Source organism: Streptomyces sp. NPDC031379 (genome assembly GCF_055569615.1).
On the sequence record NZ_JBVIIT010000036.1, the window covers coordinates 1 to 55657 of the forward strand.

At 69.0% G+C, this 55657-nt stretch carries 52 protein-coding genes and 5 pseudogenes (1 of these 57 cut by a window edge); 28 read left to right on the top strand and 29 right to left on the bottom strand.

Annotated elements, in window-relative coordinates; genetic code table 11:
- Window positions 1-516: SDR family oxidoreductase (locus ACZ5CW_RS37190; RefSeq protein ID WP_468609511.1), on the bottom strand; the 516-nt coding region annotated here is incomplete at its 3' end.
- Here ACZ5CW_RS37190 and ACZ5CW_RS37195 point away from each other — a divergent pair.
- From ACZ5CW_RS37195 to ACZ5CW_RS37205, 3 genes are all read left to right on the top strand, one after another.
- Complete coding sequence (locus ACZ5CW_RS37195) at window positions 506-1363, top strand: TetR/AcrR family transcriptional regulator (RefSeq protein WP_468609513.1); 858 nt, start codon at window positions 506-508, stop codon at window positions 1361-1363. The two genes, ACZ5CW_RS37190 and ACZ5CW_RS37195, sit on opposite strands and share 11 nt — an antisense overlap.
- A 617-nt stretch (window positions 1364-1980) precedes the next feature.
- Window positions 1981-2394: a hypothetical protein gene (locus ACZ5CW_RS37200; protein ID WP_468609515.1), complete on the top strand. Its 414-nt coding sequence runs from the start codon at window positions 1981-1983 to the stop codon at window positions 2392-2394.
- Between the two features lie 531 nt (window positions 2395-2925).
- The gene (locus ACZ5CW_RS37205) at window positions 2926-3423 is read left to right on the top strand and encodes an STAS domain-containing protein (protein ID WP_468609517.1); all 498 of its coding nucleotides are present in this window, start codon (window positions 2926-2928) and stop codon (window positions 3421-3423) included.
- A 335-nt stretch (window positions 3424-3758) separates the two neighbouring features.
- Here the strand turns inward: ACZ5CW_RS37205 and ACZ5CW_RS37210 are convergent, their stop codons facing one another.
- Window positions 3759-4295: an ATP-binding protein gene (locus tag ACZ5CW_RS37210; protein ID WP_468609519.1), complete on the bottom strand. Its 537-nt coding sequence runs from the start codon at window positions 4293-4295 to the stop codon at window positions 3759-3761.
- A gap of 187 nt (window positions 4296-4482) precedes the next feature.
- On the opposite strand from ACZ5CW_RS37210, the gene ACZ5CW_RS37215 reads away from it, so the two are divergent.
- Window positions 4483-5082, top strand: coding sequence for a TetR/AcrR family transcriptional regulator (locus ACZ5CW_RS37215; RefSeq protein ID WP_468609521.1), 600 nt, complete (start codon window positions 4483-4485; stop codon window positions 5080-5082).
- A 266-nt stretch (window positions 5083-5348) separates the two neighbouring features.
- Here the strand turns inward: ACZ5CW_RS37215 and ACZ5CW_RS37220 are convergent, their stop codons facing one another.
- Both ACZ5CW_RS37220 and ACZ5CW_RS37225 read right to left on the bottom strand, forming a co-directional pair.
- A complete protein-coding gene (locus ACZ5CW_RS37220; RefSeq protein WP_468609523.1) occupies window positions 5349-6353 on the bottom strand; it encodes a MerR family transcriptional regulator in 1005 nt (334 codons plus the stop codon).
- A 3-nt stretch (window positions 6354-6356) separates the two neighbouring features.
- The gene (locus ACZ5CW_RS37225) at window positions 6357-7028 is read right to left on the bottom strand and encodes a HEAT repeat domain-containing protein (RefSeq protein WP_468609642.1); all 672 of its coding nucleotides are present in this window, start codon (window positions 7026-7028) and stop codon (window positions 6357-6359) included.
- A gap of 459 nt (window positions 7029-7487) precedes the next feature.
- Here ACZ5CW_RS37225 and ACZ5CW_RS37230 point away from each other — a divergent pair, with 459 nt between their 5' ends.
- Window positions 7488-8222 (top strand): DUF4232 domain-containing protein, encoded by a 735-nt coding sequence (locus tag ACZ5CW_RS37230; RefSeq protein WP_468609525.1) that lies wholly within the window; start codon window positions 7488-7490, stop codon window positions 8220-8222.
- Between the two features lie 75 nt (window positions 8223-8297).
- Here ACZ5CW_RS37230 and ACZ5CW_RS37235 read toward each other — a convergent pair whose 3' ends face one another.
- Genes ACZ5CW_RS37235 through ACZ5CW_RS37245 form a run of 3 tightly spaced genes read right to left on the bottom strand, consistent with a single transcriptional unit; the run spans window position 8298 to window position 11625 of the window.
- The gene (locus ACZ5CW_RS37235) at window positions 8298-10289 is read right to left on the bottom strand and encodes an ABC transporter ATP-binding protein (protein ID WP_468609527.1); all 1992 of its coding nucleotides are present in this window, start codon (window positions 10287-10289) and stop codon (window positions 8298-8300) included.
- Window positions 10286-10753 carry an NUDIX domain-containing protein gene (locus ACZ5CW_RS37240; RefSeq protein WP_468609529.1) on the bottom strand — a complete coding sequence of 156 codons (468 nt, stop codon included), beginning with the start codon at window positions 10751-10753 and terminating at the stop codon, window positions 10286-10288. The genes ACZ5CW_RS37235 and ACZ5CW_RS37240 overlap by 4 nt, the downstream gene beginning before the upstream one ends.
- Entirely contained in the window at window positions 10750-11625 is an 876-nt protein-coding gene (locus tag ACZ5CW_RS37245; RefSeq protein ID WP_468609531.1) for a phosphotransferase, read from the bottom strand. The genes ACZ5CW_RS37240 and ACZ5CW_RS37245 overlap by 4 nt, the downstream gene beginning before the upstream one ends.
- 992 nt (window positions 11626-12617) lie before the next feature.
- Here ACZ5CW_RS37245 and ACZ5CW_RS37250 point away from each other — a divergent pair.
- Together ACZ5CW_RS37250 and ku are read left to right on the top strand one after the other, a co-directional pair.
- Window positions 12618-13190 (top strand): dihydrofolate reductase family protein, encoded by a 573-nt coding sequence (locus ACZ5CW_RS37250; protein ID WP_468609533.1) that lies wholly within the window; start codon window positions 12618-12620, stop codon window positions 13188-13190.
- A 293-nt stretch (window positions 13191-13483) separates the two neighbouring features.
- Window positions 13484-14407 carry a non-homologous end joining protein Ku gene (gene ku, locus ACZ5CW_RS37255; protein WP_468609535.1) on the top strand — a complete coding sequence of 308 codons (924 nt, stop codon included), beginning with the start codon at window positions 13484-13486 and terminating at the stop codon, window positions 14405-14407.
- Here ku and ACZ5CW_RS37260 read toward each other — a convergent pair.
- Window positions 14404-14586, bottom strand: coding sequence for a DUF6233 domain-containing protein (locus ACZ5CW_RS37260; RefSeq protein WP_468609644.1), 183 nt, complete (start codon window positions 14584-14586; stop codon window positions 14404-14406). The two genes, ku and ACZ5CW_RS37260, sit on opposite strands and share 4 nt — an antisense overlap.
- Here ACZ5CW_RS37260 and ACZ5CW_RS37265 point away from each other — a divergent pair.
- Window positions 14542-14751 carry a hypothetical protein gene (locus ACZ5CW_RS37265; protein ID WP_468609650.1) on the top strand — a complete coding sequence of 70 codons (210 nt, stop codon included), beginning with the start codon at window positions 14542-14544 and terminating at the stop codon, window positions 14749-14751. The genes ACZ5CW_RS37260 and ACZ5CW_RS37265 overlap by 45 nt on opposite strands.
- Window positions 14752-15041: 290 nt before the next feature.
- Here the strand turns inward: ACZ5CW_RS37265 and ACZ5CW_RS37270 are convergent, their stop codons facing one another.
- Window positions 15042-16319, bottom strand: a complete 1278-nt coding sequence (locus ACZ5CW_RS37270; protein ID WP_468609537.1) for a lipase family protein — start codon at window positions 16317-16319, stop codon at window positions 15042-15044.
- A gap of 1448 nt (window positions 16320-17767) precedes the next feature.
- On the opposite strand from ACZ5CW_RS37270, the gene ACZ5CW_RS37275 reads away from it, so the two are divergent.
- Both ACZ5CW_RS37275 and ACZ5CW_RS37280 read left to right on the top strand, forming a co-directional pair.
- Window positions 17768-19021, top strand: a complete 1254-nt coding sequence (locus ACZ5CW_RS37275) for a cytochrome P450 family protein (RefSeq protein WP_468609539.1) — start codon at window positions 17768-17770, stop codon at window positions 19019-19021.
- 865 nt (window positions 19022-19886) lie between these two features.
- Entirely contained in the window at window positions 19887-20861 is a 975-nt protein-coding gene (locus ACZ5CW_RS37280; RefSeq protein ID WP_468609541.1) for an alpha/beta hydrolase, read from the top strand.
- A gap of 139 nt (window positions 20862-21000) precedes the next feature.
- Here ACZ5CW_RS37280 and ACZ5CW_RS37285 read toward each other — a convergent pair.
- Window positions 21001-21195: pseudogene (locus ACZ5CW_RS37285) on the bottom strand (IS110 family transposase); the annotation flags it as partial.
- 96 nt (window positions 21196-21291) lie between these two features.
- Here ACZ5CW_RS37285 and ACZ5CW_RS37290 point away from each other — a divergent pair.
- Window positions 21292-22209, top strand: a complete 918-nt coding sequence (locus tag ACZ5CW_RS37290) for an acetoacetate decarboxylase family protein (RefSeq protein ID WP_468609543.1) — start codon at window positions 21292-21294, stop codon at window positions 22207-22209.
- A 20-nt stretch (window positions 22210-22229) separates the two neighbouring features.
- Window positions 22230-23828, top strand: a pseudogene (locus ACZ5CW_RS37295) (succinic semialdehyde dehydrogenase).
- Window positions 23829-24360: 532 nt separating this feature from the next.
- On the opposite strand, the gene ACZ5CW_RS37300 reads toward ACZ5CW_RS37295, so the two are convergent.
- Window positions 24361-24531 (bottom strand): hypothetical protein, encoded by a 171-nt coding sequence (locus ACZ5CW_RS37300; RefSeq protein WP_468609545.1) that lies wholly within the window; start codon window positions 24529-24531, stop codon window positions 24361-24363.
- 474 nt (window positions 24532-25005) lie between these two features.
- Window positions 25006-26247: an NADH:flavin oxidoreductase/NADH oxidase family protein gene (locus ACZ5CW_RS37305; protein ID WP_468609547.1), complete on the bottom strand. Its 1242-nt coding sequence runs from the start codon at window positions 26245-26247 to the stop codon at window positions 25006-25008.
- Between the two features lie 96 nt (window positions 26248-26343).
- Between ACZ5CW_RS37305 and ACZ5CW_RS37310 the strand changes: the two genes are divergently transcribed.
- Window positions 26344-26952 carry a TetR/AcrR family transcriptional regulator gene (locus ACZ5CW_RS37310; RefSeq protein ID WP_468609549.1) on the top strand — a complete coding sequence of 203 codons (609 nt, stop codon included), beginning with the start codon at window positions 26344-26346 and terminating at the stop codon, window positions 26950-26952.
- A 113-nt stretch (window positions 26953-27065) separates the two neighbouring features.
- Here the strand turns inward: ACZ5CW_RS37310 and ACZ5CW_RS37315 are convergent, their stop codons facing one another.
- From ACZ5CW_RS37315 to ACZ5CW_RS37335, 5 genes are all read right to left on the bottom strand, one after another.
- Window positions 27066-27713 (bottom strand): histidine phosphatase family protein, encoded by a 648-nt coding sequence (locus ACZ5CW_RS37315; RefSeq protein WP_468609551.1) that lies wholly within the window; start codon window positions 27711-27713, stop codon window positions 27066-27068.
- A gap of 17 nt (window positions 27714-27730) precedes the next feature.
- Entirely contained in the window at window positions 27731-28798 is a 1068-nt protein-coding gene (locus ACZ5CW_RS37320; protein WP_468609553.1) for a phosphotransferase family protein, read from the bottom strand.
- Window positions 28798-30042: an SDR family oxidoreductase gene (locus ACZ5CW_RS37325; protein ID WP_468609555.1), complete on the bottom strand. Its 1245-nt coding sequence runs from the start codon at window positions 30040-30042 to the stop codon at window positions 28798-28800. The genes ACZ5CW_RS37320 and ACZ5CW_RS37325 overlap by 1 nt, the downstream gene beginning before the upstream one ends.
- Complete coding sequence (locus ACZ5CW_RS37330) at window positions 30018-30860, bottom strand: GAF domain-containing protein (RefSeq protein ID WP_468609557.1); 843 nt, start codon at window positions 30858-30860, stop codon at window positions 30018-30020. Before ACZ5CW_RS37330 ends, ACZ5CW_RS37325 begins: the two co-directional genes overlap by 25 nt.
- Before the next feature lie 266 nt (window positions 30861-31126).
- Window positions 31127-31810, bottom strand: coding sequence for a hypothetical protein (locus ACZ5CW_RS37335; RefSeq protein WP_468609559.1), 684 nt, complete (start codon window positions 31808-31810; stop codon window positions 31127-31129).
- Between the two features lie 772 nt (window positions 31811-32582).
- Between ACZ5CW_RS37335 and ACZ5CW_RS37340 the strand changes: the two genes are divergently transcribed.
- From ACZ5CW_RS37340 to ACZ5CW_RS37350, 3 genes and pseudogenes are all read left to right on the top strand, one after another.
- Window positions 32583-32849, top strand: coding sequence for a hypothetical protein (locus ACZ5CW_RS37340; RefSeq protein WP_468609561.1), 267 nt, complete (start codon window positions 32583-32585; stop codon window positions 32847-32849).
- Window positions 32850-32862: 13 nt separating this feature from the next.
- A pseudogene (locus ACZ5CW_RS37345) lies at window positions 32863-33075 on the top strand (helix-turn-helix domain-containing protein); the annotation flags it as partial.
- A 411-nt stretch (window positions 33076-33486) separates the two neighbouring features.
- Window positions 33487-35253: pseudogene (locus ACZ5CW_RS37350) on the top strand (AfsR/SARP family transcriptional regulator); the annotation flags it as partial.
- A 207-nt stretch (window positions 35254-35460) separates the two neighbouring features.
- On the opposite strand, the gene ACZ5CW_RS37355 reads toward ACZ5CW_RS37350, so the two are convergent.
- The 5 genes and pseudogenes from ACZ5CW_RS37355 to ACZ5CW_RS37375 form a co-directional block, all read right to left on the bottom strand.
- Window positions 35461-35907, bottom strand: a complete 447-nt coding sequence (locus tag ACZ5CW_RS37355) for a hypothetical protein (protein ID WP_468609563.1) — start codon at window positions 35905-35907, stop codon at window positions 35461-35463.
- A gap of 58 nt (window positions 35908-35965) precedes the next feature.
- The gene (locus ACZ5CW_RS37360; protein WP_468609565.1) at window positions 35966-36880 is read right to left on the bottom strand and encodes a prenyltransferase/squalene oxidase repeat-containing protein; all 915 of its coding nucleotides are present in this window, start codon (window positions 36878-36880) and stop codon (window positions 35966-35968) included.
- A 134-nt stretch (window positions 36881-37014) separates the two neighbouring features.
- A complete protein-coding gene (locus ACZ5CW_RS37365) occupies window positions 37015-38106 on the bottom strand; it encodes a hypothetical protein (protein ID WP_468609567.1) in 1092 nt (363 codons plus the stop codon).
- Between the two features lie 10 nt (window positions 38107-38116).
- Window positions 38117-38725, bottom strand: coding sequence for a hypothetical protein (locus ACZ5CW_RS37370; RefSeq protein WP_468609569.1), 609 nt, complete (start codon window positions 38723-38725; stop codon window positions 38117-38119).
- A gap of 344 nt (window positions 38726-39069) precedes the next feature.
- Window positions 39070-39270 (bottom strand): annotated as a pseudogene (locus tag ACZ5CW_RS37375) (transposase); the annotation flags it as partial.
- A 389-nt stretch (window positions 39271-39659) separates the two neighbouring features.
- Here ACZ5CW_RS37375 and ACZ5CW_RS37380 point away from each other — a divergent pair.
- Together ACZ5CW_RS37380 and ACZ5CW_RS37385 are read left to right on the top strand one after the other, a co-directional pair.
- Entirely contained in the window at window positions 39660-40007 is a 348-nt protein-coding gene (locus tag ACZ5CW_RS37380; protein ID WP_468609571.1) for a hypothetical protein, read from the top strand.
- Complete coding sequence (locus ACZ5CW_RS37385; protein WP_468609573.1) at window positions 40004-40834, top strand: SAM-dependent methyltransferase; 831 nt, start codon at window positions 40004-40006, stop codon at window positions 40832-40834. Before ACZ5CW_RS37380 ends, ACZ5CW_RS37385 begins: the two co-directional genes overlap by 4 nt.
- A 129-nt stretch (window positions 40835-40963) precedes the next feature.
- On the opposite strand, the gene ACZ5CW_RS37390 is transcribed toward ACZ5CW_RS37385, so the two are convergent.
- Together ACZ5CW_RS37390 and ACZ5CW_RS37395 are read right to left on the bottom strand one after the other, a co-directional pair.
- Window positions 40964-42049: a hypothetical protein gene (locus tag ACZ5CW_RS37390; RefSeq protein ID WP_468609575.1), complete on the bottom strand. Its 1086-nt coding sequence runs from the start codon at window positions 42047-42049 to the stop codon at window positions 40964-40966.
- 723 nt (window positions 42050-42772) lie between these two features.
- The gene (locus ACZ5CW_RS37395; RefSeq protein ID WP_468609577.1) at window positions 42773-43519 is read right to left on the bottom strand and encodes a vWA domain-containing protein; all 747 of its coding nucleotides are present in this window, start codon (window positions 43517-43519) and stop codon (window positions 42773-42775) included.
- A gap of 262 nt (window positions 43520-43781) precedes the next feature.
- Here ACZ5CW_RS37395 and ACZ5CW_RS37400 point away from each other — a divergent pair, with 262 nt between their 5' ends.
- Genes ACZ5CW_RS37400 through ACZ5CW_RS37420 form a run of 5 tightly spaced genes read left to right on the top strand, consistent with a single transcriptional unit; the run spans window position 43782 to window position 48099 of the window.
- Window positions 43782-45314 (top strand): ATP-binding protein, encoded by a 1533-nt coding sequence (locus ACZ5CW_RS37400; RefSeq protein WP_468609579.1) that lies wholly within the window; start codon window positions 43782-43784, stop codon window positions 45312-45314.
- Window positions 45311-45745, top strand: coding sequence for a roadblock/LC7 domain-containing protein (locus ACZ5CW_RS37405; protein WP_468609581.1), 435 nt, complete (start codon window positions 45311-45313; stop codon window positions 45743-45745). Before ACZ5CW_RS37400 ends, ACZ5CW_RS37405 begins: the two co-directional genes overlap by 4 nt.
- On the top strand, window positions 45742-46104 hold the full coding sequence (locus tag ACZ5CW_RS37410; protein WP_468609583.1) for a DUF742 domain-containing protein: 363 nt from the start codon (window positions 45742-45744) through the stop codon (window positions 46102-46104). The genes ACZ5CW_RS37405 and ACZ5CW_RS37410 overlap by 4 nt, the downstream gene beginning before the upstream one ends.
- Window positions 46082-46681 carry a GTP-binding protein gene (locus tag ACZ5CW_RS37415; protein ID WP_468609585.1) on the top strand — a complete coding sequence of 200 codons (600 nt, stop codon included), beginning with the start codon at window positions 46082-46084 and terminating at the stop codon, window positions 46679-46681. Before ACZ5CW_RS37410 ends, ACZ5CW_RS37415 begins: the two co-directional genes overlap by 23 nt.
- Window positions 46678-48099, top strand: coding sequence for a cytochrome P450 (locus ACZ5CW_RS37420; protein ID WP_468609587.1), 1422 nt, complete (start codon window positions 46678-46680; stop codon window positions 48097-48099). The genes ACZ5CW_RS37415 and ACZ5CW_RS37420 overlap by 4 nt, the downstream gene beginning before the upstream one ends.
- 65 nt (window positions 48100-48164) lie before the next feature.
- On the opposite strand, the gene ACZ5CW_RS37425 is transcribed toward ACZ5CW_RS37420, so the two are convergent.
- Window positions 48165-48425, bottom strand: a complete 261-nt coding sequence (locus ACZ5CW_RS37425) for a hypothetical protein (protein WP_468609589.1) — start codon at window positions 48423-48425, stop codon at window positions 48165-48167.
- A 95-nt stretch (window positions 48426-48520) separates the two neighbouring features.
- On the opposite strand from ACZ5CW_RS37425, the gene ACZ5CW_RS37430 reads away from it, so the two are divergent.
- Window positions 48521-49276, top strand: a complete 756-nt coding sequence (locus ACZ5CW_RS37430; protein WP_468609591.1) for a hypothetical protein — start codon at window positions 48521-48523, stop codon at window positions 49274-49276.
- Between the two features lie 5 nt (window positions 49277-49281).
- Entirely contained in the window at window positions 49282-49446 is a 165-nt protein-coding gene (locus ACZ5CW_RS37435) for a hypothetical protein (protein ID WP_468609593.1), read from the top strand.
- Window positions 49447-49753: 307 nt separating this feature from the next.
- Here the strand turns inward: ACZ5CW_RS37435 and ACZ5CW_RS37440 are convergent, their stop codons facing one another.
- The 4 genes from ACZ5CW_RS37440 to ACZ5CW_RS37455 form a co-directional block, all read right to left on the bottom strand.
- The gene (locus ACZ5CW_RS37440; RefSeq protein ID WP_468609595.1) at window positions 49754-50767 is read right to left on the bottom strand and encodes a hypothetical protein; all 1014 of its coding nucleotides are present in this window, start codon (window positions 50765-50767) and stop codon (window positions 49754-49756) included.
- 95 nt (window positions 50768-50862) lie between these two features.
- Complete coding sequence (locus ACZ5CW_RS37445; RefSeq protein WP_468609597.1) at window positions 50863-51585, bottom strand: C40 family peptidase; 723 nt, start codon at window positions 51583-51585, stop codon at window positions 50863-50865.
- A gap of 225 nt (window positions 51586-51810) precedes the next feature.
- Window positions 51811-53925, bottom strand: coding sequence for a protein kinase domain-containing protein (locus ACZ5CW_RS37450; RefSeq protein ID WP_468609599.1), 2115 nt, complete (start codon window positions 53923-53925; stop codon window positions 51811-51813).
- Between the two features lie 380 nt (window positions 53926-54305).
- Window positions 54306-54617: a hypothetical protein gene (locus ACZ5CW_RS37455; protein ID WP_468609601.1), complete on the bottom strand. Its 312-nt coding sequence runs from the start codon at window positions 54615-54617 to the stop codon at window positions 54306-54308.
- A gap of 75 nt (window positions 54618-54692) precedes the next feature.
- Between ACZ5CW_RS37455 and ACZ5CW_RS37460 the strand changes: the two genes are divergently transcribed.
- The 3 genes from ACZ5CW_RS37460 to ACZ5CW_RS37470 all read left to right on the top strand — a co-directional run.
- Complete coding sequence (locus ACZ5CW_RS37460) at window positions 54693-54911, top strand: hypothetical protein (protein ID WP_468609603.1); 219 nt, start codon at window positions 54693-54695, stop codon at window positions 54909-54911.
- On the top strand, window positions 54908-55441 hold the full coding sequence (locus ACZ5CW_RS37465; RefSeq protein ID WP_468609605.1) for a GNAT family N-acetyltransferase: 534 nt from the start codon (window positions 54908-54910) through the stop codon (window positions 55439-55441). Before ACZ5CW_RS37460 ends, ACZ5CW_RS37465 begins: the two co-directional genes overlap by 4 nt.
- Window positions 55442-55647: 206 nt before the next feature.
- On the top strand, window positions 55648-55657 hold the 5' portion of the coding sequence (locus tag ACZ5CW_RS37470; RefSeq protein WP_468609607.1) for a hypothetical protein. Its footprint extends 395 nt past the window's final position; 10 of the gene's 405 nt are visible here — the first part of the coding sequence; the start codon lies at window positions 55648-55650; the stop codon falls past the right edge of the window.

Below are 55657 nucleotides of genomic sequence, written 5' to 3' on the forward strand. Positions count from 1 at the left end.
CGGCAGCAACGGCTCGATCACCGACCACGCGGCATCAGATATCTCCCCATCCCTCACGACCAGTCCAACGATCGGATGATCGGAAAGACACTCCCCTAGGGCCCGGTAGTTCACTCCGGCTTGCTCGATCATGTCGTCCATCGCGAACGCGGGCGACAGCAGCCCGGCGTTCTTTCCGTAGGCGCGGCCCAGGCTGGTGATGCCGACGACGCGCTTGATGCCCTGGGCCTCGAAGGCATCGCAGGCCGGGCGGGTGAAGCCGAGGTAGTGCTCCTGGATGTCGTCGGCGCCAGGGTTCGGGGGAACCAGCCACAGGACGCTGTCGGCGCCCTTGAACGCCTCGGCAAGGGCCACGGGGTCATGGTGCGAGCCCTGCACGACCTCGGTGTGCTCACGCGTCCGGGGGGCCAGCCGGGAGGGGTCGCGGGCGATCACCCGGACCGGCTGACCGCTGTCGAGCAGCGCATCGAGGACCTGGTGGCCGATCCGGCCAGTGGGAGCGGTGATGACGATCACGGAAGCCTCCTGCAGTGGGACGGTTGCGGCGCGCCGGGCGCCGTGGCGGATCATCGACCTCGACGTTTCCGTTGCTAACGGTCCCATGTTACCGATGATTCTGCATAACGCTAACAGGGAGTTGTTATCATTGGAAACCATGGACACCGACCCCTCCGCCTCGCCGGAGAGCAACCGTGAACGGATCATCGCTGCCGCCATCCGGCTTCTCACAGAAGGCGGACGCGAAGCGGTGTCGACCCGCGCGGTCGGCACCGCGGCCGGCGTCCAGGCGCCGACCATCTACCGGCTCTTCGGCGACAAGCAGGGCTTGCTCGACGCGGTCGCCGCGCACGGCTTCGCAACCCATCTCGGCGCGAAGGCCGGCCTCGAGCCGACGGGTGATCCGGTCGAGGACCTGCGCACCGGCTGGAACCTCAACCTGGAATTCGGTCTTGCCAACCCGGCCCTGTACACCCTTATGTACGCGGAGCCCCGCCCCGACGCCATGTCGCCCGCCGCCTTGGCCGCGCTGGAAATGCTGGGCGCCCATATCCACCGGATCGCCGAGGCCGGCCGACTGCGGGTCGACGAAGCACGCGCCGCCGAGCTGGTCCTCGCCGTCGGCGGCGGCACCACCCTCGCTCTCATCGCCACCCCCGAGGGCCGCCGGGACCTCACCGTGTCCCATCTGGCGAGGGAGGCGGTCATCACCGCGATCACCACCGACGCTCCCGCCCCGACGTCACCAGGTCCCGCCGGTGCGGCACTCGCCCTGCGTGCCCTCCTCCCGCAGACCGGCGTGCTGACACCGGGCGAGCACGGCTTGCTCACCGAATTGCTCGACCGCATCGCCCGAGCGGCATAGCGCCAGACCGATGACATAAGCCGGCCGCCGGCGGCCAACAGAGTGGCCTCGATCCCCTTGCGGGCGATCCTGTGCCGGATGCCGCGTGTCGACAAGCATCGCCGCAGGTGGCCGTAGTCGCAGCCCTTGTCGGCGTGGAGCTTGGCCGGCCCGCGCCGCCTGGGGCCGCGACGGGAACGAATGGGCGGGATGCCCTGGACGAGCGGGATCGGGGCCTGGCTGTTCGTGGACGCTGGCCCCGGATACCCCAACGGTCAGGGGCAGACCGTTACGTCGGTGATGAGGCGGATCTGCGAGCCGTACTAGCCCCGATCGACAGGGTTCGGGCCTGGCCTTGCTCCGCGAGGCGGTCTGCACCTGTTGCCACGTGCTTTCCCACGTGGCGACGAGGACAATCGCGGCCAACACCTCACGGCGCGCTTCCCCGCGTAGGCGTCGTCCCTGCGGAACGGGCCCTGGACTCCAGCCCCGGACACCAGCCACGCACCCGATCGACCGACTGGCACCCTCGGTGAGGCACTTGGGCGGCAGACTGACCCGGACGGTTGAGTCACCGACGGTGCAGAATTGCGATCATGAAGTCGTCATGAACCACTCATAACATGATCAGACACGCGATGCGTACACTCTGCGCCGCCACCCTCGTGGCCGCTCCCCTCGCCCTGACCGCGACGCCTGCGCAAGCCCTGACTTCATGTACGGTCAACGGCCGTCCCGTGTCCGGTACGACCGTCAGTGGTACGGCCGGCCCCGACTACATCAGCTGCGGCGCCCTTGCCTCGAGCGACAGCGTCGACGGCTTGGGCGGGAGCGACTACATCGTCATCAACGGCATCGTTGCCGGCACTGTCGCCGGCGGCGCCGGCGGCGACTCCATCACGGCCAACGCCGGGACCACGGCGAACGGCAGGATCCTCGGCGACGCCGACGGCGACTTCATCTTCGTCGGCCCGAACGCGGGCACCGTCGACGGCGGACTCGGATCGGACTACTGCCGAGTCGCTTCCGGTAATCCCCCCGTCAACTGCTGACCGACCTGGGTTCGTCGGGCCGGTCCACTGCGACGCTCAGAGTGGCCGGCCAGCGTGCCACAACACACGACGTGGACGACTTCGGCGGCGCCGGGCTCGTTCGCAGCGGCGGATGATCTGCCCGGTGGGCCGGTCAAAGGGGGCCAGGCGGTTCAGGCCGTGGCGGGCGAGGACCCGGTGCACGGTATGGACAACCTGCTCTGCCCGCTGAGTGGGCAGCAGAACCGACACTGCACCAGCGACTGTGCCGCCCTGTCGTTTGCCTCGGACGCGGGGGTGGCTCACTGTGCTGTCTTCGCCCAGCCGTCCGCGAGCGGCTCGACCTGCTCGAATGCTCTGCTACAAGGGCCCTGGCCGGCTGTCGGTGTGCCAAGGCGGCCTGGTGTCGGGGGCACGGCTGTGACACGCTGCGGGAGAACCAGCCTGGTCTGGTGGGAGACCCCGCGCCGCCGAGTGGTGACAGGAGAAGCGTGGCCGGCGGAAGGTGCGGGTGGTCTTGCTCGGCTGTGAGCGGCGCCGTGTGCCGCGCGCTTGACGGCCTACTTCCTGCAGTGGGAGCCGACCGTGATGGGCTTTGCTCCCGAACGGTGGTTTTTACCCATGCCGTCACTCACCGTGGGCGTCAGCGATCACTTCGACCGAATCGTGGTCACTGTGGCCGGCGAACTGGACCGTGACAGTTGCCCGCAGGTCACCCGGGCCACCGACGTCATCAGCTTGCGCAACCGCACGCTCTGCCTGGACCTCGCGGGTGTGTCGTTCATGGACGCCGGCGGCCTGGGCCTGCTGCAAAGCCTGCACCGGAACGCCGGTGCGCAGGGCGGACTGCTGGAACTGTCCGGCCTGCAGGCCCAGCCGCAGCGCGTCCTGGAACTCACCGGCACCAGCACTCATTTCCGCGTGACTGCAGGACGTGGCACAGCAGTCCCGTCGCCCGCGCCCTGCTGCGATGTGACGGCCAGAGCGTCGGGCCACCGTAGGGGGCCGCGCTGGCCCTTGTTGCTGACGTGGGCGGCGAGAAGGACCTGAAGCCGGGCAGATTTCGGGCTCGCATCCTGCTAGGCGCCCAGGGGGAGACCGTGTCGCGTGCCGCTGGTCGTTGTGGCGGCATGGTTGAGGTGGGCGTCGGGGCTTGGCAGTCATCGGGGGCGGGCCCTCCTGGGTGCAGGTGGTGCAGGTGTATGCCTTCCCGGAACGAGGTGAGCCGTGCCCGGCCGGAGCCGGGCACGGTGCGGGCCCCTCTTCTGCGCTAGGCGTCCACGGGGGGGGGCGACGTGCTGCACGCGTCGCCGTGTCCAATGCCGGGTGTTCAGAAGAGACACACCTATGAGTGATCGCAGTCCGGTCATGGCGGTGTGCGCGTCTCACGGGCGGTCTTCGGCTTGCAGCTCGAACCAGATGGTCTTGCCTGTGGCTGTTCGAATGCTGCCCCAGGAGTCGGCGAGCAGGTCGAGGAGTTCGGTGCCGCGGCCGCCTTCCGCGTCTGGGTCGACCACGTTGCGCACAGGGCCGGAGGGCTCGGTGTCCTCGACCTCGCACAGCAGGCGGGAGTGGCGCAGTCGCAGATTGAGCCTCAGCGGGCCGCGCGTGTGCCGCAGGGCGTTGGTGACCAGTTCGCTGACCAGCAGCTCGGCGGTCTCGGCCAGGTCGTCCAAAGCCCAGTCGCCCAGTTGCGCGGTCACCAGACGCCGGGCTCGGCGCACCGATGTCAGTTCTCGCTGCAGGGGCCAGGAGGCGTCCCAGGCCGTGGCCCGGCCGCGCGGCGCGTCCAGCGGTCGCAGCGGTGCGAGCGTGCGGGCCCACAGCGCCCACTGCCTGGCGGCCCACGAAAGTGCACCGACATGAGAAGACCGATCTCCCCGGCGAGAGCCGATGGCGTGGCCGATGGCCTGGATGACCATGAGATCAGTCCTTTCTGGGCAGGCGGCGGAGGGTCCGCCGGCGAGCGTGTCGGGCGTGTGTCAGGCGCTACATGTAGCGGTCGTTACACCTAAAATATATACGAAGCGGTTGCTACAGTAAAGACCTGCCCAAAAGTGTCACAACGGACATCCGGGAGTTGTGGCCCTCACGCATCCAGGAGCCTGCATGCCTCGCCCACCCGATCCGGCCAAGCGGCGCTTCCTGCTCGACCAGGTCCGCGAGTACGTGATGCGCAACGGCCTCGCGGACCTGTCCCTGCGCCCGCTGGCCAAGGCCCTGGGCACCAGCGACCGCATGCTCCTGTACTACTTCGGCACCAAGGAACGGATGATCGCCGAGGCCCTCGACATCTACGAGCGCCGGCCCCTCCTGCGCGCCCGCGAACTGCTGAGAACCGTCGGCGCGCCCACAAGCCCTGCCGGCCTGCGCCGCTTCATGGAGGAGGTGTGGCAGCAATTCAGCGACCCCGACGTACGCGCCACACTTCCTCTCTACCTCGAGATCATGAGCGCCAGCGTGTTTCACCCGGACCGCTACGGGCCTGTCATGCGCGACATCGTCACCGAATGGACGGCCCTGCTCACCTCCGTCTTCCGTGACCTCGGCATGGGCCAGGACCGATCCCGGACCCAGGCCAGGCTCCTGACCGACGCCTCCGTCGGACTCCTGATCGCCCCACTCGCGGACGGCCACTGGGACCACGCCGACAAGGCCTTCCACGCCCTCCTCGACAGCCTGGAACCCGGATGGCACATCCCGATGTGAGGACCATGGCGTGAGAAGTAGACGCGCCCCCCGACACGATCCGGAGACCTGAAGATCTGCGCCGCAGTCTTGCCGAGATCAGACGAGGGGGACCATGCCATGGCACGACGTGCCAGGCCGACAGCCCCTCGTGCGACACCAGCCGCATCCGTGCGCAACCGAGAAGACGTCGTCGCCCTGTCCGGGCCGGCCCCGAGCCCGGAGTTCGATACGCAAACGCAAGGCCCATCGCCCCGTGGGCCGCGTACGCGGACCGACGAGATCCGTCACCGTGCGTCGCGTAGCTGAAGGACGTACGCCGCAGTCAGCGCAACAGCACGGTCCGCGTCATGCGACAGCTCCACGAGGGCACGTGACGCCCGCGTTCCCGGGATGCCCGCCAGAGCCTGGGTCAGCCGCCCGCGGGCAGGCGCCGTGGTGGTGTCGTGGGCGAGGCGGTCGTCGAGTCTGGCCGCGATCTGATCCGCCGTCGCGGTGTCGCTCGCCAGCACGCTCAATGCATCGGCTGCGTCGGTGTCGTTCCTTCCCTCCACGATCATGTCGATGAGCGTCGGGAGCGCATCGGCAACACCACGCGTGCCGAGCGCCAAAGCCGCATACCCGCGGACCACGGCGTCGGGGCTCGCGAGGGCATTCCGCAGCTGCGCGGTAGCTTCACCACCGGGCATCTCGGCGAGGCACTGAACGGCACGTTCCCGCACCACGGCCACCGGTGAGCTGAGGCCTTCCGCCAGCAGGGCCGGGACGCCGTCGCCCGATCGTGCCAGCGCCCATCGCAGGGCCCCGGCGACGTTCGGCTCCGTCTCGCTGAGTGCTGCCTCGACCAGGGCCTCCACCGGCACCGGGGCCTCGTCGACCGAGGAGAGGGCCGCGCGCTGGCGCGTGTCGGCACTCTTCGACCCCAGTGCTTGGAGGAGCGCGACGACCTGGAGGACGCCCTCCCAGCCGGCGGGGTCCGCGGCATGGATCCGGCGGAGCCGTGTGAGCAGCTCGGTCTCGGCCGCGATGCGGTCGCGCGTCTGACGGATGAGGTCGTCGACGAGTGCCGACGGCGTGAAGCCGGGATCGTCGAGGGCGCGTCCGATCTCACGCAGCGACAGTCCCAGCGACCGCAGGCTCTCGATGTGGAAGATCCGCCGGATGTCCTCGCCGGAGTACTCCCGATACCCGGAGCCGGTACGACCCGACGGGCGCACCAGACCGAGCGACTCGTAATGCCGGAGCATGCGGGCACTGACCCCGGACCGTCGCGCCACCTCACCGATCAACACGCCCTATCGTCCCTCCTGGCCAGACGCGCCGAGGGCCACGACGCGCTTCGCCTCCTCGATCGCGTAATCGAATCCGGCGGCCGGGTCGCGCAGCAGCCGATGTGTGGCGAGCGCGTGCGCGCGCATGCGCGGGTCGGGGGCCGTCGTCGCAGAACGAAGAGCCGGCACGATCACTTCACCCAGCGCGACCAGTGCCCGGCTGAGGCTCAGCCGCGTCTCGCGCTCACCGCGCCCGAGCTGCGTCGCCAACACCGTGGCCAACGCGGACTGCTCGCCTTCCGGCACGAGCACGACCGCGGCTCGCCAGGCGCTTCGCGCCACCTCGTCGTCGGCGTCGGCCAGGAGTGTCCGTGTGATCGCGGGCCAGGCCTGCCGGTCACCGATCTTGGACAGCGTGTGCAGCGCCTGGCTCCGTGCCTGCGCACGCTCCGAGCGTACTTCGCGGAGCAGCTCGGGAAGCGTCACGGATACAGGGTGGCGGGTGAGGGCCCAGGTCAGCATGTCGCGGACGAAGAACTCGGGCTCGACCGCGCAACGCTCGATGAGCTTGCCGACGAAGCGTGGGTCAGGCGTCATGCCGACCGCCATAGCAGTCCGCAGCCGCACGGACGAACGGCCGTCCTCCAACCCCTGGAGTGCTCTTACCGCATCCGTGTCCTGTCTCGTGATCGTCATCGAGACCACCTCCTCGGCAAGCAGTGAAGACCCTGTCACCGTGTCAAGGTCAAACAGGACCCGCTGCGCGGGCATCCGCGATTCGGCGGCGACGAAGTCCAGGGCGGCTTCGGTGTCGCCGCCCCCACCGCCCGGAAGTAGTTGCAGGCGCTCATCACCGCGTCCCGGGGGCGGGCATCGGGGGCGAGCGGCGAAGCGACGGCCTATAAACCGGTCCACCGAGCCGAACCGCGATGGCTGTCACCGGGGCGGGCGTGTCGTCGCCAGAGCGCCGAACGGGCCTTATCGGGTTGCCTCTTGTTCCCTCACCCCGTGACCATGTCACCGGTCTGCGACAGCGGTGTCGTGGAACGGCGACGCCGGGATCCCCTCGGTTCACAGCCCCTTCATAGTCATCAAGCAAGTACCGAGGAGCCGAAACCGCTTCGGCTCCAACGACTGGATAGCAGGGGGTCTTTCATGTCCGGCAACCGTCGCAAGGCATTACTCGTCTCCGCAGCCCTCGTCGGCGGCGCCATGCTGATGACGGCGTGTCAGGACGCGGACTCGGGCGCCGCGCAGGGCTCTTCGTCCGCCACTCCGTCCGGCGAGGCGGTCACCCCGTCCGGCTCGTCGACCACGGGCAGCAATCAGGGCGGCGGGAACGACTCTGCCGGGAACGACTCCGCGGGGAACGACTCTGCCGGGAACAGCTCCTCCGGGAAGGGCTCCTCCGGGAAGGGCTCCGGCGGGCAGGGCACGGCCGCCGGGACCGGCTCCGACGAGAACGGCAAGGCCGGCAAGTGCCGTACCGACGAGCTGGAGATCACGGCGACGGACAGCACCATCACCGGCGACCCCGATGGCACCGTCGCGGTGCAGCTGAAGAACCGCGGCGGCCGGGACTGTGCGATGTCTGGGTACGCAGGCGTCGATCTGAAGACCAACTCGGGGTCACTGTCCGCGAAGCGCACTGGCGAGCCGGCCAGCTCGATCATCCTCAAGAACGGGCAGTCGGTGGCCTTCGGCGTCACCTACCCGGTCAACACGTCGGGCGGCTCCGGCGTCCGTGTCACCGCGCTGCTGGTGACCCCGCCGAACGAGACGAAGACGGTCACCCTCCACTGGCCGGGCGCCGGCACGCTGCCGGTCACGGAGGGCGCCGGCTCCCCGGTGAAGGTCGGCCCGGTCGGAAGCGCCGGTCAGGGCGGCTGACCCGCACGCCTCAGAAGAGTGATGAAGACCCTGGGTTCTGGCCCCACCGCGTGAGCGGTGAGGCCGTCGGTGGGGTCATGCGGGATCCGCGACGGTGGGTGAGGCGGGGTTCGGGATGCTTGCGGTGGGGGCGTACTGGGCGGCCTGCGCGGCGAACATGGCGGCGTAGCGGCCTTGTGCGGCCATGAGTTCGTCGTGGGTGCCGTGCTCGGCGAGGTGTCCGTGGTTGAGTACGTAGATGCGGTCGGCGTGGCGGACGCCGGACATGCGGTGAGTGACGAGGACGACGGCCCGGTTCGGGTCGGCGAGACGGCGGATGCGGTCGAAGGCTTCGATCTCGGCTTCGGGGTCGAGGGCGGAGGTGGGCTCGTCGACGATGAGGACGCTGTCCGCCCGAGATGTTGAGCTGCGCCAGTGGGTGCGGGCGAGCCCCACTTTCTGCCATTCGCCGCCGGAGAGTTCGATGGCTCCGCGGAACATGCGGGCAAGCAGGCTCTGCAGTCCGTCGGGGAGTCTGGCGACGATGGGGCCGGCCCCGGCGTAGTCGACCGACGGCTGCAGGTGCTGCGGTGAGGCGCCGTGGCCGGGCCGGCCGAGCCGGATGTTCATCGCGGCGGTCAGGGGCCAGCGTTGGAAGTCCTGGGTGAGCAGGGAGACACGGTCGAAGACCTGGGACCGGTCGAGTTCGGTGATGTCCGCGTGTCCCCACCGCAGGGTGCCGTCCTGAGGCAGCAGCATGCCGGAGAGGATCTTCATCAGCGTGCTCTTGCCGGAGCCGTTCTCGCCCACGACGGCGGTGACCGATCCCATGGGCAGCGTGAGCGTCACATCGTCGAGGGCAGGGGTGTCGCGGTCTGGGTAGCGGTAGGTGACGTGTTCGAGGACGATCTCCTTGATCTGGCCGGGGACCGGGGCACCGCCCTCGGGGATGGTGCGGTGCGCCGCTTGGGTCAGGAAACGTCCGTGGTCGCGGACGTACAGGGACTCCTCGTGCAGCTGGTTCACGTTCATCACCAGCGCGCCCAGGCTCGCCGAACCGGTCCGCACGGCGATCACGGCGGTGCCGGCGACCGCGAGGCTCATGTGACCGCTCATGATCAGCCAGAACATGGTGCCGTACGTCGTCGCCATGGCCAGGCCGGACAGCGCGGCAGCGACCCACTCGGTGAGGGCCTTGCTGGAGGCCAGTCGCTCCTGCTCGGCTTCGGCGCTCTCGGCCATCTGCTGGTAGCGGCTGAGGAGGAAGCCGCCGACGGCATGGATGCGGACCTCCTGGGCGGCGCTGCGCTCGGTGAGCAGGTTCCCGATGAGGCGGCTGGCCCGCACATGCTCGATCCAGCTCATCACCGACACGTACCGCTCCTGTGCCACACGCATGGCGCCCCAGCCACGTGGGGCAGCGATGAGGATCAGCATGGGCAGCAGGGCCGGGTGCAGGACGGTGAGCACGCCGGCCGTGGTGATCAGCGAGATGATCCCGTTCAGCGCGGCCACGCAGGCGCTGATCATGCGGCGGGCGGCGCCCGGGCCGTGCTGGGCGATGTCGACGAGTCGGCGGAAGTCGGGGTCGTCGATGGCTTCCAGCTCGACGCCGGCGGCTGCGGCCAGGTATTGAGTGGTGGCGATCCGTTCGACGAGTGGCTCCAGGCGCCCGGCCCGCGAGGTGGACCACGCGGCGAGGGCGGAGTTGACGACGGCGATGGCGGCACCGGCCAGAAGGCCGGGCAGCAGGGCGTGCAGCCGCTGAGGGGCGCTGCCGGTTCCGGAGAGCAGGGCGTGCATGACGGCGTTGACGGCGAACAGGCCGAGGGCTGCGGTGATGCCTTGTCCCGTCTCGCTGACCGCTACCGCGATGAGGGCCCGGCGGTCGGCATTCCACGCCATGCGCAGTGTCGCTCCGACCAGTGCCGGCATGGAGCGGAGCGCGGACATCATGGTCAAGTCGAGTGCGGCGTGCTCGTGTTGGGACCAGCCCATGTCGTAGCGCAACGGGCCGCCGAACAGTTCCTGTTCGGCGTCGGAGACTCGTGGTTCGGCCATCCGTACGCGTCCGAAGAACCTCTTCACCTGACGCCTCCTTGGGTGGGCCAGTCCAGTGCCCGGTACGACGGACCGTGGGTGAGCATGTGGAAGATGGCAGTGGTGTAGGGGTGGCAGTCCGGCGGGGGTTTCTCCATCGACACCCAGAAGAGCCCTTCGTGCTTGTCCGGTTCGGCGTTGTGCGGTTCGCCGGTCCAGGACTGGGCCACGAACACAGCGGTGATCCGGTCCCTTCCGCCGGGCGCGTGGTGGTGGACGAGTCCGCAGAATTCCTGCTGTTCGGCGCTGATACGGACGCCGGTCTCCTCCTGCGCCTCTCGCCGGGCGGCATGGTCCAGAGGTTCGCCGGCCTGGAGATGCCCTCCCACGACGGTGAGCTGTCCCGGTGCCAGGGCCGCCTCGGGTTTCCGGCGCACGCACAGAGCGGATCCGTTCGCGCGCAGCAGGACCTGGGCCACGTCCGCGATCAGCAGGTGAGGGGCCTCGCTCATCGCCATCCCCCCTGGGCCAGGCGCTCGACGGTGCGCCGGCCGCGTGCGGTCACGAACGTGTCGCCGTGGCGGGAGCCGTAGGCGAGGGCGCCGGCTGCGTCGGCCGCGGCGAACACCACGAGCGCCTGCTCCTCCGTGCCGGAGAGGGGCCGCCCGTATCCCGTGAACAAGGCAGTGCGCAGCTCTGGGTGTTCCGGCCATACGGTGGCGGCGAGCTTCACGAAGTCGGCGACCAGGGGGCCCGGGTCGCTGTGCTCGAAGTCGATCAGCGCGCAGCGCCGGCCGTTCCACAAGAGGTTGCGTTCCTGGAAGTCCCCATGGCGGAGTCCGGCGGGGAGGGGACCGAGGGCGGGGAGCATCCTGACGATGCGGCGGAGCATGTCCGCCTCTGCGGTGGACAGGTGGTCACCAGCTTCGGCGATGTGCTTCTGCAGGCCGGTCAGTGTGGTCTCGACGCTGTGTGTGGCGTCGTCGCGCGCCTCGTGGCCGGGCAGTGCCTCGTGGAAGCAGCGCAGGAGTCGGCCGGCTTGCTCGTGTGCGGCGCGGCGCCGGGCGGGTGACGTCTCGCCCTTGAGAGGCTCGCCGTCCGCGGCGGTGAGGAGCAGGGCCAGCAGTTCGGCGGAGCTGTCCTTCAGCATGGGGGCGTGGGCGTGGCCGAGGCGTGGGACGGCCTGACGGTAGGCGCGGGTCTCGCGGGTATAGAAGACCGGCTTGGGCGCCACCTTCACGTAGTGATCGCCGGTGTGTCCGGTCACCTTCCACACCATCGAATCGGCCCGCGTACGCGCGAAGTCGCGCACGGCCTGGACGGGTCCCAGAACCCTGTCCACCCAAGATGCGAGCGGTGTGGGCAGACAAGCGAAGTCCGTCATGCCAGGTACCTCGTATCCGGTCGTGAACCGTTGGCGAGGTGTCCGCCGCAGCCGTCGGCGAGGCGAGCGGAGGTGCCCGGCGAGGGAGCGGTGCCTTCGAACGCAGGATGAACGAGCGCAGGGCGGCGCAAGGTATGCATGGGTGCTCCTCGAGGCTGGATGCGGACAGGTGATCGGGTAACGGGGTGTTTCCCGTCGCCGTCACGGGTGCGCGGGGGCGAAATCTAGAACGGAATTTCGAATAGATGGGGCTCCCCAACTGTGACTGAGGGCGCCGTGTTGTGATCCTGTGTTCGATCACTCATGTGGGTTCAGGTACTGCTTGCGGGGGATTGCGCAGCGCGATCATCCAGGGACGCCTCACGTCGTGACCCGGGGCGGCGCTCAGGGGGACCGGCTGATGAGAGGGCGCAACACGGGCACGCCGGAGCCGGCCACGGCCAGGCCGGCCAGCACGGCACCCGCAGTCGGCGCGCCGGTCAGCGCGGTCAGGCAGCCCACCACCTGCCCGATGACGAGCGCGGCAAGCAGGACGACAGCGATGTGCAGGGACAGGAACGGCGGCTCGTGCCGCCGCAGCCTGCCGGGAGCTACCCGCAGCTGAGGCAGCGGCCCTTCACATCCGATTCCGAGTAACGGCCGCGCTGGTACGGCCGGGAGCCGCCATGACAACGAAAAGAGCCCGACCTCCAAGGAGCGCACTCCGGTCGGCGGCGACGCCTCCGCCTGTTCCGGACGCGACGGCGGCGTCACCTACCGCGAAGGCGTCAACGTCGGATACCGCTGGTACGACAAGCGCGGCACACGCCCGCTGCGTCCCCAAGGTGATCCGGATCGCCGATCTCGTCGAAAAAAGGCGGGCGCCGGCCGATGAGTTTCTGCGTGATCGACAGTCAGAGATCATGGTCGGTGCGCCTCAGCCGAGAGTGCGGCCGAAGCGTGCACGGACCGATTCGCCCAGAACCTGGACACGAGACACCGAGGACCCAAAGATGCGCACCCTGATCAGCACTGCTTTCCTATCGCTCGACGGTGTCGTGGAGGCCCCGGGAGGCGAGCCGGGTTACCGAAACTCAGGGTGGACCTTCAAGGACGTCGAGTTTCTTCCCGAGGCCTTCGACATCAAGGGGCGGGAGCAGAAGGAAGCCACCGCCATGCTGATGGGCCGTGTCAGCTACGAGGCGTTCAGCCCCGTGTGGCCGGACATGGCGGACTTCGCCGACTACAAGGTCATGCCGAAGTACGTCGTCTCCTCCGTCCTCACCGAGGACGACCTGGTGTCGAACTGGGGCGAGACGACGATCCTGCGCTCGCTCGACGAGGTTGCCGCACTGAAGGAGACCGAGGGCGGGCCGATCATCGTCCATGGCAGCGCCTCCCTGAACCAGTCCCTCTCGGACGCCGACCTGATCGACCGGTATCACCTGCTCGTCTTCCCGCTCCTGCTCGGCGCGGGCAAGCGTCTGTTCAGCGCCACGGACAAGGACGCCCAGAAGCTGAAGCTCGTCGAGCACGAGGTGTACGCCAACGGACTGCAGAAGAACGTCTTCGACGTCGTGCGCTGATACGACTCCCGCACTCACCCTGCCGACGCGTCCCCGTACCTGCAGGTCAGGCCAGGTGGCAAGCATCGTGGCGGCGCCGGCACGTCCTCCCCCACGCGGTAGCGGGGGAGGGGCGGCAGTGCACGGCCGGTGCCGTGGCAGGGAGTGCACCGGCCTGTGGTTGGGCCGACCAAGGCGGTGGAGCGGGCTGCGCACGCCGGGCGCCCGCGCCTGATCACGGGCTGACACATACGTGCGGGGTGGGAGGCCTCTTCGTAGTCTGGTGGTGCTCGGGGCTACTGCGGAGGTCTGCCATGCCCCGAACCATCTGGTCCGGCGCCATCTCGTTCGGCCTGGTCACCGTGCCGGTCAGCGTGGTCAGCGCGACCGAGGACCATTCGATCCGCTTCCACCAGTACCACCTGGCGGACCAGGGCAGGATCCGTAACCGCAAGGTGTGTGAGCTGGAGGACCGCGAGGTCTCCCAGGACGAGATCGGCAAGGGCTATGAGCTGACCCGGACGCAGGTCATCCCGATCACGGACGAGGACCTCAGCAGCCTGCCCCTGCCGACTGCGAAAGCGATCGAGATCGACGCGTTCGTGCCGCTGGAGTCGGTCGACCCGATCCGGATCGGCGAGGGCTACTACCTGCAGCCCGCCGGCCAGGTCGCCGCGAAGCCGTACAAGCTGCTCGTGCAGGCGCTCAGCCGCTCGGCCAAGGTGGCCGTGGCGAAGTACGCCTGGTCGGGACGCGAGCGCCTCGGCCTGCTCCGGATCCGCGACGACGTCCTGGTGCTGCACGCGATGCGCTGGCCGGACGAGATCCGCGATCCCGCCGAGCTGCTGCCGCCGCCGGTCGAGGTGTCGGACGAGGAGATCGAGGGCGCGCTCGCGCTGATGGACACGATGACCCGTGACGACCTGCAGGGCGAGGAGTTCAAGGACCGGTACACCGAGGCGATCGCCCAGATCATCGAGGCCAAGCGGGAGGAGAAGCCGCTGCCGGAGGCGCCTGAGCCAGAGGAGCCGGCCCAGGTGTTCGATCTGATGGCGGCGCTGAACGAGTCGGTGCAGAAGGCGAAGGCCTCACGCGGCAAGGGCGCACCGCCCGCCGAGGTGCACGAGCTGCCCGAGCCGGGGGCGAAGACGGCCGCCAAGAAGCAGCCGGCCAAGAAGGCCGCGGCGAAGAAGACGGCCGCGAAGAAGTCCGCCGGGCGCCGGCCGCGCAGCGCCTAGCCGAGGATGCCCAAGGTGGCGTCAGGGCGGCAGTGCCCGCACGGTGGGACCTGTCGTCGTAGCGCGCCCAGGGCCTGCGGGCGTGCGGCGGGGCGGCCTCGGCCGCTTTTCTTCGCCGCCCAGCAGTCGCCGGTGTGGACGGCGTCGGTGTCGGCCTTGTTGAGGCCATGCTGGATCAGCCAGTCAGAGCGAGGCGGGCGACGGCGTTCGCCCTGGCGCCGCTCCGCCTGGCGCCACTCCTCGTCAGCGATCCACATGTCGATGAGAGCCCGCTGCCGGGAGGCTTCCTGCTCGACCACATCACGGGCGAAGCGCAGCGCATCGTGACCGCAGTGGCGTGCTGACAGCTCCGCAGGACCAGCACAAGGAAGCACCGTACGGTGACGCCGATCAGGACGCACCAGCCCGCAACGCGCGGCGGTCCTCGATTGCCAGGCGGTGGAATCGGGGACCGCCGCACCCACGTGCCGCCGGGGACGTGCACGTGCCCCGGGTCCAGCGCGGCCGCCGCCGCGAAGGTCACGCCGGGGTCAGCCGGTCGTGGCCGATCCCAGGGGCGACGGCTGCACCGAAGCGGGCCTGTCGTCGGCCCGGCGCGCGAACCCCGGGTACGGATCTTCCGGCCGGAATGGCGTTACTGCGGCAGGCGGTCGAGAAGCCACTGGCCGAGTTCGGCGACGATGCTGGTGTGGGGGGTGTTGGTGGTGCCGCACAGGAACTCGTCGAGTTCGCTGTCGGCCGGGTCGAGCGCGTCGACCGGGGTGTAGAGGTCGGCCTGGCTGGTGACGTCGCGGATGGCGACCGCGCTGACGGTGGGGACGAAGCACACCGCGGGGTGGTTGAGTTCGACCGTGCCCCCCGCCTCGGTGATCTTTTTGGCCACCAGTCCGTAGGAGGCGAGGGTGCCGCCGGGAGCGCCGTCGAGTTCGGGCAGGCCCGTGGTGGTGACCGACTTCTCCAGGACGCCGCCCACCTTGTAGCGGCGCAACAAGGCGACCTGCACGTTTTCGCCCTGGCTCTGGGTGTAGAAGGTGGTGCCGGGGAAGGGGCGCGTGCCGGTGCTCTTGACGGCGATCTCGCCGGGCCGGACGCTGGTGGCCTGGCCGTCAGCGGCGCCATTGGCGACCGCGATCCGCCGGGGAATGCGGGGCCAGCCGCCGACCTCCTGCAGCTTGTCGAGGAAGTCCTGGCGCAGCGGGTCGACGCCGACGGTGTCCTTCTCGTGGTCGTAGTAGTACGCCAGCATCTGCCGGGCCGCCGGGCTGCTGATGTACCGGTAGAAGTCGTTGTTCGGGTCCGGGGCCTGGCCGGCGAGGTTGGGGACGAACGCGGCGAACGCCTGCAGACCGACGGGGATGACCGCTCCGCGGTGGGGGCTGTCGTAGGAGAAGTACACGGCGGTGCCGTGGGGCTCGTCGTCGGCTTCCATCTTCGCGAGCGCGTAGCGGGTGAGGATGCCGCCCATGCTGAAGCCGCCGACCATCAGCCCGGCCCGGCTCTGCTTGGTCGCGCCGGCCCTGAGGACGGCTTCGCGGATGGTCTGCGCGTTGTCCAGGAGGGAGGCGCTGCGCTCGTTGAAGCCGATCAGCACCACGGTCCGGCCGCGCTCTCGCAGCTGGTCCAGGAAGTGGTAGCGGGGCCTGTTGGGGTTCTGCGCGTCGGGCAGGTCGTCGTTCAGGCCGTTGTAGAGGACGGCGTGGTCGCTCGCACCGAGTTCGAACCCGTCCGCGATGAGCACAGGGTCCGTGAACCGCTGGGCCGCCCCCAGGTGCACCCAGGCTTTCCCGAAGGGAAGGTCCCAGGTGTCATGGGGTTCCGGTGCCTGGACCGGGGCTTCGGGGGTGGCGGTGATCGAGCTGCTGAACGTCAGGCTTCCCAGGTACGCCTCGGACCTGGTCTCTTCTGCGGGCATGAGCACTCCTTGATGCTGCTGTTGCGGCGCAGGCTCCGGCCGACGGAGCCGCGTCGGTGACACACAGCATCAGTACTTCCACTCCATGTAGTCGATCTAGAAGGAAGTCGTGGCCCCTCACTCTTGAGGCGGCAAAGGCGGCTGCGACTGACCGGTAGGGCCGCGCGCGGTCGGATTTTGTGCATGCTGACCGCCGGGCGTGAGTCCACCCGGAACCGGGTCGCGACCAAGAAGTGCGCCTACTGTCGCGTGACCCGACCCTCCCCGTAGCCGTGCAGGTCCCCAGGCGATTTCGCCCTCGTCGGCTCGCTGACGTTCCCGCTGCGGCCGCTTTCGCCCATGTCCCTCTCTGACGCGAAAGAGGAGGGGCGGGGCAGGATGCGCGGCCGTGGCCGGGGATCGGGGCGCCGCTCAGCCGGTTGCGCGTCGGCCAGAACCTCCGCGCTCCTGCCGCGCCCGGGAGCGGTGGGGGTCGGCGCGGTGCCGGCGCGGTGCCGGCGTGCGGGGCACCGCCACCGGCCGGAGGCGTCCTGGGTGACGTCGTCGCGTGGTCACGTCAAGGCGGAGCTGCACCTGTATTCGATCGCCATCCTCAAGCTGGCCACGCCGACCGAGGCCAAGGCGTCCCCGCCTGAGGGAAGTTGACACCCGCTCGCGCGGCCGCCGGCAAGGCCGGTGTTCCAGTCCGGGCGCCCTCTGCTTGTCGCGGGGTTCGTGGAGGGCTGGATTCCGGACGGGCCGATCACCTTGGACGGCTGAATCCGGCTCATCCCGGGTCGAGCCCCGGTCCATCGGCAGGGCGCAACGCCTGAGCGGGGTGGGCTTCCGCGCTCACGACAAGCGGACCACGACAAGCGGACCACGACAAGCGGACTACGAGAAGCCGATCACGAGAAGCCGATCACGAGAAGCCCACCCGCTCCGGTCGCCGGTCGTTCTGTTTCAGTTCATGTCGCCGGCGGCGGCCGCCCCCGCAGGGGCCGGGGCAATGTCGGCCGTCACACCAATCCCGTGCGCCGGCCGCGAGCGCAGGCCTATCAGGGCCAAGGCGACGCCCGCGGCCGCGAGCATGCCGACGCCGCCGACGAGGGTGGATCGCAACGGCGGTCGTGCGGATCTCGCCTGCCGCCTTGCCCTCGCGCTGGGCGGCTGCCCGGGCCGCGTCGCCCTGGCGCGCAGATCGGCGAGCCCCTGATGCCAGCGGCCACTCACCCGTGGCCCCCCTCCTGTGCGCGACCGCGTCACCCAGAGGCTATCCGCCGGCCTGACAAGGGGACTTGGCACGGTGACAGTCCGGCCGCCCGGTGTCCAGGGAGCCGTGCGCCGGGCCGCCGCCGGAGTGCCGGACTCGGCGTTCTGGCCGACGGACCAGTCCACGACTTGTACAACCGGCCTCCGACACCGCACTGTTGGCCGGTATTCGCGTCCCTACGGTCAGGAGTCCCGGCTTGTCCTCCCACACCCCCGTTCCCGCGCGTGCCCACATCGTCGACCCCGCCGGCGGCTGCCCGCACGCCCTGAACGCCGACCTGCGGGCCCAGGGGCCCGTCGCGGACATCGTCCTGCCCGGCGGGGTGCCCGCAGCGGTCGTCCTGGGGCACGAGGCGCTCAAGGAGTTCCTCTCCCACCCCGACGTGGCCAAGGACGCCCGCCACTGCCCAGCCCTGAACGACGGCACGATCCCCGCGGACTGGCCGCTACGGGTCTTCGCCAATGCCCAGGGCATGCACACCGCCGACGGCGCCGACCACCGCCGGCTGCGCTCCCTCGTCGGCAACGCCTTCACCGCCCGCCAGGTGGAGCAACTGCGGCCTCGTATCGAGGAGCTGACCGCCGGCCTCCTCGACGACCTCGGCCGGGCCGCCGCAGAGGACCCGGACGGCGTCGCCGACCTGCGCACCCACTTCGCGCTCCCGCTCCCTATGAGCGTCATCTGCGAGCTGCTCGGCGTGGACCCCGAGCACCGCGGCCGGCTGCACGACCTCACCTACACGGTGATCATCGCCACCGACACCACCCCGGCGGAGGTGATGGCCGCCGTACGCGAACTCGTCGAGCTGCTCGGCACGATCGCGGCCGCCCGCCGGGCCGCCCCCGGCGACGACCTGACCAGTGCCCTGATAGCCGTCCGCGAGGACGGCGGCGACCGGCTCAGCGAGACCGAACTCATCGGCACGATGCGCCTGATGCTGGTCGCCGGCCACGAGACCACCCTCAACCTGATCAGCAATGCCGTACGGGCGCTGTGCACCCACCGTGACCAGCTGGCGCTGGTCCTGGAGGGCAAGGCCACCTGGTCGGACGTCGTGGACGAGACGCTGCGCTGGGACGGCCCGGTCAGCTGGTTCCCGTTCCGCTACCCCACCCGCGACCTGGCCCTCGGCGGCACCGTGATCCCGCAGGGCACCCCGGTCCTCGCCGGCTACACCGCCGCCGGGCGCGACGAGGCTTTCCACGGCCCGGACGCCGACCGCTTCGATGTCACCCGACCCGGCGCGGCCCGGCACCTCTCCTTCGGTCAGGGCGCCCACTACTGCGTGGGCGCCCCGCTCGCCCGCCTCGAGGCCACGATCGCCCTGGAACGGCTCTTCACCCGCTTCCCGGACCTCGACCTCGCCGTCCCCGAGGCCGAACTGCCCCGCCAGCGCAGCTTCATAGGCAACAGCGTCGAAGCGCTACCGGTCCGCCCGGTCCGGCGCTGATGCGCGTTTCCCGCTGACGGCGACCGGCCCGCGGCGGGCGGGGACAGCTCTGTGCTCAGCCAGCCCCGCGCCTCGGGGTACAGCCCGTTCCCCTGTTCGGAAGTCGTGGCCGCCGGCGGAGCGGACGAGGGTCGTGACGCAGACCCCGCTGCCCGCCGCGGCCCGGACGAACGACTCCCACTGCTGTGGCGGGCTGTCCCGGGCCTGTTCGATGACCACGGCCGGGGGGGGGTACGTCCGGAAGAGGGCGTGATCGACGTTCTGCGCGGTCCGGCCACAGCCGGTGGGTGTCGCTTGGTCAGCGGATCCTTTTGCTGGTAGGAGCGGGTGGTGATGATCAGGTGCGGGTCGGTGGCCTGCGGCCAGCGGCTTCTGCGTTCGCGCGACCAGTCGTCCACGAGGCGGGTTCTCAGGTCGTCAAAACAGACGATGTGGGTGTGCTCGCCGCGGTGCAGCGCCAGCGTTGGCCGGACCAAGTCGGCATCAGTCGGGTCGAGGCGGGCAACCTCCACGGGGCGCACGGCATGGATAGCGACCAGGCCGGGCGGCTAGGCCGTCCAGCCGGTCAAGGGCTCCGGCAGCCCGGTCGCTGGACGGCGGCAGCGGCAGGTGGACGCCTGCGGCCCCGGTGGTGGGATTGCAGACTGCCGGCAACCGCGCGGTCGGCCGGCGTCGCTTGGGCCACGGTCCGCGTCAGGCCAGCGAGCCACCCGAACGGGACTTACTGTGCCAAGTTGCGCATCGTAGTTGGGGCCCCAACGATTGGAACCGGGCATTTCCCGCCCGGGGGCCGGGGGGAATCAGTAGGCGCGGCCGGTTCTGGCCGCAGGGACAGGCACGTACGCACTCGTGACACGGAGTCAACATGGCTGATCTTCCTCCGCCGATCACCCCTTACCTCGAGCCTGCCGCAAAGGAGCTGTGCGAGGCGACCGACCCGCACCCCCGGATCTATGAGGTCCCTCCGGAGAAGGGCCGGGACATCCTGCTCAGTCTGCAGGTCGACCCCAGCGTGCCGCGCCCGGAGGTCGACGAGGAGTGGGTCGACGTGGACGCGGGCGAGTGGGGCACGGTCCGTACGCGCATCATCCGGCCCAAGGGATCCTCGGGGCCGCTGCCGGTGGTGTTCTACATCCACGGCGCCGGCTGGGTCTTCGGTGACGACAAGACCCACGACCGCCTCTTCCGCGAACTCGCCGTCGGCGCGGGTGCCGCGGGCGTCTTCCCCGTCTACGACCGCGCGCCGGAGGCGAAGTACCCCACACAGGTCGAGCAGAACTACGCGGTTGGTCAGTGGGTCATGCAGCACGGCGCCGAACACGGCCTGGACACCTCGCGCATCGCCGTCACCGGCGAGTCGGTCGGCGGCTGCATGTCGGCGGTGTTCGCGCTGATGAACAAGGAGCGCGGCGGGATCGACCTCAAGGCCCAGTGCCTGCTCTACCCCGTCGCCAACGCCGACTTCGACACCCCGTCCTACCTGCAGTTCGCCGAGGGCTACTACCTCACACGCGACGGCATGAAGTGGTTCTGGGACGCTTACACCACCGACCCCGCCCAGCGCGCCGAGCATCACGCCTCCCCGCTGCGGGCGAGCCTCGACCAGCTGAAGGGCCTGCCCACGACCCTGGTCATCACCGACGAGGCCGACGTCCTGCGCGACGAGGGCGAGCAGTATGCCAACAAGCTGCGCGAGGCGGGCGTGGACGTCACCTCGGTCCGGGTGGCCGGCATGGTCCACGACTTCCTGCTCCTGGACAGCCTGCGCGACACCCGCGCCGCCAACGTCGCCCGCAAGCTCGCCGTCGACTTCCTCAGGACGGCACTGCACGACGGCTGACGCACAGGTACGCACCCTCCGTGCGCACGGAGGGAAGATGCCGGGTTCGCCGGCGCCCTCGAGGCGCGGGCGAACCCGGCTCGTCATTTCGCTTCCGCGTCACTTCTGCTGCCCCGACATGCGCGACAGGTGAGCCCGGCAGCAGTTTGAGGACGGCCGGGTGCCGATCGCGTAGGCCCAGCACCCGCTCCAAAGGCGGGTGGATCTGCATGAGCGGGCCCCGGATCCGGCTGCTGATCCTCGTTGCTTCGGCGGCCAGGTCGTCGTCGAAGCCGACGATCACCTCCAGCTCGGCGACGGTCTCGTCTTCGAGGTCGACCGAGCGGAGCGTGTGCGAACGGAAGGGGTGAATCACCTCTTTGTTGGCGGTGCTTACATTGGGCGCTACCCTCATGTATTCACCGTCAACATTAGAGCAAGGAGCCGCGCCGTGCCCTCGTCCCAGCAGGAGACACTCAAGGTCGACCTCGGCGGCCGTACGGTCACGGTCCCCAAGGGCGGACTGTACGACCGGTACCGGATGGACACCGATCTCGACGAGGTCGCCCGTGACCCCCGCGTCAGCGGCGTGGACTTCTTCCGGCGGCTGCCCAAGGCCAAGGTGGAGTCCCCGATCGGTCCGACCCTCACCCCGAACTTCTACTACCGCATCTCCACCGCCCGGCTGACGATGCTCGCCCGCTCCCGCGCGATCCGCTCCCGGCTGCCCGAGGAACTGGCCCCGCTGGAGGTCGCACCGGGCATCGGGCTGGTCTCGGTGATGTTCTTCCGCTACGACGTCTGCGACATCGACTTCTACACCGAAGCCGCGGTCGGGATCGCCGTAAAGCCCGCACGTCACGGAAGGCTCGGGTTCTTCGACCTCGTCGCCGGCCTGAAGAACGAGCACCTCGACTCCTACGTGCTGTCACTGCCGGTGAGTACGGAGATCGCCCAGGTACGCGGTCACGACGGCTACGGCTTCCCCAAGTGGGTCACCGACCTCGACGTCGACATCGACGCGAGCCGCACCACGGCCCGCGTGGCCAACGACACCGGCGGCACCGACCTGTCCCTGATGGCGGCCACGCCGACCCAGACCGTCCACCGGAGCGGCGACCGCGTGACCAGTCTCAACTCGTACACGACGATCAACGGCGCCTGGCACTCCACCCTGAGCCAGACCAACGTGCTCAGCGCCGGTACGACGCGCGCGACACGCGGCATCGCCCTGGAGGTCGGTGAGGGCCGTATGGCCGACGACCTGCGCTCCCTCAACCCGATCAGGACCGTTCAGTTCGACGTCGTGACCGAAGGCCAGCTGGCCCTGCACATGCCGGTCCCCACCTCGATCCAGAGCCGGAACTAGAAGCGAGGAATCCCGCCGCCATGACCACCGACCACGCCACCCGCCCCGCAACCGCCCGTAGCTCCGCTCTGCCCGTCACCCTGACCCCCGGCCGGATCGAGCGGCTGGCCACACTCGTCGCGACCTCGGCAGACGCCGCGCGGGTCACCACCACCGCCCCGTACACCGGCGCCCCCCTGGCCGACCTGCCGGTATCGACACCAGGGGACGTCGAGGACGCGTTCACCCGCGCCCGCGTCGCCCAGAAGACCTGGGCCGCCATACCGGTGAGCCGGCGCAAGGAGATCCTGCTGCGCTTCCACGACCTCGTCGTCGCCCGCCAGGACGAGGCGCTCGACCTCATGCAGGCCGAGAACGGCAAGACCCGCCGCGACGCGTTCCTCGAAGTGACCGACATCGCGATCACCTCCCGGTACTACGCACGCAGCGCCGCCAAACACCTGGAACCCAAGCGCCGCCGCGGCGCGATCCCGCTGCTCACCCACACCACCGAACTGCGCCACCCCAAGGGCGTCGTCGCGGTGATCTCCCCGTGAAACTACCCCCTCAGCATGGCCGCCAGCGACGCCATCGCGGCGCTCATGGCGGGCAATGCCGTTGTCCAGAAGCCCGACACCCAGACCGCGCTGACGGCGCTGTGGTCCCTGGACCTCATGCGCGAGGCCGGTCTGCCGGCCGGTGTCTGGCAGATGGTGGTCGGCCGGGGCAGCTCCATCGGCGGGGCGCTGATGGACAACGCCGACTACATGATGTTCACCGGATCCACCGCCAGCGGACGCAAGATCGCGAGTGATGCAGGCCGGCGTCTGATCGGCGCGTCCCTCGAACTCGGCGGCAAGAACGCCATGATCGTCCTCGACGACGCCGATATCGACAAGGCCGCCGACGGCGCCGTCAGCGCCTGTTTCCCCTCCGCCGGCCAGCTCTGCGTGTCCATCGAGCGCCTGTACGTGGCCGAGTCCATCCGCGACAAGTTCGTCGCCGCGTTCGTCGCCCGCACCAAGGCGCTCAAGATCGGCGCCGCGTACGACTACAGCATCGACGTCGGCAGCCTCACCACCCCCTCCCAACTCGAGACCGTCACCGAACACGTGGACGACGCCCTCGCCAAGGGCGCGACCGTCCTCGCAGGCGGGAAGGCACGGCCGGATCTCGGGCCCCTGTTCTACGAGCCCACCATCCTCACCGACGTCACCCCCGACATGACGCTGTACGACCACGAGACCTTCGGCCCGGTCGTCTCCCTCTACTCCTACCGCAGCGTGGATGAGGCGATCTCCCGGGCGAACTCAACGCCGTACGGCCTCAACGCCAGCGTCTGGACCGGCAACGGGGCACGCGGCCGGGCCGTCGCCGCCCGGGTCCACGCCGGCACCGTCAACGTCAACGAGGCCTTCGCCGCCGCATGGGGAAGCATCGACGCGCCGATGGGCGGCATGGGCGACTCCGGCCTCGGCCGCCGCCACGGCGCCGACGGCATCCTCAAGTACACCGAGCCCCAGACCGTCGCCCACCAGCGCATCCAGGGCTTCTACCCGCCGGCCGGTATCTCCCCCGAGAAATGGGCCACCCTGCTGACCGGCGCCCTGAAGGTCCTCAAGAAGGTCGGCGCTCGCTGAACGCAGGAGACCGGATGGCGCGGTTCACATCGAGCCGCGCCGTCACTACGACGCCGATCGTCCCCGGCCTGTGAGGATTCCAGGTTCACTCTTCGACCGGCCGCACATGGCCCAGGGCGATCGGGGCCTTCGGCGCTGGAGCGGCCCGGGCCTGGTCGGCCTCGAGAAGGAGGGTGAGCTCAACAGGACGACTCGTGGGACCGCACCGGCCGCCGGTAACGAACGCGTCCGGCTGGGCGAAAGGAGTGCCGTGTCAACGCAGTGCCGCTCCCCATACGACGGTCTCGCGCAGTGGTGCCTTGAGCAGCTTGTCGCCGGCGTTGCGGGGGAGCGGTGGGGCGATGCGGTCTCCCCGGGGCGGTTCCAGTACCCGGACATGACGCCCGCCCCGCGGGCGACAGTTCGCCCAGGTCCGGGTCGTCACGCAGGGGAACGATGGCCAACTCGACCGTCGGGACCGCGTAGCCCACCGAGTCGGCGTGCTCGAAGGCGTCGTGGTGGGGCAGCACTGTCATCGGCGCGGCGGTCTCGGTCATGCCGTAGCCGTTGAAGACCCGCGCTCGGGGAAGGCCTTTTGGAGCGCGGCGACCAGGGCCGGGGCGATCGCGGCACCGCCGTAGCCGACCCACCGCACACCGTCGACACGGGCGTTGACGAACTCGGGGTTGCGCAGCAACTGCGAGTAGACGGCCGGCACTGTCACCAGGAGCGATCGATGACTGTCCCGGCTCGGTGGTCGCGGTGGCCCGGCGAGACGGTCCGCCGAATCCACTCGTCGCGTCCTTCGTCGACGCCGCGAAAGCCGTTCGTGACCGCGAACCACACATCCTCCGGACGATCGAGGGTGCCCCCGCGTCCGGCAATTGAGCGTGCGGCCCGGCCGGAGAGCCGTACCGGGAGACCACCTTGGGGGCAAAGCCTGCGACTTGATGCCCTGCTGCCCGCCCGATGACCAGGCCACCCCGGCGAGCCGTGGCGCGCGCACCACCGCCGCACGATGCCTTCAGGCCGAGGCCGGAATCAACCGTCGCTGCCCTGAGCCCCGGGCAGTGACAGCGACGACCGCCCTCCACACCGCTTCTTGCAGACGCCCGCCGTGTGCAGCTGCGATGAGCAGAGGGGGATCGCCGGCGTGCGGCGCCTCGGCGGGAGCCGAAGCGCCGACGTGGTGACACGCTTACGCGGTGCCCCGGGCGGGCAGCCAGGCGCGGTAGCGGCGCAGGGCCTTGCGCTGCTTTCGCCGCTCGGAGATCAGGGCGATGGCCGGGTGGGTGCCGGGCTTGGGCTTGCTGCCGCGGGCGAGGCGGCGCATCTGGTGGCGGACCTGCGCCATGCTGGCGGCGGAGGCGAGCGCCTTGTCGGACCAGGTCACGGCCCGTATCTGCCGGTCGGCCTCCCGCCCCTGGCGCCAGCGGTCGGGCAGGTCGGGGGTGACGGCGAGGGCGGTGCCCATCCCGATGACCGCCACACCGTTGTCGAGGACCCGCTCGGCGGTCTCGCGGCGGCTGATGCCGCCGGTCAGCATCAGCGGCAGCGGGCTGGTCCTGACCAGGTCCTTCGCCAGGTCCAGGAAGTACGCCTCGCGGGCCTGGGTGCGCGAGTCGGTGCGGCGGCCGGTCATCGCCGGGCTCTCGTAGCTACCGCCGGACAGCTCGACCAGGTCGACGCCGAGCGGTGCGAGCATCTCGATCACCTGCCGAGCGTCGTCGGCATCGAATCCGCCCCGCTGGAAGTCGGCGGAGTTGAGCTTCACCGCGACCGCGAAGGACGGTGTGACAGCCGCCCAGACGGCCCGGACGACGTCCAGCAGCATCCGGGCCCGGTTCTCCAGCGACCCGCCCCACTGGTCGGTGCGCTTGTTGACGAGCGGGGAGAGGAACTGCGACAGCAGATATCCGTGGGCGGCGTGGACCTCCACACCGTCGAAACCCGCCTCTTCGGCGCGCTGGGCCGTGACCGCGTACCGGGTCACGGTGGTCTGGATCTGTTCGGGTGTCATGGCGACGGGGCGGCCGAAGCGGCTGCTGTGCTTGCCGAGGTCGACGCCGACATCGGAGGGGCCCCAGACGACGCCGGGCATGTCGGACGCGATCTGCCGGCCGGGGTGGTTGATCTGCATCCAGATCGCCCCGCCGCCGGCTTTGCCGGCCTCGGCCCACTCGATGAACGGCTCGAGAGGAGCGCTTTCGTCGAGCACGACTCCGGCGGGCCCGGTCAGCGCCTCGGCGTGGACCATGACGTTGCCGGTGATCAGTAGTCCGGTGCCGCCGGTGGCCCAGCGCCGGTACAGCCCGAAGAGCTCCTGGTCCGGAAGCTGGCCGTCGCCGGCCATGTTCTCCTCCATGGCGGCCTTGGCGATCCGGTTGCGCAGTACCTGCCCGGAGCGCAGGGACAACGGCGAGAACAGCTCGCTGGTCATCCGAGTTCCCCTTCCAAATCTCAATCACTTACGATGTGTGCATCGTTCACATTAGGGCAACGATGTAATCACCGTAAACATTGGAGGGTGTGTCGTATGGCACAGGCAAGTGGTTCGTATCATCACGGCGATCTGCGTGCCGCCTGCCTGCGCGCCGCGCAGGAACTGCTCGAGGAGAACGGCAGCGCCGCGCTGTCGATGCGGGCGGTGGCACGGCGAGCGGGAGTCTCGCCGACGGCCCCCTACCGCCACTACGAGGACCGTGACGCGCTCGTGTCAGCGGTCGCCGCGGAGGGCTACCGCGAACTCGCCGGGTGTCTGGCCGCCGCGCACCCCTCGCCCGCAACTCCGGACGAACTCGCGACGGTCGCTGCCGCCTACGTGCGGTTCGCGCTCGATCACCCGGCACTGTTCCGGGCGATGTTCGCGGAGCCGTGCGATCCGAGCAGCGCGGAGCGCGTCAGCGCGACCGCCGCCATCTCGGAATACGTCCGCGGTATCGTCCGCACGGCCTTCCCCCAGGCCGATCCGGACGCGCTGTCGACGACCGTGTGGGCCCTCGTCCACGGCCTGGCCTTCCTTCACCTCGACGGAAAGCTCGACACCTCCACTCCCGAGGTGGTCGACGGACAGGTCCGCTCCGCTGTGCAGGCACTGTTCGTCATGTCCCCCGCCCTGTCACGGAAGGTAACCGCACAGGCCTGATCGGTGAGGGTGGCAGGCGCACGGCAGCGGGCGCAGGGCCGCTCGAGCAGCCCGCCGGCCCGGACGGGCTCCGTCAGGAACACGGTCCGGGAAGCGGGCCGGGTCGCGCGATCTCAGCGGTAGCTGAGCAGGTGGCGCTGGTCGCCGGTGAAGTGGGAGTGCTCGTTGAAGGTCAGGAGGCTGGTACCTGAGGCGCCCACCGCGAGGGTGGTGACGCAGGAGTTGACGGCCACGCGGTTCAGAGCCACGACCGCCAGGGGCGGCAATGACAGGAGTGTGCCGCAGAGCGCGGCGACAGGGCCGGCCGAGGTGACCACGACGGCGTCGCGGCCTTTGCCGAGCGTGGCGGACAGCTCGGCCAGCGCGGCCGCGGCGCCGCCGGAGAAGGCCTGCCAGCCTTCCTCCTCCGTGGCGTCGCCGTCCGCCATCCACGCCGCCAGCGCGTGATCAAGGCTCTCCTGCACGGAGCGGCCGCCCTGGCACGGCTGGGGATAGCGGGTCAGCAACGCGAGGTGGTCGTACTCGTTCCAGCGCGCATCCTCCTGCACCGGCTGCTTGAATCCGGCCGCGTCCGCGAGAAGGCGGGCGGTGTCGCGCTGGCGGGTGAGGGTGCCCGAGACCAGGTGCGGGTCACGCAGGCCGCGGCGGGCGAGTTCCTGGCCGACGGCGGCGGCCTGGACGCGGCCGAGGTCGGACAGGGCGTCGTAGTCGTCCGCGGCGAAGGACGCCTGGCCGTGGCGGACGAGACAGATCAGCGGCATGGGAAGAGTCCTGTCGGTCAGCTTCGGCCGGCGCGGCGGATGGTGGAACGGCAGCGCCGGTCGAGGTAGTTGACGGCCAGCCAGAGGGTGCGGAAGGCCGGGTTGCGGGTCTGCTTGTGGTGGTAGCGGTAGTAGATCTGCTGGGCGATCACGGCGAGCCGGAACAGGCCGAAGACTTCGTAGAAGGTCCAGGTGTCGGTGGGCAGGCCCATCCGGTCGCAGTACCGTTCGACGATCTCGGCCCGGGTGAGCATGCCGGGCAGGTGGCTGGGCTGGCGGCGCATGGCGCGGGCCGTGCGGCCGTCATCGGCCTGCACCCAGTAGGCCAGGGCGCTGCCGAGGTCCATCAGCGGATCGCCCACCGTGGCCATCTCCCAGTCCAGGACGCCGGCGACGCGCAGGCCGTCGCCGAGGACGAGGTTGTCCAGGCGCCAGTCGTTGTGGATGACGCAGGCGCCGCAGTCCTCGGGCTGGTTGTCGGCCAGCCAGGCGGTCACCCGCCTGAAACTCGGCGTGTTCCACGTGCGGGCCTGCGCGTAGCGGCCGGTCCAGCCCTCGACCTGGCGCCGGACATAGCCCGCTCCCTTGCCCAGATCGGCCAGCCCCGCGGCGGCGGGGTCGACCCGGTGCAGGTCGGTGAGGGTGTCGACGAATGCCTCCGACAGGCCGCGCGCCTCGACCGGGGACAGCGTCATGTCGGCCGGGAGGCGGCCCCGGAGGATCAGCCCGGGCACCTTGTCCATCACGTAGAAATCGCCGCCGATCACCGAAGGGTCCTGACACAGAGCACGGACGGTGGGGACGTACGGGAAGACAGGCTTCAGCGCCTCCTGCACACGGTATTCGCGGGCCATGTCATGGGCGGAGGACGCCTTCTTCCCGGCCGGCGGGCGGCGCAGGATCAGTTCCCTGCCAAGGTGCCCATAGCGCAGCAGGTACGTCAGGTTCGACGCGCCGCCGGTGAACTGGACGACCTCAGGGGCGGGACCGGACAGCCCGTCCACCCGCCCGCTCAGCCAGGTGTGCACCTGCTCGACGTCGAAGGCGTCCTCTGCGCGGACCGTGCTCTGGCTCGTGTCGTTCATCAGCTCAGCCTCGTCACCAGTCGCAGGGGCGGACGGCGCAGGAGGAATCCCACGGGCACCCAGGGCCAGGCAGGCACCTTCGCCTCGGTGCGCTCACGTTCGATGGCCCTCACCATGGCCCGCACACCCTTGTCCGTGTCGGTCATCAGCGGCGTCCTCGCCGCGCCTGCGCTCAGGTCGGTGGCAATGTATCCGGGGTGCAGGGTGGTGACCGCGATCGGGGTGCGCGTCGAAATCATCTCGGCGCGGATGCCCTCGGCGAGCGCCGAGAGGCCGGCCTTGCCGGCCGCATAGGTGGTGAGGTTGCGGGGCAGACCGCGCATCGCGCTCATCGACGAGACGACCACGAGGTGGCCGGAGCGCTGGGCACGGAAGATCTCCATGGCACCCTCGCACTGGGCAAGCGCCGCGGTGAAGTTGGTCCGCGCGGTCCGGAGGTTCACGTCGAACCGGCCGGTGCCGACCGGCTGCCCTTTGCCCAGGCCCGCATTGACGATGACCCGGTCCAGGCCTCCCAGCTCCGCACGCAGCTCCTCGAAGGCGTCGAAGACCTGCTGGTGGTCGTTGACGTCCACACTGCGTACCGCCACCTTGATGCCCGGGTGGGCGCCGAGGAGTTCCTCGCGCAGAGCCTGCAGACGCTCACCGCGGCGAGCACACAGCGCCAGGTCACGGCCGAGGGCGGCGAAGGAACGGGCCATCCCCTCGCCAAGACCCGAACTCGCCCCGGTGATGAGGGTCCTCGGCTCAGGTCGCGGGTGGGGGCTCTTGACGAGGCCGTCCGTGAACAGGGCGAGAAGACTGCCTTCCGGCAGTTCGAACTGGGCGGTCTCGAAGGGAAGTCCCCCCAGACCCAGCGGCGGCCCGATCGGCGCGTCCGCGAAGTACACCCGCAGCGGTTCCGCGAGGCGGCTGCGGGCCGCCGGCAACGCCACAGCGGGCAGCGCATGTCCGGCACTGGCCAGCGAACACATCCGGGTCACGGGGTCGTAGACCGCGTACAGGCAGGTGGCGCTGATCTCGTCCAGGTCCCGGCCCTCCTCGTGCTGCAGCCGGATGACCACGTCATCGAGATGGGTGAGGAGTTCGTCGGGCATCAGATCGATGTCCGCGAGCGTCCGGACGGCCGTGCGCAGCCGCCCCATGGTGGCCGCGGCGTACAGACCACGGCCGACGACGTCCCCGATGACCAGGGCGACCCGGGCTCCGGACAGCGGGATCACGTCGTACCAGTCCCCACCCACACCGGCTCGTGTACTGGAGGGCAGGTAGCGGGCGGCCGTCTCGACGGCCCGTGCCGGGGCACACGGTCCGGGAGCAGGCTCTGCTGGAGGGCCAGAGCGGTGGCGCGTTCCCGGGTGTACATGCGGGCGTTGTCGATGTACACCGCCGCCCTGGAGCTGATCTCCTGGGCCAGGAGCAGATCGTCGTCGCCGAACGGCGCGGCGTCACGGTGACGGGAGAACTGCGCGATGCCCAGAGGGCTGCCCCGGGCCCAGAGCGGCACCAGCAGTACCGCGTGGATTCCGAAGGTGCTGATGGAACGCCGCTGGGCTTCGGACCCGGCGAGCCACGACGGTATGTCGTCGGACGTGATGCGGTCCCGCAGGAGATGCCCGGTCGTCAAGGCGCCGACGGGACCCGACCCCCTGGTGAAGCTGTGGGTGCTCCCGGTGGGTGTCACCGTCTCCGGGTAGCCCTCCAGCACAGAGCGCTGGGCGACGTGCCGCAGCACCAGGACGTCCTGCGCAGGAGCGGACCCCTCGTCGTGCAGGACGTCCTCGAGGAGATCGACGGTGACGAAGTCGGCCAGATGCTCCGTCCCCACTTCAGTCAGTTCCTCAGCGGTCCGGGCGACGTCCAGGCTCGTGCCGGTCCGCCGGCTCGCCTCGTTGACCACCATCAGCCGCCGCTGCAGCCGGGCGTCACGCGCGTGCCGGAACGCCGCCACCGCCTCCTCGGAAGCAAGGTCGACGTAGCCGAAAGAGCCCTCGACCAGTGTGTCGACCACCGCGTCACGCAGCTCCGGGTCGGAGATGAGGCGGGCCGCCTCCTCCCGCACCAGATCGAGGGCGGTGGCGTGCCCGACCCGGTAGGCACGCAGTAGTTCGATGTTCGAGAGCCTGGAGCACGGTGTCCATGTGCTGTCGAGCGGCGTTCCTGGCCAGGCTCGCGAGATCGCCGTAAGCCCACACCGAGGGGACCTCGTCGCGCATGCTCTTGACCAGGGGGTTGACCAGTTCGTCCAGGCGCGGCCGGAGCTGGAGGGCGATCTCGCGCAGGACGGCGTCGACGTCGGTCCTCATGAGATGAATGTAATAGATTGCTCTAGAGCGGGGTATTACTCTCGGCCTCGACCCTGCTTTCGATCGACTTACCGCCGCCGACGCAGTCGTCGAGGAACTCTGAGAGCTGTGCAAGTGCTGCGAGCAGGCGCTCCGTGCGCTGTGTCTTCTCACCGCGTGCCGTGTCCAGGTAGAACAGGATCAACCGGTCGACCCAGACCCGCCAATCCGGGTCCTGAAGTTTCTCGCAGAACTCGCGGTAGGTCAGGAGACGCTCGTCGCCGCGCACCCACACCGATTCGCCGATGCTCGGCTGTGTCACGTAGTAGACACCGCCGTTGACGAGGAAGCCTCGTTGCACGCGCAGCAGCAGCGCCGCGAGGCGGGTGTCGTCCGCCGCGGACAGGCGAAGGTAAGGGAAATCCTCCCGAACCTTCTTGAGCTGGGAGAACAGGCAGGCCGTCAGGTAGACCGACGACATCAACGCACAGCCGCGTCCGGTGAACCACGCGGCATCCTTCCCGGACACCTCTGCCGGGTCCTCGATGGCCAGCAGCCCGCTGTCCGCTCCATGGGCCGAGATGGCGTTTCGGATCCTCGACAGCCTGAAATGGTTCTCTACCAGGTGCAACCGGAGCGGGTTCAGGTACTTCGCATTCAATTCCTGTCGCTGTCCACGTATCTCCTTGCGCCGCTGCTGACGTTCACTCAGGAAGATCGAGCACATGGTCACGACGATCGAAGTTGCCGCGGCTGCCAGAGTTGCTAGAGCTGCGTTCACCGGGGAACCCCAGACACGCCCATCACCCCCGTTAGCTGCCCCGGACTGGGCAGACAGTCCCTCCCGACGGTCCAGGTTTCCACAGTTGCCCTCGGCAGGGGGACAACTTTGAGCTGAGCGTCCCTGAAATCGGCAGCCGACTGCCCGCCAACTCGCCGGCCGGCACACTCTGGCCGACTGCCAGGAATCCCGGCCCGCCGCCGTCCTCGGGCTGACGTGGACCGTTGGGTGCAGCAATCGGTCGACGGCCTACGGCATGCAGGGTCGGCGCTCCCCAAGAGAGCGCCGATCCTGAGCGGTTCACGCGGCAACGCGAATCCGCTGATTTCCTGATCGCCTTGGTGGAGCCCGCAACTCTCAGGAGCAGCCGGAGCGTTCCGGCGCGAGACGAGGTTGGCGCCCAGGTCTGAACGACCGGCGAACGCGATTGGGATACCGCTGCATCTAAAGTCTGCCCGTCCGGCCATAAACCTGCACGCTGACGCAAACGCACTGGTCGTGGCGGGGTCCTTCTCGGGCGATCATTGGACACCAACGCACAAGGCGCGTGGACGTGAACGCATCAAGGTTTTGAGGGGTATCCCCTGGCTTGTGGGGCGGGTGGCACGATGCAGATCCGATCGGCGTCGGCAAACGCCGCTCGGATGCTCGGACTTGGAGCCCGCAACCCGTCCTCGCGCGCCGTGCGAGGGCGGTATCGAACTCAGGAGACACACCCATGTCACGCACGTCTCTCCCGTCCCGCTGTGTGGTGCACGACGCGTCCTGCGGGCACCGGCCCTCCGCGCCTGATGTCGTGGTCATCGTTGTGATCACAGTGCTGGCCTGCGGCCTGTCGGTCTCCGGCCTGGAGCCATCGTCGATTTTGGCCGTACTCGGGGGCGCCGGACTCGTGGCGGCCGCCACGCTGATGTCGCTGCACGGTGGTGGCCAGCGGCTGGGCCGCATGGTGGCGCGCGTCGCGCACGCAGTCGCTGCGCCCTGAGGTCGTTGCGGCTGTGGGACGCAAGGAGAAGCCGATCGCCGCGTCCAACCGGGCGTTGGTCCGGTTGGCACGCTGGTTACGTGATCAGCGGTCGGCCAGCGGGTGTTCGTATGCCGAGCTGGCCGACCGTGCGGGGTGTCACGCCACCACCCTTCAGCGCGCCGCATCAGGGCGATCGGTCCCCAGCGCGCGGATCGTCCGCGCGTATGCGGCGGCATGCGGCGCCTCGGAGGACGTGGCGACGGACTTGTGGCGACAGGCCCGCCGACGCAACGCGCGCAGTGCCGCGGTGGGCTCGCCGTTGGACATCGACGGCATCGACATGTTCCGGGCCGGATTGCGTGAACTGTATGAGGCGGCAGGTCGCCCCTCGATGCGGGACATGGAGCGGGCGGGTGGCCCGGGCCGGCTTCCGCACAGCACGGCTCACCGTATCGTGCTCGGCTTGACGGTGCCCCGCGATGTGCACCAGTTGACCGGATTCCTGAAAGCGTGCTCGGTCGCGGAACACGAGCATCCGTTGTGGGTTGACGCATGGCGGCGCGCACTTGGCCAGGAGACAGCCCTCTCTCATGTCCCACGCAAGACGAGCCTCACGATCCAAAGATCCGTACAGCCGGCCACCACCTCGAGGGACCTGGTCCTGGCGTCGGGGCCCTGTTTTGCGCTGCTCGGGCCGGTTCGTGCGTGGCACGACAGCCAGCCCCTGGCCACCGGATCCCCCCAGCAACGTGCCCTGCTGGCCGCTCTGTTGCTGCGCGAGGGCCGTACGGCGACCGCGGCGGAACTGATCGACGCGCTGTGGGGAGAGGAGCCGCCGCCCCAGGCGCTGGCGGCGCTGCGGACGTATGCCTCCCGGCTGCGGAAGATGCTGGACCCCGGGATTTTGGTGAGTGAGTCGGGGGGCTACGCGGTGAGGGGCCTGGCCGAGGGCGCGCTGGACCTGGGGGTGGCGCAGAAGCTCGCGGCGGAGGCGGAGAAAGCGCGGAACGCGGGGAACCTGGTGCATGCGCGAGAGGTGCTGGGGCGGGCACTGGCGCTATGGGACGGGGAGGCGCTGGCGGGCGTACCGGGCCCGTATGCGGAAATGCAGAGGGTGCGGTTGGAGGAGTGGCGGCTGCAACTCCTGGAATCCCGCCTGGACATGGACCTGGAGCAGGGCTGTCATGCGGAGGCGGTGTCGGAGCTGACGGCGCTGACAGCGGCGTATCCCCTGCGGGAGCGGCTGCGGGAGCTGTTGATGCTGGCGCTGTACCGCAGCGGCCGGCAGGCGGAGGCGCTCGCGGTGTACGCGGACACGCGGCGGCTGCTGGCGGAGGAACTGGGGGTGGACCCGCGCCCGGGCCTGAAGGAACTCCAGCAGCGGATCTTGCAGGCCGATCCCGACCTTGCGGAACCGTCGCCGCCGGCGGCCGAACCGGCTGCGGTCCCGGTACGCCCGGCGCAACTCCCGGCCACTGTCCCGGACTTCACGGGCCGTTCCGCCCTTGTTTCGGAGCTGAGGGAGGTCCTCGCCTCGACCGAGGGCCGGGCGATGGCGGTGTTGGCACTGGCGGGCATCGGGGGCGTGGGTAAGACGGCGCTGGCGGTGCACGTGGCCCACCAGGCGCGTTCGGCCTTCCCGGACGGTCAGCTCTATGTGGACTTGTCGGCGACGTGGTCGAGGCCGACGGAGCCGAAGACGGTACTGGGCTCCTTCCTGCGCGCCCTGGGCACGGCCGACTCGGCGATCCCGGACTCGCTGGAGGAGCGCTCGGCCCTGTACCGCTCGGTGCTGGACGGCCGCAGGGTGCTGGTGGTGCTGGACAACGCGAAGGACGCCGCCCAGGTACGCCCACTCCTGCCGGGCTCGGAGGGCTGTGCGGCGCTGGTGACATCCCGGGCCCGCATGGTGGATCTGGCCGGAGCGCACCTGCTGGACCTCGACGAAATGTCGCCGCAGGAGGCACTGGCGCTCTTCACGAAGATCGTGGGCGAGGAGCGGGTGGCGGCGGAGCCGGAGGCGGCTCTGGACGTGGTGGCGGCGTGCGGTTTCCTGCCGCTGGCGATCCGGATCGCGGCGTCACGGCTGGCGGCGCGCCGCACGTGGACCGTGTCGGTCCTCGCCGCCAAGCTTGCCGACGAGCGCCGTCGGCTCGATGAGTTGCAGGCCGGCGACCTGGCCGTGGGGTCCGTCTTCGAACTCAGCTACGGCCAGCTGGATGCGGAACAAGCCCGAGCTTTCTGCCTGCTGAGTTCCGCTACCCTCCCCTTCCTGTCTCTTCCGGAATCAGCAACTCTCCTCAACCGGGGCATCCCGGAGGCAGGCGACCTGCTGGAGAGTCTGGTCGACGCCGGATTGCTGATACCCATGGGACCTGAGCACTATCAAGTGCACAGCCTTGCCCGGCTCTTCGGCGAAGCACGGTCCGGCGAATGGCGATTTCGTCAGGAGTCCTGGCCCCCATAAGGCTGGAAGGGCGGCCCGGTCCGCAGGCCGCCCTTTCGGTGTCCCTCCCGGCCGCGTTCCACCAGCGTCCGACGGCGCCCGCGCCCGGGTTCGCGGCAAGGCGTCCGTTGGGGCGAGCTCGAAGCGATCCGACCACATCGCAGGCCATGTTGTCAGGAGTTCTCAATCGATGCGGTCCAGCACGGCCTGGAGGTCTTCGAAGGCGTAGGCCCAGTTGTGGCACTTGAAGCTGCGCAGATCCGTGATCGCTTCACCACAACCATGGCACAGCAGTCCGGCGACAGCCTCGGGGGCCTCGGTGTTCACGTACTTGTGCTCGCCGAGGATCACTTCCGCGATCATTTTGCGCTCGTGTGTGCTGGCGAGTGCCGACGAGACGATGTCCAGCCAGCTGGGTTCCCGGCCGCATGAGGTGCACGCGCGGGAGTCGCCACTCACCCAGAGCGGGGCCCCGATAGTTCCGGCCTCCATGCCAAGGAGCTGTTCCACCTCGCGTACGTCCGCCTCCCTGGTAACCCACTGGTGGCGGCCGGGCAGCGAGGCGGGCGAGTCGTACACGGCCTGGAAGAGAGTGTTGCTCACCCTGCGGGTTTCACGCTGAGAGGTCATGGGGGGATTACCTCCACCTGTTCGCGGGCGTCGGTGCTGTCGCCGGCTGAATTCGCGGTCATTGAGCGGTCAACTCGCGGTACCGGGCCAGCGCGTTCACGACTGTGGCCGTACCGAAGACTTGGTTGAAGTCGCTTACGAGAACACCGGTGCCCAGGGCATCCGTGAGCCACCGGCCCTGCTTGTCGGGGGTCATCACATTCGGCGATGGAATCCGGAGGATGGGCTCTGCGGGCCATGAGCCGTCATCGAGTTGCATGTCGAGCAGGTGCCGTACGGCCCACATCGATACTTCGCATTGCGCAGACCCCCCGAAGAGCAGGGTGCGCAGTGCGAGAGCCGTGGCGAAGCCGGAGGGGCCGACCTCCGGACAGGTGCTCCAGGCTCCCTCGGCTTCCGCTCGCTCGCACAAGGCATCGCGAGCGTTGCGCATGAGTCCAGCGTCCACTCTACGGGCAGAGGCGAGGGCTTTGAGGGCGATGTAGGTGGGATACGTGATGCCCGGCCACCAATAGCTGCGCCACAAGCCGTCATCGTCACGAGCGTCCCGTACGTACGAGGCACCTCGGCTCACGGCGTTGTCGTCCGCACCACGAAGTGCGGCCAGAGCGGTAACCGTGCTCGCAGTGACACACAGGTGAGGCTGCGTCCAACCCGTGACCATCTCGGGCTCAGCGCCGATGAAGCGCTCGATGCCGTCGGCGCTGTCGTATGTACTGACGCCTCCCGTTTGAGGATCTTGATGCCGAGTCAGGTAAGTCGCCGCTCGCAGGAGGGCCGACGGGCGCCAGCGCGGCACGGTGGTCAGGGCGGTCACAGCCCACGCTGTGCTGTCCGCATCACTGGGCACGGCCGTGTTGTACGCCCAACCGCCGTCGGGACGCTGCCGGACGATGAGTCGTCGAGTGGCCAGGCTGGTGTGTGGTGACACTTCCTGCAATTCGGAAAGGGCGCAGCAGACGTAGCCGGTCACCCAGTCGGAACTCGTTCCTGCCAACGTTCGGAAGTCCCGCCACACACCGTCTGCATCGAGCTTGCCACAGAGATGACCGATAGCCCTGGAGATGGAACTGGACAAGGCTTGCTGTGAAATATCAGAGATTGTCCTCATTCAATCCACGCCCGGATGCTGTGGTGCAGGAATGCAGTAAGTCCGCATTCGCTTGCCTGAGGGAATGATGCGAGTTCATGCAGAATTGCTGCTGCCTCAGCCGCAGCCTCTTGGATGCCGTCCGAGTCGAGCAGTCCTTCGATGATGGAGCGATCCGTACGGCGTTCCGCTGAGGCAGCTGAAAGCAGCACGCTGTTGAGCGCACCGTCCTGTATGTCAACGACCAGGTCGCTGAGGTCGTCGACGATTGCGAACAGGGCGCCGAGCCGATCGCAGACGTCACGGATGAGCTTCGCATCAGCGTCGTCCAAGTCCAGCGCAGCTAGGCACCCAAGCACCCGGAACGGAGCTTTTGACGATTCCACCGAGAGGGACTTGGCCGACGAGGATGAGGCTGGGCAGCGAGCCGACTCGAGTTCGACGCTGTGCGCGGTGACTACTGCCTCGACCAGCTCGCGGCGCCGGTTCTTCCTGGCTTCGAGCAAGGAAACCCTGCGGAAGAAGTCCGTGACGATAGCCAGGAGAAGTGTCACCTCCGGCGACTCCTCGGCTCGCCGTGACTCGGCCAGGCTGACGTCCACGGCACCCGCCGCAGCCCCAGCCACACTCTCGGGCGTCAAGAGTTCGCCAAGGCGAGTCGCTACATCGGGGAAGCCGTCGTGGGTGAGGTCGAAGAGCGAGACACCGAGGTTGAAGAGGGCGCTTGCCTTGCCGACCTCCTCGGGCAGGCGGTCGCCCCGCACAAGACGGTGGAGGGTCGTGGTCACACCATGACCGAATGCCAAGACGTAAGGCAGCCTGCGGCGCACAGAGAGGTTGGCGGGGCCCCATACGGTGTCGCCGTGGAGCAGTTCCGGATAGTTCGGCCCCAGGCACGGCTCCAGTACCTCACTGCAAAGGCTTCGGCCCAGGTCTCGTTGCTGGGAGCGATAGGCCTGTTGCTGTTCTCGGCTTGGCCACATGCCCTCGCGTTCGAGCGTCCGGACCAAGGCGCGACGACCGCGGAGCCAGAGTTCGTCCAGCAACATCGCGATCGGCCACTCGCTGACGTCATCCTCGATTTTCAACGGCTGTACCGACCCCTGCACGACTGCTCCATTACGCTTCGTGCGGGCGGATCAGGGGGCGATTTCGCATGAGGTATGCGATCTTCCGTTCCAGGTCGGCCTGGGACGTGATGGGAAACATGTCGTCGGTGACAGCGCTCACCGCATCCGATACACGGTGATTGTGGCCCATGACTCGGAAGACTCTGTTCGGCCCGATCTTCTCCGCGAGTTGGCTCCTGTTCTGCACCGGATACTGGATCTGAGGAAGCTCCGTGCGTAGCTGCTTGAGTTCTTTGATGGTGTCAACCTGTTTGCGATTCTCGCGCATGACCCCGGCCAGCTTCTCGACGAGGCTCTCCATGGATTGAACAGGAAAGAAGGACCCCGGGAGATACTTGATCATGCGCGCCGGTGAGACCTGGACACCGAGCACGTTGAATGTTGCTGTCGGCCCGCCCAGTTGGTTCAGCATGTGGCCTGCGCTATTGATGGGGAATTGCAGGTGGTCAAGGATTGGCTTGACCTTGACGATCTCCCGCAGATCGGCCTCGGTGACGAGAGGGGGGTTGGCCATCTGAGGCAGGTCTTTGAGCAGGTCCTGATAGCCGCGACGAGTACGCGGATCGAGTTCCTCGTATTCCGACATGTTGCTCACCATCCGCTCGACTGTGCGTTGTGGTCGACTACATTGATGAGGTAACCGCCGTCGTCCACGTTGGAGCACGGCCAGTCCGAGTCCCGGCACCACTGAGTGCTCCAACTGTCCCAAGCAGCGTAAGTGCACTCGTACCGACGGTCACCTTGGCATTGCCCGCTGATCCATGACACAGCATGTCTCCTTTTCTCACGCTGGTGCCCGCTTGCCGCGGAAGTTCGGTGCGATTTCTCTGTACCTCGCCTGCATGAAGGTGGAAACGTGAAGTTGGCCAGTTGGGTCAGGCACATCACCCGTACGACTCTGTGAGCTTCTCCTTCAGCGTGAGGTTCTCCACCTGGAGATGTGCGGGCACCGCCGCCGGCGCGTCGAATTCGCCTTGACAGGCCATTTACACGGGCCTGTGACCACTCAGTGAGCCGGCGGAACGCGGTCACGCCCGACGGGCCAAAGCCAGGCGGAAGTTGGTTCCACGTGCAGCCTGACGTGGCGGCGAACACGATTGCCGCCAAGGGAGAGGGCCCACCCGTGTCGGCCCTGCGGTTTCCCCGGAGGCTTGCGCGCCCACGTCGGAACGGCATTCAACTAAGCCTCCGGATCCCATACCGGCCAAGATTGTGGAAACACGGACGACGAGTAACGCCGGCGGAACGTGTCGCGCACGGTCGTCAAGAACATCCGGACGCGGCTGGTCCGTCCGGGAGCGCGCAAGACCGTCCACTTCGGCGAGGGGCTGAGCGGCCGCACCCGTAGACCTGGAGGCGCCCAGCTGACCAGCGCATCCGGCAGTGGAACTCGAATGACTCAGCTGACATGCGAACCGCCCAGTACAGTCCCATAATTATCTAAACGCCTGGTGGAGCCGATCGTTGAACTCGGCACAGTTCTTTGACGGGACAGATCGCTTCTAGAGGAGACGGACCCGAGGAGAGAGAGCATGAGACGCGACTACAGGGAAGCGCTCGCTCGCGTTCAGCGTGACTACGCCTTCTACATCCACTGCCAACTCGATCCGGCAACGGCGCTCGCCGACTATTCGCTGAGCCCGGAAGAGCTGGCTACGTTTCGCGAACCCCATCGGTTGGCCGACGCGTTGCAGGAGCGGACCAGCATGCGCTTCACGATCAAGATCTCCGGCACTCACGATTGGATTAACAGAGCAGCTGCAGAGAAACAGGAAGACGTCAGTGAGATGATCGCGCGCGAGGTCGAGTCCGTCCATCGGGCCGACAACGATGAGGAGCGCCGTGAGTCGACACTTCGTCTGCTTCGGTTGATCGGATGAGCGACCTCACCACGGCCGAAACTTCAGTGTGGCCGTTCGACATCGGCATCGTCGGAACCGGCATCGTCGGGACGCACCAGCTCACGCGTGAGGCCGAGGAAGTCATCCGGCGCAGCAAGCACACGTTCGTGGTCGCATCGGGATACGGGGTCCCCGAGTACATCGAGACCCTGTGTCCGCGCGTGACCGACCTGAGCTACCTGTACGAGCCGGGCGAAAACCGCCTCCCGACCTATCATCGGATGGCGGCCGAGGTTGTGTCGGCGGCGTTCGAAGAGACGCCCGTCTGCCTGGCCGCCTACGGCCACCCCTGGGTGTACTGCTACCCCACGACATTGATCAATCGCGTCGCGCCGCTGTTGGGCCTGCACGTCGAGGTGTTCGCTGGGGTATCCGCGTTCGATACGTTGCTGGTCGACCTCGGTACCGATATCGCCAACGGTGGCATCCAGATGTACGAGGCCACTGACCTGTTGCTGCGCCAGCGCCCCATTCAGAGCGACGTCACCTGTGTGATCTGGCAGCCGACGGTGGTTGGCGATCCGACCTGCCCCATCGAGTCTTACGCCGCACGGCAGTTCGAGCCACTGCGGGACTACCTGCTGCGTTTCTATCCCCACGACCATCAGGTCAAGCTGGTCACCTGCAAGAACCACCCGCTCATCCGTTCTTCGGTGGTCTCGTTGCAGTTGGGTCATCTGGCGACTGAACTCGAAGGGGCGCCTGGCGTCGGCACGCTGTACCTACCGGCTCTCACCGAGCGGTCCATCAAGGACCGCGAGCTGTTCGACGTTATGGTCGGTAGGGAGGCACACCCCGAGGCGTAGCTGAGGTGGCCGGATCAGCCCGAGGGCCTGAGGCCGTCGCACAAACACCCGGCACACGAAACAGCCGATGCCCATCAACGCGTCGGGGTCGTCCGTGCACCTCCAGGACACAGGTTCCCGGCCACAGCACTAGCTGTGCGGAGGAAGGCCGGCGTACCGATGGACGAACGACAGGAAAAGCTGGCAAGCGGCACTGTCCGTCTGCCCACCCGAGGCCGCTGCCAGCCCCGCTGCGAGGCACTCTGCGGCCTCGGTCGCTGTAAGAGGGATGGCGTCTGACGCAATCGCCCGTTCGAGCTTGGCCACGCCGTCGCAGGCGCTTGAAGACCACGGCTCGTCTGTCGTAGCCAGCAACACGGCGTTCAGAGCGCCGTCGCCAGCGTCCTGACTGAGATCGACCAAGTCGTCGATACGCCACATCGCCTCGCCCAGCAGCGTGCCCGCCGTTGGTGAGGCGATGACGGGGGAGCCCGTGGCGAGGTGTTCGATGATCTGGAATGGCAAGACGGAGGTACGTCGCGAGTACTCGATCAGCCGGTCACGTGTGACGGCTTCCGCCGGGCGCTGGACGGACCGATGTTCTGCTTCCAGAGCCTCGTCCAAGAGGGCACCGACGCGATCGCGCACCGCTGCCCCCGCATCGCCTGGGTGCCCGAGGTACAGGAGGCCGAGAAGGGCGTCGATGATTCGGGCGGCGAAGGCCACGCTGAGATTCGTCGAGAGCGGAGCCGGCAGGGCCGATCGCAGCCGACCAGCCGGCCAGCGATCGCGCGTGGATCCGGCCAGATCCAGGGCCTGGACAATCTCGAGGAACTCCAGCCCGAGCGCCGGAGTACAGTCGCAAAGGCCGTCGACAAGACCAGCACCCAAGTTGAACACGGCGCAGGACAGATCGATGGCGGCTGCCTGTTCGCGGCCGGTAGGCCTCGGTGGCGCGAGCAGGCTGGCCGTGACCGACCCGTAAGCGAGCCCGAGCCCAATGCGCATGGCAGCTTGGTCGTCGTCGAACTCGAACTCGCTGTCCCCCTCCCGCTCGTCCGCGTAACAGAGATCAATGACGCGACGGAGCAGCGTTTCACCCGACTGGACGGCGTTGATCGTGGCCGAGGCCAGCGCGGCATGGCTGAGCAGCAACCCCCGAGCCTCAAGTTCGGTCTCAAGACTGCGGCTGGCAGCGCGGTCGACCGCCTGCCGCAAATGCCCGGGAATTCCCACGCTGGCCTACCTGTGAGAGAGCGTTTCCTCGAGCGGCCAGCCGCATCCCTGTCATGAGACGACCGGCCGGCACATCAGCCAGAGTACCTTCCCCGTCTTGCGCAGGGCGTGAGCCAAGGCGGCGACACACGTCGCAGAGTCACCACGTGATGCACGAGCATTCCGGCACCGAGACGGATGGGGCGTCGCACATGCGATCGACCTGGTCGTTGAGGGCGTAGGCACGGGCGGCGAGGGAGGCCGCCAAGGTCTCGGCGGCGGTCGACCGGTGCCCGGTGGCGTGGCGTACGGATCGCGCCGTGGAGGCGGCAGGACCGTATTGCATACGGTCCTGGCTGATCATTGGCCGTACGACAAGCCGGCGGGGCGCCCTTTGGTAGGCGAGGCCGGCGACCTTGGGGGGCCAGATCCAGGCCCCAGGTGTCGAACAGGCCGACACTGTGCGGAAAGTGGAGTTCCGTGCTGGTCAGGTCGGAGAAGGTCAGGCGTCAGCGATCAGCAGGTGCAGCAGATCGCCGCCGAAGGACTCAAGGAGATGTACTTCCAGGTCAGACCCGCGCCCGGAACGCATCCACCGCCTCCTGGTTCGGAGTAGTGGATGCGACCGACCGTGCAGGCCACCTCTGGATGCCGCCGGTCCAACGGCTATTGCCCCCCCGCGAGGTCGGTAACAGTGGACCTGGCGGCCGCCGCCGCACTGGTGCAGGGGTAACCGTGGACGTTTCACTGCACGATGCCGACGGTGCGGGCGGCGGCCAGCCAGTCGGGGAATTCCTGCAGTAGCTGATCGAAGAGGTGGTGGTCTGGGATGGCTTGCGGGGTGCGGCCGGCGTGGAAGAAGCCTGCGTTGTCGACGATGCGGCGGGCCGGGACGGCGAGGGTGTCCAGCTTGCGCAGGAACGTGAACTCGTTGTCATCAGGGTCGCCGAAGCCGATGAACTGCCAGAACAAAGGCAGTCGAGCGGCCTTGCACAGGTAGCGTTCGGCAGCGAACTTGCTGGTGGGGCCGCCGTCGGTTTGGAAGACGACCAGTGCGGGGCAGTGGCTGCCGGATCCCATGTAGTGGTCGATCACCTCGTCCATGGCCCAGTGATAGTTGGTGCGTCCCATGTGACCGAGATTCTCGTGCAGCTTGTTGACGCGGCCGCGGTGTCCGCCGAGCGTCAGGTCCGTGGATCCTTCGGCGTCAGTGGAGAAGAACACCACCGGAACGGTCCCGTCGTCATCGAGGTGAGCCGACAGTGACAGAACTTGCTCGGCCAGGTGCTGCATGGTGCCGTCCCGGTAATAAGGTCGCATCGACCCCGAGCGGTCCAGCACGAGATACACGGCAGCCCGTACCTCTTCCAGCCCATGTCTGCGCACGCTGGCACCCGCCGCCTTGTACAGGCTGACCAGTTCGGGTGCCCTCTCCTGCACCTTGGTCAGGCTGACGGCCGCGGTGCGCTCACTACCGTTCGTCGGGATCACTCCCTCATGATGGCGCCCTGCTTCCGAGCAGATGCACCGTTTGCCTATTCGGCTGCGAACAGTGCGGCTTGGTCTGTTTGCTCCGCTCGCCGTGCTACCGGTCCCGGTCGGCCTGATCGCGGTCGGCGCTCTCGCGTGGCAGTGCTGGCTGTCATCGCGGCGAGCTGCCGATTTCAACACAACGGAGAGTTACCTGACGGTAGCTCTTGGTTGTGTTCGGTTTGTTATCCAGGGCACTTGAAGCCCTCCCTTCGGAACGAGGATGATCGATCACTCTGGCGCCCCTGAAAGGGCCGGGGAGATCCCCGGCCTCACCAGCGCCACCATGCCGCGTCCCGCCTGGCCGATCGAAATCCGATCGGCCGCAGCCGGCTCGCCGCTTGTCCCGCTCCCCGCGGGCATTCCCGCTTCCCCCTTGTATGAGGACCTGATGACACAACACATACCGGGGGCGGTGTTCTGGTGCCTCGCCATGGTCACGTTCGTCGGACTGTTGCTGCTGATACACCAGTACCGGATCACCGCCGCCCTACGCCGCCGACTGCGGCTCCACGAAGGCGAACTGCTCGCCCGCGAAGAGGAGATGCGGCACCTCGCCGAGGTCCGGCTCCCCGCTCTGCTAGAGGCGTCCCGCGATGCCGGTACCACGCCCGTTCCTGGACCCCTCCATGCGGATCCCGCCGCATCGGCGTATGGAAAGAACCTGCACAGGGTCGTCGACCAACTCTCCAGGGCCGGCGAGTCCGCGCAGTCGCGGGCGGACAAGTCCGCGAAGGCAACGCTGAAGGCGACGATGCGCGCCCTGCAGGCCCTGGCCAGTGAGCAGCAGCTGTCGATCTCGCAGATGCAAGGCCGGCACGACGACCCCCACGTGCTCCAGGACCTCTTGGAGATCGACCACGCCAACGCGCAGTTCGGCCGGAGGGCCCAGGCCGTCGCCGTGCTCTGCGGCTCATGGCCCGGACGGCAGCGGGCCGCGTCGCCGCTGCTGGACGTGGTACGCGGCGCGACGTCGAGAATCCGGGACTACCGACGCATCAAGGTGCACTCCCGGGTGGACATGGACGTGGTGAGCCAGGCTGTCGAGGCGGTCGTCCTCGCGGTTGCGGAACTGTTGGACAACGCAGCGCGGCACTCCCAGCCCAACACCACAGTCGAAGTGAGCATCCAGCCGGCCCACAACGGCGTCAGTGTCGTCGTCGACGACGCCGGCATCGGCTTGGACGCACGCGAAGCCGACGAAGCCGCGCGACGTCTGTCCGGCAGCAAGGACATCGACATCCACCGGCTCGGCGTCCCGCCGCAGTTCGGCTTCGCCGTGATCGGCGTCCTTGCCGCCCGGTACGGTTTCAGCGTCAGTGTCGACACGCAGTCACCGTACGGCGGCGTGCGGGCCGTGCTCTTCCTCCCCAACGCCCTCCTCAAGCGGGTGCGCTTCATGGGGCCGCCGATTCCCGCGCTGGATGCCGGGACCCCTCCCGCCCCTTCGTCCCCCTCCTTCGAGGCCCGAACGGACACTGCCGCCGAGGCAACTGCCCGCCCCGGGCCCTCCGGAGAATCGTCACCCTTCCCCGAGGCGGGAGCGGCGACGCCGTCCACTGCGGCAGTCCTGCCCAAGCGTCACAGACGCACCCCGCTGCACCAGGAGCGCGCTGACCCAGCGGACCCGGCCCGCTCGGGCCCCCCGCTCGCCCGCCCTGCCGCCGAGACCGCCACCCGTATGGGCGCATTCGCCCGCGGCACCCGCGCCGGCCGTGATGCCTCCACCGACAGCGAAGGAAACGCCGAGCAATGACCGGCCCTATGACCAACGAACTCGGATGGATGCTCGACGAGGTCCTGAAGGTGCCTGAAGCCCGCCATGCGATCCTGCTCTCCGCGGACGGCTTGCTCCGCGCCCACTCCAAGGACATCGACCGCGACGAGGCCGAGCGGCAGGCCGCGGCGCTGTGCGGGCTCCAGTCGATCAGTCGTAGTACGGCCGAGTTCTGTGCACAGCAGACCTCGCCGTGGCAGCAGACACTCGTCGAGTTCGCGGACGGGTACGTCTTCCTGGTGGCCGCCGGCGCGGGCGCGTATCTGGCGGTCTCCGCCGGCCAGGACGTCGACATGGAAGCCGTCACCTACAGCATGCACAAGCTGGTCGACCGGCTCGGCAAGGAACTGACCTCTGCGCCGCGGCTGACTCCGGCGGCCGGCATGCAAGAGGGCACAGGTACGCAGTGACTCCGCCACGATGGGGGCCTGACAGAGGACTCGTACGGCCGTACGTCGTCACAGAAGGCCGTGCTCATCCGACTCGCAACACGGTGGACCTGGTCACGCTGGTGATGGCGGGGCGCAATCGTTCCCTGAGCGGTCTGAATCCGGAGAAACGGCGGGTCATGGAACTGTGCCGGGGTGGAGCCCTGTCGGTCGCCGAAATGGCCGCCCACCTCGCTCTGGCGGTGAGCGTCACCAAGGTTGTGGTCAGCGACCTCATCGACAGCGGCCATCTCACCATGCGGCCTCCCGTCCCCAAGGCACAACGCCCCCATGCCCAGCTTCTGCAGGAGGTGCTTGATGGGCTCCGCGCCCGCTTCTGAACCGGTCTACGTCGGTGACACCGTCACGACCGCGGTCAAGATTCTTGTCGTCGGCCATTTCGCCGTCGGCAAGACCACATTCGTCGGAACCCTCTCCGAGATCCGCCCCCTGCGCACCGAAGAAACGATGACGCGGGCGGGAGAATTCATCGACGATCTTTCGGGGGCCCCCGACAAGAAGACGACAACCGTGGCGATGGACTTCGGCCGCCTCACGCTCAGTGATTCCCTGGTGCTGTACCTCTTCGGCGCCCCGGGGCAGAAACGATTCACCCGATTGTGGGAGGACATGCTGTACGGAGCACTCGGCGCCTTGGTGCTGGCGGACACCCGAAGGCTCGACCACTCCTTCGACATCATGGGTCTGCTGGAAGAGCACGGCCTGCCGTACGCGGTCGCTGTCAATCAGTTCGAGGGCGCGCCCACATTTCCGGAGGCGGACATCCGGGAAGCGCTCGACCTGCTTCCGCAAACCCCGCTGGTCACATGCGACGCGCGCGAAGCCACGTCCTCAGCCGGAGCACTGATCTCCCTCGTCGAGTACCTACAGACCCGCACCTATGGGGAGCAATCATGACGACGCCCCAGCCCACACCCCGGCCGACACCCCAGGCGGCACCTCCTGCCGGCTGCCCGGCGCACGCGGGTGCGCGTCCGGTGGAGCGCTTGTACGGAGTTCAATTCGCCGCCGATCCCATGGCGTCGTACACCCGGCTGCGGGCCGATGGCTGCGTCGCGCCTGTGGAGATAGCACCCGGTGTGCACGCCTGGCTGGTCACCGGCTACGAGACGGCGCTTCAGGTGCTGCGCAGTCCGGAGCGCTTCTCCAAGGACCCACGGCGATGGCGGGCCCTGGCCGACGGGACGGTGCCGGCGGACAGCCCGGTCGTGCCCATGATGATGTATCGGCCGAACGCCCTGTACACCGACGGACAGCAGCACAGCAGGCTGCGCGGCGCCATCACCGACAGCCTCGGCCGCATCGACCCCAACGCGCTCAGGGGGTACGTAGAGCACAGCGCCGACACACTCATCGACCGGATCGGGCCCAAGGGGCGGGCGGATCTGCTCTCCGAGTACGGTGCCGTCCTGCCCTTGTTGGTCTTCAACCAGCTCTTCGGCTGCCCACCGGACATCGGGGACAAGCTCGTCGACGGCATGTCCGGGATTTTCGACGCCGACGCCGACTCGGAGAAGGCGAACGCGGTCCTGACCGAGGGCGTCGCCGAACTGGTCGCCCTCAAACGCAGTAAGCCGGGTCCGGACCTGTCGTCCTGGCTGATGGCGCATCCGGCCCGGCTCACCGACGAGGAGATGATGCACCAGCTGGTGCTCCTCATGGGCGCCGGCACCGAGCCGCAGCAGAACCTGATCTGCAACGGGCTGCGGCTGCTGCTGTCCGACGACCGGTTCGCAGGTGACCTCGCAGGCGGCAGCATGCCGGTCGACGACGCCATCGACGAGGTGCTGTGGACCGACCCCCCGCTGGCCAACTTCGCCATTCACTATCCGCTCCACGACGTGGAGCTAGACGGACAGCTCCTGCGCGCGGGCACCCCCCTTCTGATCAGCCTGGCTGCCGCGAACACCGGTATCGGTCTCGGCGACCGCCGGACCGGCAACCGCGCGCACCTTGCGTGGAGCGCGGGCCCGCACACCTGTCCGGCCAAAGACCCCGCCCGGTTGATCGCCGCAGCCGCCCTGGAAAGGCTCCTCGACCGGCTCCCCGACATCGAACTAGCCGTACCCGTCGAGGACCTGCAGTGGCGGCCCGGACCCTTCCACCGGGCCCTGGCCGCCCTGCCCGTGCACTTCCCCCCAATCGGCCCCGCCCACCCGCCCTCCGTGAGGAATGACGGAACAGCGAACCCGGTCCTGCCGGCATCGACCCCTGCGCCGCCGACATCCACCACGTCAGAACCCGCACCCAGGAGGACCTCGCGGCAGCACTGGTGGAACTCCCTACCGACCTTCTCGAAGAGTCGTCGGGGGTGAGACTGCGTCGCATGCGCGAAATGCCAAGAGCATCGGCGGCGAGGACCGCTCCGCCGTTCGGTGACTCAGGGGCTGACGATCAGACCCACCGTCGCCAGCGCGCCCGCCGCGAAGGACAGGGCAGCGGTCCGCTGCGCGCCGCGCACGGAGCCCTGGCGCCACTTGCGCTCCTTGCGGACCGTCGCCTTCGTCCCCATGTGAACGCGCTTCACGTTGTACGGGTCGTAGACCAACGGGTACAGGTCGCCGACCACGTGCGCGGGGCCCATGGAGACGCCCGTGCCGTGCCGGACCGTCTGACCGTCCTGGGTCGTGAACTCGTACACGACGGACCCCGTGCCCGTCGTGTTGATCGGCCTCGCCCATACCCGTCCTCCAGGGCGACAAGGGCACCGAACTCCGCTCCGACGGCGAGGAGCTGTTGCTGCGTCGCCCGGACGACGAGTTGCGCATCCCGTATGCGGCGATCGCGCGCGTCCGCGCCGAGAGGCGTGACGTCGCCGTCGAGCTGACGGCCCCGGCGGGCTCCGAGCCGACCGTGTACCGGGTCAAGGACGTGAGCGCGGCCGCCGCCTCCGTCTTCGCCGACGTGGTGAACGCCGCGCTGCCGGAGCGCACCGAGGAGGCGATCGACGGCGCCACGCTCGTCGTCACCCGGAGTCTGGTCTCCGGCGACGAGGAGGAGGACGACGAAGTACGGGCCGGACTCCCTGCCCCCGCCAAGTGGGCGACCTACACGGCCCTCCTCGCGGTCGCGGCCCTCGCCGTCGTCGTCGGGGCGGTCGACAAGAACTGGGGCCGGGCAATCGCGACCCTGCTGCTCGGGGAACTCGGCGTGGGAGCCACCTTCCTCGCGTGGGCAGGGCTGACGTCCACGTGGGAGGACTGGTACCTGCGCCGCCACGGCATCACCGTGGATGCGCAGCAGGTCTACCGGAACGGCACGACCACCAACGCCTACACGGCCACGGACGGCGTGACTCGTTACGCCGCCGGCAGCAACAAGGGCAAGCCCGTACAGGTCGCCTACCACCCGCGCAAGCCGGGGACCGCGGTCGTCCGTACCGGGTGGGGCGAGTGGGCGGGCGCACTGACCCTGTTCCTGGTCCTCGCCGCCCTCGCCGGGCTCGTCGACTACGGAACCTACCGCCTCGCACTCCCCGCCTTCGTAGGCTGACGAGCATGTCCCTCACCTCACCCGGCCCCCTCCTCCGGGGCAACAGCGACACCGAACTCCGCGCCGAGGAGGAGGAGCTGTTCCTCACCGACCCGGTCGGGACCTGCGCATCCGCTTCGCCGCGACAGTCCGGGTCCGCGCCGAGAAGCGTGACGTCACGGTCGAACTGACGGCCCCCGGCCGGGGCCGAGCCGACGACGTACCGGATCGAGGGCGTGAGCGCGCCCGCCGTCAGGTCGACCGTCACTGCGGCACCGTCACCAGCCGGGCACAGGCGCGATCACGCAGCGGCCTCGCGTGTCCCGCGCTGCGCCTGGTGGACGGATTCCATGCCGACGAGTACCGCCTCTCCACCCGCTGGTCCGCGGTGCCCGCACGCGTGGACCGGCGGGAACGACTTGCCTCTGGGAGCTGGTGTCGCGGGCTGCGGAAGCCCCGGGACCGTGCGGTCCCGGGGCGTCGGTCTGCTTTGTCGGTTCAGGAGGAGAGGACGCGGATGTCGTCGATCTGCATGGTGGCGGGTCGGCCGACGCCCCAGAAGCCGGCGAAGGCGGTGACGGTGGTGTGGTCGCCGGAGTTGAAGGAGACCGTGATCTGGCTGTAGCAGGCGGGGTCAGTGGCTGGGCACCAGGCGGGTGCGGGGCCGAAGTGTCGTTCGACGGGGGGCCAGGTGCCGGGGAGTCGGACGCCGAAGAAGGCGGTGTTGACGTTGTCGGAGGTGCGGAAGAAGCCGGTGATCGTGTAGTTGGTGTGGGGGCGTACGGGGATGGTCTGGGTCAGTGCGTTCCATACGCGCTGGCCGGGGGAGCTGAGCAGTGCGGACTTGTTGCCGTGGTTGGCTTGGCCGAGGTCGTCTTGGATGACCTTGGTGTCGGGGCCTTCGGTGTGCCAGGGGCGGCGGATGGTGGAGGTGGTCTGCTGTTCGAATCCGCCGTCCTGCAGGGGTTCGCGGTAGAGCTGGATGTCCACGTTCCAGGCGCCGAAGTTGTCCCAGTCCGGGGCGTCGTTGATGCGCAGGTCCAGGGTGCCTGCGGATCCGGCCATGCGGCAGCCGGGCTTCTTGAGGACTTCGTAGGGCTGGAAGCCGGCGAGGCGGGCGATGAGGCTGTACTTGTTCAGGCCGGGGGCGGGGTAGCCGGCGCCGGCCCTCTGGCGGGGGTTGAGGCCGGCGGGGGTGACCCAGTTGGAGCCGTCGGCGGGCTGCCACCACCAGCCGCTGGTGGACACCTCGTCCGTCTCGTGGGGGACGATCCGGATGACGTCTCCGGGGTGCACGATGTCGTTGCGGGGGAAGGTGGTTCCGCGGCCGCCGGCCAGGTGCAGGGTGGTGGCCTGGTCCGGGTCGAAGTGGTGGGTGCAGCGGGTCATGGCGGTGGTCGGTACCGGTGCCGGGTCGGCATGGGCCGGTACTTGTTGGATGAGGAGGGTCAGGACAGTCAGGACGAGAGCGGCGGCCAGGTTGCGGGCCGTTCCTGCTCGGGGCTGAGTCACAGGGTCTTTCCTTTCCATGGGGTTGGGTCCGCCGGGTGGTGTTCCAGGCGGGTCGTGCGGATCGCGGTCGTTGGCCGAGGACGGGGCGGGGTGTGTCACCGGTGTCCGGACGGGGTGGGGCGGAGGTAGGCGTCGACGGCGCGGGCGGGCGGCAGGGGGGAGTAGCCCACCGAGGTGCCGGGCCGGGCGGCTTCGATGACTCGGCCGCGGCCGGTGTAGAGCTGGACGTGCCTGCGGTGGTGGGTGAAGACCAGGTCGCCGGGGCGCAGCTGGGCCCGGGAGATGCGGGTGCCGGCGTAGATCTGGGTGAAAGTGGTGCGGGGCAGGTCGACGCCGGCGGCGTGCCAGGCGGCCTGGACCAGGCCTGAGCAGTCGAACCCGCCGTGTCCGGTGCCGCCCCATCGGTAGGGCACGCCGAGCTGGCGGCGGGCGAAGTCCACCGCTGTGCGTCCCGGCCCGGTGGCGGAGCGGTGACCGGTGTCGTGCGAGGAAGGCGTGCGGGTGCGGGTGTTCGGTCCGGCCGGCAGGATCAGGTGGTGCCCGGCGTAGATGAGCGTGGAGCGACCCAGGTGGTTGGCCTGCTGCAGGGCGGCGACGGTGGTGCCGTGGCGCCGCGCCATCGACCACAGAGTGTCGCCGTTGCGCAGCACCACCTGCCTCCCGGCCTGCCCGGTCTCATGAGTCGCGGCAGCGGCCGGCTGCGGGGCACGGTGCGCGTGTTCGGCCGCCGTCACGCCTACCAGGGCGGCCAGCAGGCTCAGGACCACGATGGTGGCCAGTCGCCGGGCTGCCGTGGCCGTGTGGAATCCGGTGTGCATCACATGTCTCCAGTTGTCGAGGAAGGGACTCGACCGCGCCTGCGGCCGGAGCAGCACGGAGGTGCAGGGGGACTCACCAGGGCGCGCCGGAAGCCCGTTTCAGGCATGGCGGGATCGCGCCGTGGCGCGCGGCGCCACGTGCCGAGGGCAGTGCAGAGGAAGGTTCAGTGGGTCAGGGGGCAGGCCCGAGATGTGGGCACACGGGCCTGCCCGCCTGGGCGCGGATCAGGCGCAGGTGAGGTAGAACTGGTCGGCGACCTTCTGCCGGTCGATGGTGGGGGAGGTGACCTGGACGGCCATCTCGCCCTGCACGGTGTCGCCGGGGCGGGTGCCCTGCAGGCGGACCTCGTAGGTGTCGTACTGGGAGTTGGGCGTGGTGAAGGTCATGCTTCCGGTGCGGGGCTGGTAGCCGCGGTCGATCAGGAACTGGTCGGGGAACCAGCTGTACTCGATCGTTCCGGTCCGCTGTGCGCTGGCACCGAAGGTGAAGGTGATGGGCTGGCTGCAGTCCACGGTGCCCGACCGCGGCTGAACGGAGACCCCCGTTCCCATCAGGATCGGCTGCGACGAGTCCTGACTGGGACTGGACTTGTCGTCCTGGTCGTCCTTGTCGTCGTCGCTGTCGTGAGACCCGCCGCCACCGGGTCCCTGACTGCTGCCGCTGGAGGCACTGCCGCTCGGGCCGCTGCTGCTTTCCCCGCCGCCGTTGTCTCCTCCGGGGGGCCCGCTGGTCGTCCCGCCACCCGGCCCCCGTGTTGCCCCGGAGTTGCCGGCGGTGTTTCCTGCGGTGGGACCGCTGGTCGTCCCGCCGCCCGAGCCCTGTGTGGTGCTTCCGGTGGCCCCTGCAGCGGCGCCGGCGCTGCTGCCCGAGCCGGCGGTACTGCCTGCGGTCGGCCCGTTGGTCATCCCGGTGGTGGCGGTTCCGCTCGACGAGGGGGTGTGAGAGGGGCTCAGGGCGAACGGCTGCTCCTGAAACGGGTGCCAGACCAGCAGCCCCGCAACCGCTGCGATGACCGCCACGACGGCCAGTACGGCGAGCACGACCCGACCGCTGTGCGGCGCGGGTTCCGCCGCTGCGGGCCTCTCTTCGGGCGCACAGACCGCGGCGGCCTCCTCGGCGCGCTGACGGACCAGGTCGTCGAGCGGGGCGGGCAGCCAGCCCGCGCCCACCTGACCGGCCCGGGCCCGACACCAGTCGACCACCTCCTGTGGGCTGGGCCGTCCTTCGGGATCTTTGACCAGACACCAACGCACCAGCTCGCGCAGCACCTCGGGTACCGGTTCCAGATCCGGCTCGGCGTGCACGATCCGGTAACTGATCTCCGTGGTACCCGTCCCGAACGGCGACTGCCCCGAGACGGCGTAGGCCAGCAGTGCTCCCAGGGAGAAGACGTCGCTGGCCGGACCTGCCTGACCGGCGGTCAGCCGCTCCGGCGCCACATAGCCAGGGGTTCCCACCACCAGCTGGGTGCGCGTCAGCGCCGTGGCGTCCCGGGTGCGCGCGATCCCGAAGTCGATCACCTTCGGGCCGTCCCTGTCGACGAGCACGTTCCCCGGCTTCAGATCCCGGTGGACCACCCCCGCGCCGTGGATGGCCGCCAGCGCTTCCGCCACCCCTGCGGCCAGCTTGATCGCCGTGTCCGCCGTCAGCGGACCCTGCGAGGCGACGACCTCCTGCACAGGCGGGCCGGCGACGTACTCGGTGGCCATCCACGGCTCCGCCGCATCAGGATCAGCGGCCACCACAGCCGCCGTGAACATCCCGTGCACCCGGCGCGCCGCGTCGATCTCGTGCCGGAACCGGGCACGGAACTCCACGTCGCCCGCCCGGGCGCCGTCGATGACCTTGATCGCCACCCGTCGGCCGCCGGTACTCTCACCCAGATAGACCCGGCCCATCGCACCGGAACCCAAGAACCCCAGCACCCTGAACCCGCCGATCTCACGGGGGTCATGAGGTCCTGGAGGCCGCACCGATTCCTGCCGGGTCCCGACGGCCGGCCCGGTGCCGCCGCCGTCTCCGGATTCCGGTTGCGCAGCCTGGGTCTTCTGCCGCTCCAGCCGCTCCACCTCCGCCTTGGCGGTCTCCCACCGCTGCGCCCACTCGCCCAGCGCGCGCTCATCGGCCCCGCACGCCCGGACGTAGGCCAGCGCCAGCTCTTTCGCCGGCAGTTTGCGGCCGCTCGCGGCCTCGTTCAGCGTCGCCCTGCTGAAGGGAACCCGCTTCTCCATCGCCGCGTACGAGACCCCCGCCTCGCTCCGCAGCACGCGCAGCCCTTCGGCGAACTCCTTGATCGGCCCCCCGCCCCGCCTGATCGGCTTCTCCCGGCGTCCTGCCATGACAGCCCTCCCAAACCCCCCGGCCGCAGGCGGGATAGGCCCACGGTCACGTTCCCCGCGCTCGCCGGGAACGGCCGGCGCGGACTTGCTGCTCCATGACTACCGCCTCGACCAGCCGCCCGTACCGCCAAACAGCGTCTGAGACGTCCGGCAGGACAACCGGACAACTCCACTGCAGGTCAGAGCACATGCAGTGGACAAGCGCCAGACAATGCGCAGCGCGCGCAGCGCCTAAGCGCGCCCCGGGCGCGCGCCCTCAATCTCCGTACCCTCACCGGTCGTCTCAACGTGCCTCGAGCCGCCGGGAACCCTGACGAACGAGAGGGCCGCAGTGAGCAGGGCGGCCACCACCACAGCGTGAGCGGGGCGTACAGCACGACTCAGCCGCCCAGGGTGAAAGCGCGGGTGAGGGCCGTCCGGGCGGCGGCGACCTCGGTCCGTACCGGATCGGGCAGATGGAGCCACAGGTACGGCCACACGACCGCGAGGCCGAGGCGCAGATCGCGATTCAGCCGGACCGCGACGGCGTGGATACGGTCGCCGCTACGGGTGGGGCGGTCCTGGGGCTCGGTGGCGATGCGGGATCTGGTCCGGCGAGATTCGTGGCGAGCGGTGGGGTCCAGGCGCTCCCCGCGGGTGCGGGCGAGGGCGGCGCGTGGACGCGGAGAGGGACACGGCAGCCGAACTGGCACCAGGGGCCCGGAAACAGACAGGGAACCCAACGGGGTTGGCACTTCTTGAAACTGGCTCCGTCCGCAGTTCCGTGAATGATCTCGATGCTGCTGCAGGCTGTCGGCGAATCGGTCTCACCTCTCGATCGCGCTGCCGAAATGGCACGTCGTCTGCCCGGCGGCCGTCGGCCCGATGTTTCCCCCGTCACGGTGTGCGGTGTAGGCGGCTTCACGCCTTGCGGTTCCAGAATCGGCAGCGTGGGCGAGCGCCGGATTACCGATGAGGCGCGTGCCTTCGGCAAAATGGGCGCATGACCGAGATCCGCACACCCCGTCTCCTCCTCCGTAGCTGGCACGACGACGACCTCGTGCCGATGGCGGACATCAACGCGGACCCACGGGTCATGCGCTGGATCGACGACGGCTCGGTGCGCGACCTGGACCACACGGCCGAGGCCATCGAGCGGTGGGAGGAGGAGTGGGACGAGGAGGGCTTCGGACTCTTCGCCGTCGAGCTGCTGGCCTCGGGCGAGCTGATCGGCTTCGTAGGACTGTCCGTGCCCGAGTTCCTGCCGGAGGTGATGCCCGCCGTGGCGATCAGCTGGCGGCTCGGCTCACAGTTCTGGGGCCAGGGATACGCGTCCGAAGCCGCGCAGGCCACGCTGGAGTTCGCGCTTCAGGACCGCGGCCTGGACCGCGTCATCAGCATCAACCGGGTGGGGGACAACGCCTCCGAGAACGTCATCCGCAAGCTCGGCATGGTGCCCGAGCGGGAGACGGCACACCCGGTGTACGGCTACCCTCTGCGTGTTCACGCCATCGATCTCACCGAGTTCCAGGCATGAATCGGCCGAACCGTCAATCACCACAAGAAAGCCGACCTGGTTGCGCAGGCCGGGGACGATCCGCCCGGCGGCCTGGAACGCGGCCGCAGCATCGGCCAGAACGGTCCCACTGACCTCGGAATGCCCGTAGTCACCAGACCGCGCTCCGGCCCGAGGCAGGGATAAAAGGCTGGTCGTCCCCTCTCGGGTGGGAGAGGGCCGCCTGAATGATCGACC

Bases quoted from the DNA above. Each gene is read 5' to 3' on its own strand.
- ACZ5CW_RS37195 (WP_468609513.1), top strand. From the start codon at position 506: ATGACGATCACGGAAGCCTCCTGCAGTGGGACGGTTGCGGCGCGCCGG.
- ACZ5CW_RS37200 (WP_468609515.1), top strand. From the start codon at position 1,981: ATGCGTACACTCTGCGCCGCCACCCTCGTGGCCGCTCCCCTCGCCCTG.
- ACZ5CW_RS37210 (WP_468609519.1), bottom strand. From the start codon at position 4,295: ATGGTCATCCAGGCCATCGGCCACGCCATCGGCTCTCGCCGGGGAGAT.
- ACZ5CW_RS37215 (WP_468609521.1), top strand. From the start codon at position 4,483: ATGCCTCGCCCACCCGATCCGGCCAAGCGGCGCTTCCTGCTCGACCAG.
- ACZ5CW_RS37225 (WP_468609642.1), bottom strand. From the start codon at position 7,028: ATGACGATCACGAGACAGGACACGGATGCGGTAAGAGCACTCCAGGGG.
- ACZ5CW_RS37230 (WP_468609525.1), top strand. From the start codon at position 7,488: ATGTCCGGCAACCGTCGCAAGGCATTACTCGTCTCCGCAGCCCTCGTC.
- ACZ5CW_RS37240 (WP_468609529.1), bottom strand. From the start codon at position 10,753: ATGAGCGAGGCCCCTCACCTGCTGATCGCGGACGTGGCCCAGGTCCTG.
- ACZ5CW_RS37245 (WP_468609531.1), bottom strand. From the start codon at position 11,625: ATGACGGACTTCGCTTGTCTGCCCACACCGCTCGCATCTTGGGTGGAC.
- ACZ5CW_RS37250 (WP_468609533.1), top strand. From the start codon at position 12,618: ATGCGCACCCTGATCAGCACTGCTTTCCTATCGCTCGACGGTGTCGTG.
- ku (WP_468609535.1), top strand. From the start codon at position 13,484: ATGCCCCGAACCATCTGGTCCGGCGCCATCTCGTTCGGCCTGGTCACC.
- ACZ5CW_RS37270 (WP_468609537.1), bottom strand. From the start codon at position 16,319: ATGCCCGCAGAAGAGACCAGGTCCGAGGCGTACCTGGGAAGCCTGACG.
- ACZ5CW_RS37280 (WP_468609541.1), top strand. From the start codon at position 19,887: ATGGCTGATCTTCCTCCGCCGATCACCCCTTACCTCGAGCCTGCCGCA.
- ACZ5CW_RS37305 (WP_468609547.1), bottom strand. From the start codon at position 26,247: ATGACCAGCGAGCTGTTCTCGCCGTTGTCCCTGCGCTCCGGGCAGGTA.
- ACZ5CW_RS37310 (WP_468609549.1), top strand. From the start codon at position 26,344: ATGGCACAGGCAAGTGGTTCGTATCATCACGGCGATCTGCGTGCCGCC.
- ACZ5CW_RS37315 (WP_468609551.1), bottom strand. From the start codon at position 27,713: ATGCCGCTGATCTGTCTCGTCCGCCACGGCCAGGCGTCCTTCGCCGCG.
- ACZ5CW_RS37320 (WP_468609553.1), bottom strand. From the start codon at position 28,798: ATGAACGACACGAGCCAGAGCACGGTCCGCGCAGAGGACGCCTTCGAC.
- ACZ5CW_RS37335 (WP_468609559.1), bottom strand. From the start codon at position 31,810: ATGTGCTCGATCTTCCTGAGTGAACGTCAGCAGCGGCGCAAGGAGATA.
- ACZ5CW_RS37340 (WP_468609561.1), top strand. From the start codon at position 32,583: ATGTCACGCACGTCTCTCCCGTCCCGCTGTGTGGTGCACGACGCGTCC.
- ACZ5CW_RS37355 (WP_468609563.1), bottom strand. From the start codon at position 35,907: ATGACCTCTCAGCGTGAAACCCGCAGGGTGAGCAACACTCTCTTCCAG.
- ACZ5CW_RS37370 (WP_468609569.1), bottom strand. From the start codon at position 38,725: ATGGTGAGCAACATGTCGGAATACGAGGAACTCGATCCGCGTACTCGT.
- ACZ5CW_RS37380 (WP_468609571.1), top strand. From the start codon at position 39,660: ATGAGACGCGACTACAGGGAAGCGCTCGCTCGCGTTCAGCGTGACTAC.
- ACZ5CW_RS37385 (WP_468609573.1), top strand. From the start codon at position 40,004: ATGAGCGACCTCACCACGGCCGAAACTTCAGTGTGGCCGTTCGACATC.
- ACZ5CW_RS37400 (WP_468609579.1), top strand. From the start codon at position 43,782: ATGATCGATCACTCTGGCGCCCCTGAAAGGGCCGGGGAGATCCCCGGC.
- ACZ5CW_RS37405 (WP_468609581.1), top strand. From the start codon at position 45,311: ATGACCGGCCCTATGACCAACGAACTCGGATGGATGCTCGACGAGGTC.
- ACZ5CW_RS37415 (WP_468609585.1), top strand. From the start codon at position 46,082: ATGGGCTCCGCGCCCGCTTCTGAACCGGTCTACGTCGGTGACACCGTC.
- ACZ5CW_RS37420 (WP_468609587.1), top strand. From the start codon at position 46,678: ATGACGACGCCCCAGCCCACACCCCGGCCGACACCCCAGGCGGCACCT.
- ACZ5CW_RS37435 (WP_468609593.1), top strand. From the start codon at position 49,282: ATGTCCCTCACCTCACCCGGCCCCCTCCTCCGGGGCAACAGCGACACC.
- ACZ5CW_RS37445 (WP_468609597.1), bottom strand. From the start codon at position 51,585: ATGCACACCGGATTCCACACGGCCACGGCAGCCCGGCGACTGGCCACC.
- ACZ5CW_RS37450 (WP_468609599.1), bottom strand. From the start codon at position 53,925: ATGGCAGGACGCCGGGAGAAGCCGATCAGGCGGGGCGGGGGGCCGATC.
- ACZ5CW_RS37460 (WP_468609603.1), top strand. From the start codon at position 54,693: ATGATCTCGATGCTGCTGCAGGCTGTCGGCGAATCGGTCTCACCTCTC.
- ACZ5CW_RS37465 (WP_468609605.1), top strand. From the start codon at position 54,908: ATGACCGAGATCCGCACACCCCGTCTCCTCCTCCGTAGCTGGCACGAC.